49 protein-coding genes, 1 tRNA gene and 1 pseudogene (1 of these 51 running past the window's edge) are annotated in these 57671 nt (G+C 38.3%); 20 read left to right on the plus strand and 31 right to left on the minus strand.

Going from position 1 to position 57671, the window contains the following annotated elements:
* Together AC1DG9_RS00005 and AC1DG9_RS00010 are read left to right on the plus strand one after the other, a co-directional pair.
* Window positions 1–1408: S41 family peptidase (locus AC1DG9_RS00005; RefSeq protein WP_477634200.1), on the plus strand; the 1408-nt coding region annotated here is incomplete at its 5' end.
* A 113-nt stretch (window positions 1409–1521) separates the two neighbouring features.
* Complete coding sequence (locus tag AC1DG9_RS00010; protein WP_172659258.1) at window positions 1522–3024, plus strand: TlpA family protein disulfide reductase; 1503 nt, start codon at window positions 1522–1524, stop codon at window positions 3022–3024.
* Here AC1DG9_RS00010 and AC1DG9_RS00015 read toward each other — a convergent pair.
* Both AC1DG9_RS00015 and AC1DG9_RS00020 read right to left on the minus strand, forming a co-directional pair.
* The gene (locus AC1DG9_RS00015) at window positions 3002–3136 is read right to left on the minus strand and encodes a winged helix-turn-helix transcriptional regulator (protein ID WP_353935619.1); all 135 of its coding nucleotides are present in this window, start codon (window positions 3134–3136) and stop codon (window positions 3002–3004) included. The two genes, AC1DG9_RS00010 and AC1DG9_RS00015, sit on opposite strands and share 23 nt — an antisense overlap.
* A 90-nt stretch (window positions 3137–3226) precedes the next feature.
* On the minus strand, window positions 3227–3700 hold the full coding sequence (locus AC1DG9_RS00020) for a DinB family protein (RefSeq protein WP_172659259.1): 474 nt from the start codon (window positions 3698–3700) through the stop codon (window positions 3227–3229).
* A 189-nt stretch (window positions 3701–3889) separates the two neighbouring features.
* Here AC1DG9_RS00020 and AC1DG9_RS00025 point away from each other — a divergent pair, with 189 nt between their 5' ends.
* The gene (locus AC1DG9_RS00025) at window positions 3890–4477 is read left to right on the plus strand and encodes a Crp/Fnr family transcriptional regulator (RefSeq protein WP_288881443.1); all 588 of its coding nucleotides are present in this window, start codon (window positions 3890–3892) and stop codon (window positions 4475–4477) included.
* Window positions 4478–4696: 219 nt separating this feature from the next.
* The gene (locus AC1DG9_RS00030) at window positions 4697–5455 is read left to right on the plus strand and encodes an SDR family NAD(P)-dependent oxidoreductase (RefSeq protein WP_172659261.1); all 759 of its coding nucleotides are present in this window, start codon (window positions 4697–4699) and stop codon (window positions 5453–5455) included.
* Between the two features lie 193 nt (window positions 5456–5648).
* On the opposite strand, the gene AC1DG9_RS00035 is transcribed toward AC1DG9_RS00030, so the two are convergent.
* The 6 genes from AC1DG9_RS00035 to AC1DG9_RS00060 form a co-directional block, all read right to left on the minus strand.
* Window positions 5649–5720, minus strand: a tRNA-Arg gene (locus AC1DG9_RS00035).
* Window positions 5721–5895: 175 nt separating this feature from the next.
* Window positions 5896–7026 carry a DUF4998 domain-containing protein gene (locus tag AC1DG9_RS00040; RefSeq protein WP_288881437.1) on the minus strand — a complete coding sequence of 377 codons (1131 nt, stop codon included), beginning with the start codon at window positions 7024–7026 and terminating at the stop codon, window positions 5896–5898.
* A gap of 30 nt (window positions 7027–7056) precedes the next feature.
* The gene (locus AC1DG9_RS00045; RefSeq protein ID WP_288881434.1) at window positions 7057–8241 is read right to left on the minus strand and encodes a DUF5000 domain-containing lipoprotein; all 1185 of its coding nucleotides are present in this window, start codon (window positions 8239–8241) and stop codon (window positions 7057–7059) included.
* Window positions 8242–8282: 41 nt separating this feature from the next.
* On the minus strand, window positions 8283–10169 hold the full coding sequence (locus tag AC1DG9_RS00050; protein WP_477634201.1) for a RagB/SusD family nutrient uptake outer membrane protein: 1887 nt from the start codon (window positions 10167–10169) through the stop codon (window positions 8283–8285).
* Window positions 10170–10181: 12 nt separating this feature from the next.
* Entirely contained in the window at window positions 10182–13325 is a 3144-nt protein-coding gene (locus tag AC1DG9_RS00055) for a SusC/RagA family TonB-linked outer membrane protein (protein WP_477634202.1), read from the minus strand.
* Window positions 13326–13675: 350 nt separating this feature from the next.
* Window positions 13676–14701 (minus strand): GntR family transcriptional regulator, encoded by a 1026-nt coding sequence (locus AC1DG9_RS00060; protein ID WP_172662407.1) that lies wholly within the window; start codon window positions 14699–14701, stop codon window positions 13676–13678.
* Between the two features lie 603 nt (window positions 14702–15304).
* Here AC1DG9_RS00060 and AC1DG9_RS00065 point away from each other — a divergent pair.
* Window positions 15305–15616 carry a hypothetical protein gene (locus AC1DG9_RS00065; RefSeq protein ID WP_288881429.1) on the plus strand — a complete coding sequence of 104 codons (312 nt, stop codon included), beginning with the start codon at window positions 15305–15307 and terminating at the stop codon, window positions 15614–15616.
* Window positions 15617–15890: 274 nt separating this feature from the next.
* Here AC1DG9_RS00065 and metG read toward each other — a convergent pair whose 3' ends face one another.
* On the minus strand, window positions 15891–17999 hold the full coding sequence (gene metG, locus AC1DG9_RS00070) for a methionine--tRNA ligase (protein WP_216854446.1): 2109 nt from the start codon (window positions 17997–17999) through the stop codon (window positions 15891–15893).
* A gap of 40 nt (window positions 18000–18039) precedes the next feature.
* On the opposite strand from metG, the gene AC1DG9_RS00075 reads away from it, so the two are divergent.
* On the plus strand, window positions 18040–18909 hold the full coding sequence (locus tag AC1DG9_RS00075) for a S66 peptidase family protein (protein WP_288881426.1): 870 nt from the start codon (window positions 18040–18042) through the stop codon (window positions 18907–18909).
* A 27-nt stretch (window positions 18910–18936) separates the two neighbouring features.
* Here AC1DG9_RS00075 and AC1DG9_RS00080 read toward each other — a convergent pair whose 3' ends face one another.
* From AC1DG9_RS00080 to AC1DG9_RS00115, 8 genes are all read right to left on the minus strand, one after another.
* Window positions 18937–19383: a hypothetical protein gene (locus AC1DG9_RS00080; RefSeq protein WP_172662404.1), complete on the minus strand. Its 447-nt coding sequence runs from the start codon at window positions 19381–19383 to the stop codon at window positions 18937–18939.
* Between the two features lie 7 nt (window positions 19384–19390).
* A complete protein-coding gene (locus tag AC1DG9_RS00085) occupies window positions 19391–20872 on the minus strand; it encodes a SusD/RagB family nutrient-binding outer membrane lipoprotein (RefSeq protein ID WP_477634203.1) in 1482 nt (493 codons plus the stop codon).
* Window positions 20873–20877: 5 nt separating this feature from the next.
* Window positions 20878–24033, minus strand: a complete 3156-nt coding sequence (locus tag AC1DG9_RS00090) for a SusC/RagA family TonB-linked outer membrane protein (protein WP_337717113.1) — start codon at window positions 24031–24033, stop codon at window positions 20878–20880.
* Between the two features lie 451 nt (window positions 24034–24484).
* On the minus strand, window positions 24485–24970 hold the full coding sequence (locus AC1DG9_RS00095; protein WP_048908074.1) for a lipid-binding protein: 486 nt from the start codon (window positions 24968–24970) through the stop codon (window positions 24485–24487).
* Window positions 24971–24985: 15 nt separating this feature from the next.
* Window positions 24986–25630 (minus strand): immunoglobulin-like domain-containing protein, encoded by a 645-nt coding sequence (locus AC1DG9_RS00100; protein ID WP_288881417.1) that lies wholly within the window; start codon window positions 25628–25630, stop codon window positions 24986–24988.
* Window positions 25631–25659: 29 nt separating this feature from the next.
* Window positions 25660–27171 (minus strand): SusD/RagB family nutrient-binding outer membrane lipoprotein, encoded by a 1512-nt coding sequence (locus AC1DG9_RS00105; RefSeq protein ID WP_288881415.1) that lies wholly within the window; start codon window positions 27169–27171, stop codon window positions 25660–25662.
* A 10-nt stretch (window positions 27172–27181) separates the two neighbouring features.
* Window positions 27182–30361, minus strand: coding sequence for a SusC/RagA family TonB-linked outer membrane protein (locus AC1DG9_RS00110; protein WP_288881413.1), 3180 nt, complete (start codon window positions 30359–30361; stop codon window positions 27182–27184).
* Window positions 30362–30670: 309 nt separating this feature from the next.
* The gene (locus AC1DG9_RS00115) at window positions 30671–33157 is read right to left on the minus strand and encodes a M14 family metallopeptidase (protein ID WP_288881410.1); all 2487 of its coding nucleotides are present in this window, start codon (window positions 33155–33157) and stop codon (window positions 30671–30673) included.
* A 58-nt stretch (window positions 33158–33215) separates the two neighbouring features.
* Between AC1DG9_RS00115 and AC1DG9_RS00120 the strand changes: the two genes are divergently transcribed.
* Entirely contained in the window at window positions 33216–34517 is a 1302-nt protein-coding gene (locus AC1DG9_RS00120; protein ID WP_288881408.1) for a UDP-N-acetylmuramoyl-tripeptide--D-alanyl-D-alanine ligase, read from the plus strand.
* A gap of 298 nt (window positions 34518–34815) precedes the next feature.
* Here the strand turns inward: AC1DG9_RS00120 and AC1DG9_RS00125 are convergent, their stop codons facing one another.
* The 5 genes from AC1DG9_RS00125 to AC1DG9_RS00145 form a co-directional block, all read right to left on the minus strand.
* On the minus strand, window positions 34816–35274 hold the full coding sequence (locus AC1DG9_RS00125) for a hypothetical protein (RefSeq protein WP_337717111.1): 459 nt from the start codon (window positions 35272–35274) through the stop codon (window positions 34816–34818).
* Window positions 35275–35292: 18 nt separating this feature from the next.
* On the minus strand, window positions 35293–35565 hold the full coding sequence (locus tag AC1DG9_RS00130; protein ID WP_337717108.1) for a hypothetical protein: 273 nt from the start codon (window positions 35563–35565) through the stop codon (window positions 35293–35295).
* Between the two features lie 331 nt (window positions 35566–35896).
* Window positions 35897–36370, minus strand: coding sequence for a gliding motility lipoprotein GldH (locus AC1DG9_RS00135; RefSeq protein ID WP_288881402.1), 474 nt, complete (start codon window positions 36368–36370; stop codon window positions 35897–35899).
* Complete coding sequence (locus tag AC1DG9_RS00140; protein WP_288881399.1) at window positions 36363–37832, minus strand: PSP1 domain-containing protein; 1470 nt, start codon at window positions 37830–37832, stop codon at window positions 36363–36365. Before AC1DG9_RS00140 ends, AC1DG9_RS00135 begins: the two co-directional genes overlap by 8 nt.
* Window positions 37833–37834: 2 nt before the next feature.
* Complete coding sequence (locus tag AC1DG9_RS00145; protein ID WP_337717107.1) at window positions 37835–38983, minus strand: DNA polymerase III subunit; 1149 nt, start codon at window positions 38981–38983, stop codon at window positions 37835–37837.
* A gap of 220 nt (window positions 38984–39203) precedes the next feature.
* Here AC1DG9_RS00145 and ruvX point away from each other — a divergent pair, with 220 nt between their 5' ends.
* The 9 genes and pseudogenes from ruvX to AC1DG9_RS00190 form a co-directional block, all read left to right on the plus strand.
* Window positions 39204–39620 (plus strand): Holliday junction resolvase RuvX, encoded by a 417-nt coding sequence (gene ruvX / locus AC1DG9_RS00150; RefSeq protein WP_337717105.1) that lies wholly within the window; start codon window positions 39204–39206, stop codon window positions 39618–39620.
* Between the two features lie 20 nt (window positions 39621–39640).
* Entirely contained in the window at window positions 39641–40276 is a 636-nt protein-coding gene (locus tag AC1DG9_RS00155) for an O-methyltransferase (RefSeq protein WP_337717103.1), read from the plus strand.
* A gap of 3 nt (window positions 40277–40279) precedes the next feature.
* Window positions 40280–40960, plus strand: a complete 681-nt coding sequence (locus tag AC1DG9_RS00160) for a glucosaminidase domain-containing protein (RefSeq protein WP_288881390.1) — start codon at window positions 40280–40282, stop codon at window positions 40958–40960.
* Window positions 40960–41865 carry a glucosaminidase domain-containing protein gene (locus tag AC1DG9_RS00165; RefSeq protein ID WP_477634204.1) on the plus strand — a complete coding sequence of 302 codons (906 nt, stop codon included), beginning with the start codon at window positions 40960–40962 and terminating at the stop codon, window positions 41863–41865. The genes AC1DG9_RS00160 and AC1DG9_RS00165 overlap by 1 nt, the downstream gene beginning before the upstream one ends.
* Before the next feature lie 50 nt (window positions 41866–41915).
* A complete protein-coding gene (locus AC1DG9_RS00170) occupies window positions 41916–42668 on the plus strand; it encodes a hypothetical protein (protein ID WP_172662388.1) in 753 nt (250 codons plus the stop codon).
* Between the two features lie 404 nt (window positions 42669–43072).
* On the plus strand, window positions 43073–44071 hold the full coding sequence (locus AC1DG9_RS00175; RefSeq protein ID WP_172662386.1) for a DUF3078 domain-containing protein: 999 nt from the start codon (window positions 43073–43075) through the stop codon (window positions 44069–44071).
* A gap of 95 nt (window positions 44072–44166) precedes the next feature.
* Window positions 44167–45507, plus strand: a complete 1341-nt coding sequence (ffh, locus tag AC1DG9_RS00180; protein WP_172662385.1) for a signal recognition particle protein — start codon at window positions 44167–44169, stop codon at window positions 45505–45507.
* A gap of 79 nt (window positions 45508–45586) precedes the next feature.
* A complete protein-coding gene (locus AC1DG9_RS00185) occupies window positions 45587–45781 on the plus strand; it encodes a hypothetical protein (RefSeq protein ID WP_337717099.1) in 195 nt (64 codons plus the stop codon).
* 39 nt (window positions 45782–45820) lie between these two features.
* Window positions 45821–45988, plus strand: a pseudogene (locus tag AC1DG9_RS00190) (magnesium chelatase subunit ChlI family protein); the annotation flags it as partial.
* Between the two features lie 26 nt (window positions 45989–46014).
* Here AC1DG9_RS00190 and AC1DG9_RS00195 read toward each other — a convergent pair.
* The 9 genes from AC1DG9_RS00195 to htpG form a co-directional block, all read right to left on the minus strand.
* Window positions 46015–46278 carry a hypothetical protein gene (locus AC1DG9_RS00195; RefSeq protein WP_337717097.1) on the minus strand — a complete coding sequence of 88 codons (264 nt, stop codon included), beginning with the start codon at window positions 46276–46278 and terminating at the stop codon, window positions 46015–46017.
* A 31-nt stretch (window positions 46279–46309) separates the two neighbouring features.
* Window positions 46310–47743, minus strand: a complete 1434-nt coding sequence (locus tag AC1DG9_RS00200; RefSeq protein ID WP_337717096.1) for a COG3014 family protein — start codon at window positions 47741–47743, stop codon at window positions 46310–46312.
* A gap of 29 nt (window positions 47744–47772) precedes the next feature.
* Window positions 47773–48366 carry a penicillin-binding protein activator LpoB gene (locus AC1DG9_RS00205; RefSeq protein ID WP_172662381.1) on the minus strand — a complete coding sequence of 198 codons (594 nt, stop codon included), beginning with the start codon at window positions 48364–48366 and terminating at the stop codon, window positions 47773–47775.
* 39 nt (window positions 48367–48405) lie between these two features.
* Entirely contained in the window at window positions 48406–48768 is a 363-nt protein-coding gene (locus AC1DG9_RS00210; protein ID WP_337717091.1) for a hypothetical protein, read from the minus strand.
* 96 nt (window positions 48769–48864) lie between these two features.
* The gene (locus AC1DG9_RS00215; RefSeq protein ID WP_477634205.1) at window positions 48865–49443 is read right to left on the minus strand and encodes a TlpA family protein disulfide reductase; all 579 of its coding nucleotides are present in this window, start codon (window positions 49441–49443) and stop codon (window positions 48865–48867) included.
* Window positions 49444–49485: 42 nt separating this feature from the next.
* A complete protein-coding gene (locus tag AC1DG9_RS00220; RefSeq protein WP_172662378.1) occupies window positions 49486–50736 on the minus strand; it encodes a porin family protein in 1251 nt (416 codons plus the stop codon).
* Window positions 50723–51259 carry an RNA polymerase sigma factor gene (locus AC1DG9_RS00225; protein WP_235207316.1) on the minus strand — a complete coding sequence of 179 codons (537 nt, stop codon included), beginning with the start codon at window positions 51257–51259 and terminating at the stop codon, window positions 50723–50725. Before AC1DG9_RS00225 ends, AC1DG9_RS00220 begins: the two co-directional genes overlap by 14 nt.
* A 149-nt stretch (window positions 51260–51408) precedes the next feature.
* Entirely contained in the window at window positions 51409–52113 is a 705-nt protein-coding gene (locus AC1DG9_RS00230; protein ID WP_172662377.1) for a DUF4397 domain-containing protein, read from the minus strand.
* A gap of 179 nt (window positions 52114–52292) precedes the next feature.
* The gene (gene htpG / locus AC1DG9_RS00235; RefSeq protein ID WP_337717089.1) at window positions 52293–54182 is read right to left on the minus strand and encodes a molecular chaperone HtpG; all 1890 of its coding nucleotides are present in this window, start codon (window positions 54180–54182) and stop codon (window positions 52293–52295) included.
* Window positions 54183–54322: 140 nt separating this feature from the next.
* Here htpG and AC1DG9_RS00240 point away from each other — a divergent pair, with 140 nt between their 5' ends.
* The 4 genes in view from AC1DG9_RS00240 to AC1DG9_RS00255 are tightly spaced (at most 37 nt apart) and all read left to right on the plus strand, a layout consistent with a single transcriptional unit that may run on beyond the window.
* Window positions 54323–55303 carry a DUF2157 domain-containing protein gene (locus AC1DG9_RS00240; protein ID WP_337717087.1) on the plus strand — a complete coding sequence of 327 codons (981 nt, stop codon included), beginning with the start codon at window positions 54323–54325 and terminating at the stop codon, window positions 55301–55303.
* On the plus strand, window positions 55300–56478 hold the full coding sequence (locus tag AC1DG9_RS00245; protein ID WP_172662375.1) for a hypothetical protein: 1179 nt from the start codon (window positions 55300–55302) through the stop codon (window positions 56476–56478). The genes AC1DG9_RS00240 and AC1DG9_RS00245 overlap by 4 nt, the downstream gene beginning before the upstream one ends.
* A gap of 37 nt (window positions 56479–56515) precedes the next feature.
* Window positions 56516–56968 (plus strand): hypothetical protein, encoded by a 453-nt coding sequence (locus AC1DG9_RS00250; RefSeq protein WP_172662374.1) that lies wholly within the window; start codon window positions 56516–56518, stop codon window positions 56966–56968.
* A gap of 36 nt (window positions 56969–57004) precedes the next feature.
* Window positions 57005–57671: the 5' portion of a M16 family metallopeptidase gene (locus AC1DG9_RS00255; protein WP_337717085.1), read on the plus strand. The gene runs 563 nt beyond the window's last position; 667 of the gene's 1230 nt are visible here — the first part of the coding sequence; the start codon lies at window positions 57005–57007; its stop codon lies beyond the right edge, outside the window.

Raw genomic sequence — 57671 nt, forward strand, 5'->3', positions numbered from 1 at the left:
TCTTATCATCCTTGCATTCCCTTATTTACTAATAGCAGAACAGGTATCGTGTAACTGTCTGGACAATTTAAATGAAACCATTGTTAAAACTGAAATCAACTATGCTGGCTTCCCCACTAAAGTGGATGCAAAGACAAAGTCTGATTATGATAATCTAATAACCAGTCTACGTGCAAAGGCAGGAAATGAAAGCAATGCAAAAAAATGTTTCTACCTCATAAAAGACTATATAAGATTTTTTAAGGACAAACATTTCTCATTATCCTACCTGAATAAAAATGATTACGACAATGAGAAAGAAGACATTGATGAATCTTACTTCAAAATCCTGAAACCTGACAATAGCGTTGAAGGTATATGGACCAATCCAGACAGCTCAATCACCCTGGGAATAAAGAAATTTCCAGATAACGAATACAAGGCCATTATCCTTAAAGCAAAGGATGAAAAGCTTCCAAAAGGTTTGGTTTATTTTAAACTAAAACCCCACAAAAAGGGTTATCTGTTACAACAATACAATGTGTTGAACAGTATAGATTTTTATGCTCAGCAAAGAGGCGGCTTACTGCAATTATGGAATTTTTCACTTTTTGGAAGGATTTCACCAAGAGAAATGACCGCTAGTGAAAAAAGGGAGTTAAACACATGGAAGAATAATAACAATGGATTAGATTTTAATCAGTTAGATGAAGAAACCAGTTATATCAAAATTCCAACCTTCTTTAACAACGACAGTAAGATCGAGAAATTGGTTGCAACAAACGACAAAGCTATTAGAAATAGTAAGTACCTGATCATCGATCTCCGTGGAAATGGAGGAGGCAATTCCGGCTGGAGCTTTCTATTGCCTTATGTAATAACCAATCCCATTAAACAGGACGCCCCCTTACTTCGCATATCAAAAGACAATGTCCAGATTAAAAGATCGGAGCTTGAATCTCTTGTAAAAAATCCTTTGCCMGAGGATGCAAAGAAATATTATCCCGATGAATATATAAGCACACTCAAAAAAATCTACGAGGAGCTCCCGACCGCTAAAAGTACCTTTTATGAAGTTCCTGGATTAACTATTCCAATTGATTCTGTTCTCGGCAATCCCTCCCGGGTAGCGCTAATAACTGATGAACTTTGCGGGAGTTCTACAGAATACTTTTTTCAATTGATGAAACAAAGCAAAAAAACCACAAGATACGGTTCAAATAGTGTAGGAATGATGGATTATGAAGGCCCAACTTCAACAACTCCACTTCCATGTAGAGAGCTAATTCTAATGATGCCCGTTTCARAATCGAGCTGGACCGATAAAAATCCAATTGATGAGGCGGGCTTTAGTCCTGATGTTAAACTCAAAATACCAGGAAAGCAGTGGGTTGAATACATCGTTAAGGATCTAAAAAAGAAAGGATAGTGAGTTCATTCATTGAGTAAGTTTTCTGATTCATCACATTTTTACCGTTGTTCATCACATTTTAATAAATCAGTTCATCTAAAGGTTATTATTGTGTTAAAAAACAATCAGGTATGAAAAAAAATATTGCTCTATTGTGCTTAATGTTTGTTGTTATACAGGCTTCGGCCCAGTTTAACCTTATGGGAAAAATCCTAAATTATACTGGCAAAGAAGATCTAGTCGTCAACATTCCATTGGTATACGGTTTTCATAAAGAGAATTCTATATCTATTCCTGTAGCGAAAAATGGCACATTCAATATCACCCTACCTACTGAAACACAAAATTTTGTCAGCTTGATTTTTCAAAGACAGTTTTACACGCTTCTGATCACCAGGAATAAAAATTTAACAGCTAGTATAAACGAAAATAATAAAAACCTTGAGCTCTTATCAGGTACTGCTTTGTTGGAAAACAAGCTGCTGCAAAAAATCAACATAATGGAAAATCCGGCCTTTATGGAAGAACAGGCAGCACATCTTTATGGAGGTCTTAATTTTACTGAATTGAATGCTAAGCTGATCCAGCCTTATCTTGCTAAACGAGATGAAAAAATCGATATCATAACGGCCTCAAAAATTTCGTTGAAGAACAAAAAGCTGATCATATCAGAAGTAAAATATCTTGCTTACAATTATCTAAATGATTTTGCGAGAACACAGCTCAACAATAAGCCTGCTATCGACAGCATGATTATTAATCTTTTTGATAATAGCATCATTAAACCTGAAGTTTTTCCTGCTGGTCTTCAGTATTACTCCTTTGCCGACAACTATCTCCGGTACCTGGAAACCAAAGCTTTTTTAAAGATTAAAAAAGATAACATCAAGCCCACCGAACCGATACCGTACTATGGGATCAGTTTAGATAGTGCCAATGTAGTAGTAAAAAAATATGGAAAGCCATATTGGAGGTGGGTGGGCAGTACCAAGAACTTTCCTGAACCAGTTACCGAACAGTATACATATCAGCAGATCATAAACTTGTACTATGACAAAGACCTAAGGCAAATCGCTGCGCTTTCAGAGGTATTTAAAAAGCGGTTTCCTCAAAGCAAATTTAATCAGGAGATTGATCAAAAAGTAAATTCATTAAGGCAAATGCTTGCTCAGAACGAATCAAACACTGATATCGTGGTTTTAAAGGATTACGACAAAATACAATCAGTTTATGATGTTATAGCTAAGTATAAAGGCAAAGTGGTTTATCTTGATGTTTGGGGCACATGGTGTGGCCCCTGCAAAGAGGAGCTTAAATTTATGCCTCAACTCAAATCTGCTTTTACCAATAAGGATGTTATATTTCTTTATCTGGATATGGATGAGGAAGATCGCGATGCCATCTGGAAAGAGTTCATTAAAGTAAACGGGTTAACAGGAGTACACTTCCGTAAGAACAGACAAACTATAGCCCCGCTGTGGAAAGAATTATTGGCAGACAACCAGGATAAAGCTGAATACTACCCCCAGTATTTCATTTTTGATAAAGAGGGAAAGGTAGCCGTAAGTAAGGCTTTACGCCCAAGCGACAAAGAAGCACTGTATCAGCAAATCAACTCTGTGTTAGTTCATTAATTCTGAATAACAAGAAGGTCATCAAATCAACCATTTGGGTTTTAGCTAAGCCTTTTTCAGACAACTTATATTCTACCCTTGGCGGTAGTTCCTTATAAGCCAATCTTTCCAGTAGACACTTCTCCCAACTCTTTTAGTTGTGAAAAGTGTCTACTTCACAATTCAGAAAGCACTACCGTATAGAAAGATCATATTGAGTACGTCATTCTTTGACTAACAACTTCAAATACGTAAAAATCTTCCCACTATGCTCCGCTTCGTGATAATTAGCGGCTTGTAAAGCCTGGACATGATTTTTCACTTGAATTCCGATGGGTAACTCAAACGGGTTATAGTTGACAAATAATCTGGATTCAAGATCGGATTCAAGGTGGTTAACTGTATCAATCAATAAATGTTTCACCTCGTTAACATCCGGAGTAATTTTCCAAGAACCCGGAGACGATCCAATTTTGAAGGACTCCATGAATTCCTTAGATATATACATTGGTAACCCGCTACGCATATACATATGCCTCTGTTGAGAAGTAATACAATGACCGATTTGCCAAATTATATTATTGTTAAAACCCTCTGGAATTTTAAATAATATTTCGTAGTTACTTGTTTCCATTAATTGCAATAGCCTAATCCTGCTAGCTCTTAAAATTTCACATTCGAAACGTTCATTAATCATTTAAGTTGGTTTAAGTGCTTAGCATCAGAAGAAGCCATTATGTTCTCTAAAGTAACCTTTTCCTGTTGAAGTTCAAACTTTCTCCGATTGATACACAGTCATGGCTTACTTAGTGATTTAAGATGTTTGCTTTTCTTGTTCTTTTATCAGGAAGCTTGAGTAAATTGCGAATAATTATATACTTGAACGATGTCAAATTTTGAGACGCTTTTCTATTACATTCAAGAAACATCTGGCAAATCGCTCTCAGAGGATGACAAGCATTTGTTAATGGCACATTTTAAACCCAAAAAACTTCGAAAAAGACAATACTTCTTACAGGAAGGGGACGTGTGCAAATATATTGGGTTTATTGTAAAAGGATCCGCCAGGACCTTTACGGTAGATGACAAAGGGCATGAACATATACTGAAATTGTCTTTGGAAAACTGGTGGATAGTGGATTTTGAAAGCTTTTACCTGTTAACGCCAAGCCGCTTTAATATTGAAGCGCTGGAGAATCTGGAGGTGCTGCAATCTACCAATGCTCAAATTGAGGAGTTTCTTAAGCATATACCTGCCTTTTCAGCGATGTCCAACGTAATTAGTCAAAATAACACCATTGCAACACAAAAAAGAATGCAGGCCGCTATGATCTATACCGCTGAAGAGCGTTACGAGGACTTGATCAGCAATTATCCGCAGTTTCTACAACGGTTCCCGCAAAACATGATCGCTTCTTATCTGGGCTTGTCCCCGGAAACTTTGAGCAGATTAAAGAAAAATTCTTTTAAATAAATCTAATCTCAATCGATATAAGCAGTAGTGACCGCTCTAGCATTCTACTGCTTTGCTTTTTTGCATCTTTGTTAAGTTGTTATTTTACAAATCCTTATCCGATTAAAGTGATTAAGGTCATCGCCTTAACTTGATCTGGGTCAAGCTTACTTAATGATCCATATCAATATCCAGTTCCCTGTAAGTCAGGATCTTTGGATATATTAATACATAAAAATCATGAGTAAATTAGAAAACAAAGTAGCGGTAGTTACCGGTGCTTCGAAAGGAATAGGTGCCTCTATCGCCAAACACTTTGCGGCAGAAGGCGCAAAGGTAGTTGTGAATTACGCTTCAAGTAAAGAAGGTGCAGATAAAGTGGTGAAGGAAATTACTGACAACGGAGGCATAGCCATTGCGGTACAGGCCGATGTATCTAAAGAAGCTGATGTAAACAGGTTGTTTGAGGAAACTAATAAGGCATTCGGCAGCCTGGATATTTTGGTAAATAACGCGGTTTATCAGGGATATGCACCTATTGAACAGATATCAGCAGAAACTTTTCATAATAGTTTTAATGTCAATGTACTTGGTCCCATACAAACTATTCAGGCAGCTTTAAAATTGTTTGGTGATAAGGGTGGCAATATAATCAATATCAGCTCAGGCGCAAGCAAGATGCCTCTTCCGGGAGCCTCGTTATATTCCGCAACTAAAGCGGCTTTAGATGCCATAACGATCTCTTTGTCGAAAGAACTGGGTATCCAAAAGATTCGCATCAATTCTATTTTGCCGGGTGCTACGGAAACAGAAGGTGCAGCTAGTGCGGGCGTCACTACCGGCAGTGAGTATGAAAAAATGTTTATTGCCAACACACCACTTGGTCGCAGAGGTAAGCCCGAAGATATTGCGAAAGCAGCCGTATTTCTGGCTTCCGATGATGCCGCGTGGGTTACGGGTGAGCAAATTTCCGTGTCGGGCGGAATGTACGGCTTTTAAATCATGCTGTGGTTTTGAGTCCCCGACGGTGATCATCGGGGACTTTTATTTGCCTTCAGAAACCTTTGATCGGACCATGTCCCTACTACATATTCTGTAGTGAGTCAGCATTTTGAAAATGCTCACCCCAATACAAAAAAAGCCTCCAAATCATCGATTTGCAGGCTTTTATACGTTTTGTTACTCATTTCAGTGGTCCCGACGAGAATCGAACTCATATCTAAAGTTTAGGAAACTTCTATTCTATCCGTTGAACTACGGGACCAATAATAAATGCTATTAAAGGATAAATAGTAATAGCAGGCGCAAATATAATAATAAAACAATGCCTTTAAATAGTACTTCCAACAAATTTAACTTTCATAAAAATGCCAGCAGGAACCACCCTGCTGGCAAGCCAAACTAATTTACAAGCATTTATTGCACCTAAGCTTGTTTCTTTAAAGGCCGTAGGCACTGATTTCACCCAGCACCATATTACTATCTGATCCTTGAGTACCAACAAATTTAAAATATCTTGCTTTTGGACTATTAGGAAGCACATAACGTTGCTCACCGTTCAAGTTATGATCGAAATCAAAACTTCCCTGGCTTACCCAGGTTACATTATCTGTGCTGGTTAAAAACTCAAACTTATCCGGTCCACGTTTATCTCCCCCAGGTGAATCAAAATCTGTTCTCCAAACTCCAAATTGAGTAAGTATTCTAGGTGCACCCATATCAATTACTATCCAATGTGGATAATTTGAACAACCAGCACAGGTATGCCAACGAGTATGCTCGGTCCCGTCAATAAAATTAACTGCTGCATTATCCCCTCCTGGATGTTGAGACGAAAACGCAACAACATGCCAGTCTCCTTTATCAATAGAGAACAAACCACCATCTGAATAAGACGTATAGAACTTATCAACACTCAATGAGTCTGGCCTAAATATCGTTCTAAACTGGTAATTTGTATTTGCCAGCATGTCGGTTATTTCTGTAGTTTTCACTTCAGTAGTTTTAAGAAGCACCGGGAATATTTGAGTTTTGGCAGCTCCCGAAACATCTGTGTATTTAATCTCTGAGGCATAAGCTCCATTGGCAACATCAGCACCACCCCAGTTTATAGTTAACTTGCCCGCCGCATTAATTAATGTAGAGTTTACGGGCCTGGTTAATAATTGTGATTGATACCTTTCTCCATAAGAGCCACCATTTACTTCTACCGGAACCGAGATATTTCCCTGCGCATCAAAGGTACGGATAACGAATGTGTAGTTTTTTTCTTGCAAATTGTCTACCATTACTTTTACCGTATCCCCGGTAATCGCAGCAACATCAACAACTACAGAATCGGCAAAACTATTCCAATAAACTTTGGCTTTAACAACAGTCTTATCAACACCCTTTGGCCATACAATTTGAACCCTGTTTCGCCCAGACTGTGCAATTGCTATTGCTTTTCCGGGGTAGACCAAACCAGAAGGGACAACGTATTCTTTATATGTTGCATCCATCTTTCTACAGGCAGAAACCAGACAGATTGCGGCAAATAATATTAAACTGAAATGATATGTCTTTTTCATAATACTATGTTTTTTGTTTAGATAAGCCATCTATGGTACTATTTGTCCAAAGAATTTAAGCTCCATGATTACTACCTGCCCCGGGCTACTATAGGTCTCTAAAGATTTCAAACGAAGGTACCGTACCGCAGCGGGTTGCGTGGCGAAATAGAAATCAGCCCCCAGGTTACAGGCATAATTAATATCTTCATTTGTTTTTTGACCTAACGGCAAGTTTGATGGTTTAAGTGTGGTAAATTCACCCAGCAAAGTCCAGCTTGTCCAGCTGCCATCCGGATTTGGGGAATTTGAGCCATACAGTTCAAAATTTTTCAAACCAGATCCGGTATAACAATGGTCATTTTGTTCCATGTATTGTTTAAATCTACTCAGCAAAACTTTTTTCCCTAAGTCAATCGTGATCCATTGCGGTAGAGATGAAGCGTTTGATGAAGCATAAAGTCTTCTATCGGCTAAGCCATTCCATAAATTCTCAATATTATAACCGGCATTAGCAAGAGCAACCTGATCAGTAGGTAATACCAATTTTTTATAAGTATCGCTTGGTATTTCGATTTCAGGTTTAGGAGTTAATGTCTTAATTATCGTATCAGATTTATTATTCCAGCGGTCCCGGATGTACATTGCAAATTTTTGTGCCTTAGCATCAAAACCGCGGGCGGCAAAATCTCCGGCGGTGGCTGCTGTATAAAAGGTCCTCACCGTAACCCAGTTATTGTTTCCTGTGGTATCTTTCAATACTACTATTGCCAAGTCCGCTTTAAAAGGATTTAATATAGCTACGTTAACCCCACCGAAGGTTTCTTTAAAAACTGCTGATTCAAATACAGATTTAACAGGGGGTGTTTTTGGTTGTAATTCAACCAAAATCGGTTCAGATTCTTTTTCGTTGGCAGCCACACTGTATACCTTCACTGTGTGAACCAATTCATCTCCAAAACCTACCAAACGAAGGGTATCTGTATATCTCGATGATTTCGCCTCTCTAAACACACCTTTTTGTATTTCATACACAGCCTTAACATAAGCCAGGTTTAAATCTGCAGGAAGCTTGTAGGTTAATATGCCGCCCCCTGGGGTTGCCTCTACTTTTATATTGCTAACTTGCATCGGAGCAGGTGTATTTCCATCTACAAAATCCATCCGCCCTTCTTTTGAACAACCGTACCATAAAAGAGCGGTGAACAATGCTCCGATAAAATATATTTTTTTCATTTTCTCTCTTAATTAAATGATTAGTCCTTAAACGATATGATCTACCAACCTAAGTTTTGAGCCAAATTTCTATTGTTAACAATATAGTTTTCGTCAATAGGCCAGAAATAGTCCTTTGATCCAAACGACTGGTTATAAACCACTGTAGTTCTATAGTAGGAAATAGGTTCTGTTTGTGAAAGATCCCAACCAAGAATTTGCTTATTCAATTCGGTGGCAGATTCTTTCCATCTTCGAAGATCCCATAGGCGCTGCGACTCAAAAGATAGTTCAATTAACCTTTCCTGATGAATAATAGCGCGCATACCGTCCTTATTCTGGTATTTTACTGGATTGGTCGAGAAGTTAGTCCATGATGCAGCAACCGTAGGCAAACCAGCCCGGGCTCTCACTAAATCAATATATTTGTTTACTTCTGTACCCGGCCCTTCAGATTCGTTTAAGGCTTCGGCATACAACAAATACAGGTCAGACAAACGCATAATTGGGTAAGGATAGTTAACAACCGAATAATCATCTTGTGAATTGATCACGTTTTGAAAATGGATCAGCTTTTTAAGATTATATCCGGTCACAGTATTGAATCCATATTTACCTTTACCGTTACGCTGTTTAAATTTACCTTCTAAATAAAATAGCCCCATAAAATCTTTGTCGTCATAACGTCCGTGCCCGTAATAGACAGCTCCATCAAATCCTAAGTCGGCATAAAAACGTGGCTCCCTGTTAAAATGTAAGCCTACCGTAGTATAGCCCTTATGTACATATAGCCTATCTGCATCTCCCGAAACCCGTAAATTATAGCGGCCTGTGTAATCATAAGTTTTGTCTTCGTTAATCGGAACACCATTGGAGGAATAGAACATTTCTGCAATTTTTAAAGGTGGCGACAGCTCACCTCTGGTGATCACACCATCAAGATATCTGGGATCCCACCAGCTAGATATTAACCTTTGTAAATTATAGGTGTCCGATTGTGTATTTGCCCAAATGACCTCGCTATTCCATTTTTCTGTAACAGCACCATTAATACTTAATTGGGTTTTGATGGTATCGCTAACGATAAATTGCTGAAAGGATGGATTATAAATATACAATTTCATCCCTGCTGATGCACACACATCTATTGCTCTTTTACAGGCAACAACCGCAGTATCCCATTTAGCTTTAGAATACGTAGTATTAAATAATTGCGTTCCATTCGAGTTTTTTAAAGCCGACTGGTCTGTATTTCCGTTAAATAACGGGCTAGCTGCAGTAACCAATACTTTTGCCCTTAAAGACAATGCAATTGGCAAGGTAATACGCCCTGCTTCTGTTGCCGGACTGATTATGGTTAATGGAAGACCAGGCGCTGCCTCGTTAAGCAAGGTTGCAATGTAATTGAAGCAGGAATCCACGGGATCGCGGAAAACTTTTACCTCATTAACATCCGCAGAGATGGGTAAATTATTTTTAATCAAGGGAATTGGCCCATACATTCTAACTAAACAGAAGTGATAGTATGCCTTAAGAAATTTCACCTCTGAAATCCAGCTAATCTTCTCTTCTGGTTCCATGTCTGGCACCTTTCCAATGTTTTCAAGAAAGATGTTGCAATCTCTTATTCCCTGATACATTTGCTGCCACCTGTCGCCCAATGGACCTACTTTACTTTGAAATCCTTTGGCCATGTCTAAATAARCACCTCTTTCGGGTATTTCCCAGAGCTCATCGCCACCAACCATTGCCGGATCATCTCCCAACTGGCCATTTTTCGGCATAAAGGAGTAGCAAGTGTATAAAAATTTCTTCGCCTGTGTACGTAAGGTAAATGCATTATCAATGGTAGCTACGTTATCAGGCACAACATCCAGAAATTTTTTGCAGGAACTAAGCCCGGCTAAAAAGACCAGAAAACTGGCTCCGAGTATAATATATTTTCTCATAATTTGTATGATTTACTTCAGTGAAATATTTAGACCTACGTTAAATACACGTTGTATAGGATAACCTAAACCATCGCCACCCATTTCTACATCCCATAAATTGAACTTACTGATATTGAACAAGTTGGTTGCATTCACATAAAGTCTAAAACTTGATGTATGTAATCTTTTTTGGATACTGTTAGGTATCTTATAGCCAATTTCAACTTGTTTAAGTCGTAGAAATGCGCCATCACGCATAAACCAGGTACTTCTTTGATTGTTGTTGTCATTAATTGTGGGACTTAATCTCGGCCAAAGCGCATGTATATCACGTGAATCTTCAGACCAGTGACTATCAGCATAAGCTTTTAAGAGTTGGGTCTCATTATTGAAAGGAGATGTGGCACGCGAGTCAATCCAGAATGACTCATTTGATAATCCCTGAAAGAAGGCAGAAAAATCAAAACTTTTATACCCCGAAGAAAAACCAAAGCCATAAACTACTTCCGGTAATCTAGGGTTGCCAATAGGTACCATATCCGCGCCTGTAATCTGACCATCGCCATTTACATCCGTATATTTAATGTCTCCACCGCCGTAAGGTCCGAAATTTTGTTTTGGAGAGTTTGCTGCTTCTACATCATCAACAAACAGACGTTCTGCAATCAATCCATAATCCTGGAAAATAGGGTGGCCAATGCGGCTACGGTATTTTTCATTATAAACTGGTTCTTCATAAACGGTAAATTTACTTCTTGCATAGGTAAAATTTCCGGTTGCTGCAATCCAAAAATCCTGCCCTACGTGTTGATTATATTCAAAGGAAATATCCGTTCCTTTTCCTGAAGCTTCACCAACATTGGCTCTTATATCAGCCGTTAAGCCCATGGTAACAGGAATTGCCGCTCGGCTCATTAGTATATTTTTACGCTTTTCTGAATAAACCTCGGCAGTGATTTTTAATTTGTCAAAAAGTCCTATTTCCAACGCTAAATTGGATTTAGTTGATTTCTCCCAGGTAATATCTTCATTGGCATATCTGGAAATATTTACTCCATTTAAATAACTACCGGCACCAAGTCCATTCCCAAAAGTAGCCCCTCTAATGCTTGCATTCATGTCTACATTAGAAAGGTAAAAGAACCGATCTGAAGGTGAGCCAATCGCATCATTTCCAATTAACCCATAGGTTGCTCTTAATCTTAAATTATTTACGATGGGTTTAATTTTCCCGAAAAACTTCTCATTAGAAAGCGTCCAAGCAACACCTACAGACGGGAAATAACCGTAACGCTGTTTAGCAGCAAATCTTTCTGATCCGTTATAACCAAAGTTATACTCCAGATAATAACGACTATCATAATTGTACGTTGCCCTGCCCGAAACACCCATATTTCTGGAAGGAAGAGATTGTTGAAGGTCACTACCATTTGCACTTAAATTGTTCTGCAACATAGCAACAATCAGGGCACTAAACCCATGCTTTGCGAAACTACGACTGTAATTTATCTGCCCTTGTCCGTAAAATACAGAATTCAGAACTCTATTTCCTGGAGCATAATTTAAATATTCTGTCCCAGTATCTTCATTCATAGCGTCTATTGCATATGTATTATCTACAGGATCATAACCTATAAGCTTATAGAAATAAGGATTATAAGCCCTGGTTACATCGAAAAATGTGGTGCGGTTAGTATTCATCATCACCTGTGCATTAAGCCCTTGAGTTAAAAAAGAAAGATCTTGCTTAAGTTCTAATTGTGCCAGCATCAATGATCTTGAAGAATCCTTGTAGCCCCTAACCAAGTCTGCGTATGGATTTGTATATCCACCACCGCCTATGTCAGAGTTACCAAACATGATGTGTTTTACAAATTGGTGCTGCTCATCGACAGGATAATATTGGGGGAAGAGTACCGGGTTGGAACGCATTACCTTTTGGTACATTTCGGCACCACCATCTATAGGGCCCGTATATTCGTCAAAATTACCACTTAAACGAACCACCATTTCAGTTGTTTTGGTCAGGTTTATATTTACGTTAGATCGAAGCGAATAACTTGTTAAATCTATATTGTTATTGAAATTATTCCGTTGATCTACTTTTAATAATCCATTATCCTTACTTAAGGATCCGGAAACAAAATACCTTGCAACTTCGCCACCTCCGCTCACATTTAGATTAGCGCGTTGATTGGTGGTATAGTCTTTAAAAACCAAAGCCCTCCAATCATTTGCCGGATAAATATTCGGGTTTAAGCCTACTCCGGTATTAGCAATTTTTTCGTCGCTATACAATACTTGTCCCAAAGGATTGCGCGTTAATACGGCTTCGTTAGCCTGCTTCATGTAGGTAACAGGGTCTGCAAGTTCAATATCCTTTACCGAGGCTGAGAGCGAATTTTCTAATCGAAATGAAATTTGTGCCTTACCAACTGCCCCCTGCTTTGTGGTAATCAAAATTACCCCATTTGCTCCACGGGCACCATATAATGCCGTTGAAGTTGCATCTTTCATCACAGAAAAACTGGCAATATCATCGGTCTGTAAACGGGCGAGTTCAGTTGTACCAACCTCCATGTTATCAATTAATATCAGGGGATCATTTTTATACCCAAACGTAGTAACACCGCGTATAAAGAAATTTGCATTGTCTTTACCTGGTTCCGCACCACGCTGAAATGCAATCATACCTGGAATACGACCCGCCAGAGCCGTTGTTAGATTGCTTGATGGAATTTTAAGGTCTGATACCTTAACAGACACAACTGAGCCTACTAAATCGTTTTTCTTCTGAGTGCCAAAAGCAACTACTGCAACTTCTTCAAGCGCATTTTTATCATCGGGTAATAGTTTAACATTGACTGTATTTTTATCACCAATTGTAATTTTCTGTGTAGCGTATCCAACAAAAGAAAAAATCAGCACTTCCAAATCACTGTTTACCTGTATGCTGTACTTACCGTCGGGGCTGGTCATTGCGGCACGTTTAGGTTTAGAACCCTMAACGGTGATTGTAACATTCGGAATTCCCACTCCTGTTTCGTCTAAAACAGTTCCCGTGACGATGCGCGGGGCGGCAATTTCATTTAAAGTCTCTATTTCTCTCAATTTCAGTGCAAAAACAAAATTGCACACCATTGAGAGAGCTATGAGAACAAGCGTTTTTTTCATACCTTTACTCTGTTTAAATGTAAATATTCGCAGCTAACGGATCTCTAGGTTGCTTCCGTGGTTCCGTGCTGCACTAAAAGAATTGTGACATTTGACTGTTGGCTATTCAATACTTCTTTAGGCCAATAAAGAAGTATGGATAGTTGACATAAATGGATGTATAAGTTCTATTTCATAAGTACCTGCCTCTCTGTAAATAAAACAGAAAACGATACTGCATTTTAATAAGAATGAGAGGACGCATACTGTTTGGTTTGTATTTGGTTAATACAATAATAGTTTTTGCAAGCATCATCCGCAACCTGTTCTGTCTGATGCAGATACACTTACGCTAGCACCATCTATCTGTTTCACAATGAATTCCTTGCCGTAACTTTAAAAGGAATTGCCAAATGCCCCTTTAAATTATCAAGAACCATGTTTGCTGCGGCTTCACCCATCATTGCAAAATTGGTCGATATGGTTGTAATTCCTGAGAGGATTAGCTTCTTTATCGGTGTCTCGTTATAAGATATGACCCCTATCTCAGAACCAATTTTGAGTTCATTATTCACTATTTTTTCTACAAGTTCAACCAAATGGTCTTCCCTCAAATTAATATATGCCGTTCCCGGTACAAATGTCTCACTTTTCAAATCTGACAATACCTCATAGTTAAAAGCATACTTCAGGCAAAAATCAGTAAAGCCGGTTAAGATCTTTGTGGAATAGTAACTTTTAGAAGGAAAAATAATTTTAATAGTATGATAGTTACTCAATCTTACTTTAAGTTCTTCAAGTGCATAAGATATATCATTTTCGAAATCCTCGTATACCGTACAGAAATCACCAGATATTTCCGGGATCAGCTTGTCAACCAATACCAGTTTCTCTTTTGGCAAGCTGTTTATCAATGCGTAAGCTTTGTCATGTTCATTAAAGAAATGCGGAATAATCACAACCTTGTTATAACGATCTGGCTTATTTTCAAGAATTTTTCTGAACTGACTAAAATTGTTATTGTAAACATAAAAATCTATGGATACATCATGTCCTAGTTTAGCAGTAAAGGCATCATATATGATTTTCTTATGGTCGCTTAGTTTATTAAAGAGGAGCAAAATTTTGAAAGGTTGCTCAAATTCAGCATTCGATACAAAATAGCCTTTCCCTGGCACGGAATCTACAACTCCAAACTTCTTTAAGCCCAAATAAGCCCGTTCAATTGTATTTCTTCCAACCTCAAGGCTTTCACTTAAATAGTTAATGGAGGGCAGTACATCATTAACATCTATCTCGCTGGTTTTAATAGCATTCAGTATAGAATCGAAAATCTGAAGATACTTCGGCGTTTTTGAGTATTCATTTATTTCAATTATTTTGAGATAATTTTTCATAATAAGAATAGTTTATCAGTTCCACCCCGCAATCCCATAATTGATTATCTTTAATATTTCGTTAGCAAATGCCCTAATCTTCAAAATTATTGGTTAAGGGTGCGGAAGAAATAGAGAATCTGATAAATCAAATGTACTTTTTGGCAGTCAACATCCTTCTCCCGGTCAGCCTTTTTATCAAAAAGGACAAAGAAAAGTGCATTTTGTAAAAATTTAGTAGCCTAAACCTAGCTTCTATTCTAGTTAGTCCATGTTGAGTTCATGGTAAGTCCATGTCCAGTCCATGTTTTGCCAATAAAAACTTGGATATACCACTCATTATCAGTAAATTCTAATTTTATTTTTCCGTAACCGAACTATTCTGCGCGTTTAATTTTAAACCACCAAACGATGGGAAGACTTGACGGCAAATACATTAGGGGGCTAGTTGGCGACTCTGTTTTTAAAAAAGTCGGCAAAACACAAATAGTTCAGGGCAAATCCAAGAAAAAGATAAGATAAACTGTTGCGACTAAAAAAGCGGCGGGTATTTTTGGCAAAGCCAGTAACCTGGCATCTGACATCAGAGTGCTCCTTTCGCAAACTATTGGCGAACATGATAGTATGGCCATCTCGCGATTTACCGGAGAAAATGCTCTGATACTGAATTCAGCTTTGATCCGTGAATCACAAACATCTGATTTTTCAAATGCTGTATTTGATAAGCTTAATGGTTTTGAGTTTAATATAGATTCTCCGGTAAGAAGGCTTTTGTTTGCCCAACCCACGGTTACAACAACCGGTGAGGCCATTAAAATAGCCTTGCCTGAAATGCACATCCCAAAAGACCTTAAGTTCCCCACCGAGGGGAACAATTGCATTTTAGCTTTTCAGGTGGCATTATTTGATATGGAAAATTATAGATGCCGGAAATAGGAAACACAATCTATTGAAATAAGATATGAATACAAACCGCTTACTGTACCCGCTACAGAATTCAGTTTTGATACCCAAGCCGGATGCCTTTGTGTAATAACGGTTACGCTTCGTTATTACACAAAGACCTTTGCCGGGAACTTAGGAATTAATAGTAAATCCTTTAATCCAGCGGCTATATTAAAAGCCTTTATAATTCCAGGAACAGTAAATCCGGATGCAACTGACGGCTGGAGAGAAATGTCATTCAATGTAAAATAATAGTGTGATTCGATTATCGAATCACACTACCATTGCTATGATTTTGTACTGGCGATACAAAAGCCAGTTTGCCATCCGAATCTTCAGACATTAAGATCATTCCCTGAGATAGAATACCCTTAATTTCACGAGGGGCAAGGTTTACAACCAAACTAACCTGTTTCCCAATTATTTCTTCTGGTTTATAATATTCGGCGATGCCAGAAACAACCGTTCTTTGATCTATACCTGTATCAAGCGTTAGCTTTAATAGCTTTTTGGTCTTTTCAACCTTTTCTGCTGCTACAATTGTAGCTACCCTGATATCAATTGCTGTAAACTGTTCAAATTGGATGTTTTCCTTAGCAGGCTCAACTGTTGCTGTTGCAGCAACATTATCAGCTTTGCTCTTGTTAAGTTTATCTATTTGAGCTTGTACAGTTTCGTCTTCGATTTTATCAAATAGTAACACAGGCTCATTAAGCTGATGTCCGCGTTTCAACAAGCCCATTTTACCGGCATCTTCCCATAAATGACCGCCGTAGTTCAACATTTTCTGCAATTTATCGGCAGTAAATGGTAAAAACGGTTCAATCAAAATTTCTATAGTAGCAGCAATTTGCAAACTGATATTTAAGATGGTACGAACACGATCTTCATCTGTTTTAATTACCTTCCAGGGCTCCGTTTCTGCCAGGTATTTATTACCTAAGCGAGCAACATTCATTACCTCCGATAAAGCCTCTCTGAAGCGATAATTTTCAATCGAAGCGCTGATTTTTGCAGGGTACGCAGCCAAATCATCAATCACTTGCTGATCTTCCGGAGTTTTAGTCATGCACATTGGAACTTTCCCTCCGAAATACTTATGGGTTAAAACTACCACCCTATTAATGAAGTTACCTAAAATGGCAACCAGTTCATTGTTATTTCTTGCCTGAAAATCTTTCCAGGTAAAGTCGTTATCTTTTGTTTCAGGTGCTGTAGCAGTTAAAACGTAACGCAAAACATCCTGCTTATCTTTAAATTCAACCAAATATTCATCAAGCCAAACTGCCCAATTTTTAGAGGTCGATATTTTTTGACCTTCCAGATTCAGGAACTCATTTGCAGGTACATTATCCGCCAATATATAATCGCCGTGGGCCATTAACATTGCGGGGAAAATAACACAATGGAATACGATATTATCTTTACCTATAAAGTGAACAAGCTTGGTTTCATCATCTTTCCAGTATTGTTCCCAGTTGCCATTTTCTACCTCGTTTTGGTTAATGTAATATTCTTCAGCTTTAGGGTTCCAGATACCCAAACGAGCATATTCAAATAGCTCTTTTGTTGCCGAAATATAGCCAATAGGCGCATCAAACCATACGTACAAAACTTTACCTTCTGCACCTTTAACCGGAACTTTAATACCCCAATCCAAATCTCTGGTCATCGCACGAGGCTGTAGGCCCGCATTAAGCCAGCTTTGGCATTGTCCGTATACATTTGGTCTCCACTCTTTGTGGCTTTCAATGTAGATTCTTAATTGATCCTCGTATTTATCAAGCGGCAAAAACCAGTTCTTTGTTTCTTTGCGTACTGGTTTCTCTCCAGATAAAGTAGATTTAGGATTGATAAGATCCGTTGCATTTAAAGTACTTCCGCAATTTTCACACTGATCGCCGTAGGCATTTTCATTTCCACATTTAGGACAAGTACCAGTAATGTACCTGTCGGCCAAAAAAGTCTGTGCCTTTTCATCGTAGTACTGTTCAGTTACTTCTTCCGTAAAAACGCCTTTATTATATAGTGTTTCAAAGAAATCTGAAGCAGTTTGATGATGCATTAAAGAAGATGTACGGTGATAAATGTCGAAAGAAACACCAAGTTCTTTAAAGGAATCGCCAATAATTTTGTGGTATTTATCTACTATAGCCTGAGGGGTAGTTCCTTCTTTTTTTGCCTTTAAGGTAATCGGAACTCCATTTTCGTCAGATCCGCAAATAAACTTTACATCTCTTTTATTCGAGCGCAAATACCTTACATAGGTATCTGCAGGTAGGTAAACGCCGGCAAGATGTCCAATATGTACAGGTCCGTTTGTATAGGGCAGCGCAGCCGTAACGGTATATCTCTTTATTTTACTGTTATCCAAAACTATTTTTATTATTTTGTCAAAGATAAGTGTTTTATTAATGATTAAACAGCCAGCATATTTAAAAAAAGGCGACAAAATTGCGATTGTCTGCCCAGCAAGCAAACTTCCAAGAGGTATAGACTCAGCGGTACAACTCTTCGAATCCTGGGGCTTGGAAGTAATTATCGGGAAGACCGTTCATGCTGAGCACCACCAGTTTGCTGGTGATGATGTTCTGCGTACAGAGGATATTCAATTTTTTTTAGATGACCCCACTGTGAAAGCAATCATTGCTGGACGAGGGGGGTATGGTTGTATTCGAATTGTAGATGATCTTGACTTTAGCACATTTGTTGAGTATCCCAAATGGCTTGTCGGCTTCAGCGACATCACAGTATTGCTTTGTCACATCTACGCTCAATATGGCATTCAAAGTATCCATGGACAGATGCCTTATACGTTTAACGAGGCCACACCCGAGTCTTTAGCTTCTTTGAAGGCTGCGCTATTTGGTGAGGAAATAAGGTATGATTACCATCCATCACCATTGAATCGCGAGGGATATATGCAAGGGATTTTGATAGGTGGTAACCTTACTTTATTGGTGATGACGATTGGTTCAGCTTCTGAAGTCGACTATGAGGATAAGATCTTATTTATTGAAGATATAGGGGAACGTCCGGCAGCAATAGATCGCATGATGCACATGCTGAAGCGGGCAGGAAAACTGAATAAACTAAAAGGATTAATTGTTGGGGCTTTTAATGAGTTGCCTGAAGAGAAAATTCCTTTTGGACAATCGCCTGAAGAAATAATATGGGAAGTAGTGAAGGAATATGAGTATCCGGTATGGTTTAATTTCCCTATTGGGCATATGGATGATAACCGGGCAGTGGTAGTAGGTAAAAAAGGGTTGTTCATTAATTGAACAACCCTTATGTTAAAACTTTAACTTCTATTTCGTAATGTTAATTGTTACTTTTTGACTGCTAGCATCATTTTTAGAGCCAATTGTCAGCGCATTTCCGTCTGCGGTTGCAGCACTAACTAAAGTTAATGTAGCAGTAGCAGTGGTTGCTGGAGCTACAATAACTCCTACTGGAACAGCAACAGTTGCTACAGAAGTCAGTGCATCCCTGGCAATTGTAACCGTTTGATTAGGCAAATTTAATGCCCCTTCAACTTTGTAGGTAACTTTAACTGTTTGCTGAATTGATGTTCTTAAGGTAAATGTGAATGTTCCTGATGCACCTTCCTTGATAGTCTTTGTTGCTGTACTAGTTAGTGCTACATAAGCAGGAAGGCTATTACTGAAATCATAGTTATCTCCAGGACCTTTCTTTTCACATGACTGCAGGAAAAATACTGCAGTCAGAGAGAGTAATATTATAAGCTTTTTCATATTTCTATTATAAATCAAACCACATTTTTTCGTTATACCTTACAGTTGTTTTCGGCGCATTAGGGTTATTAGATATCTCATTCGTAATTGGATATTCAAACCTTCTAAAGATTGGACCGGCAGGTGCACCTATAGGTAGTGTAAGCACAGGAACTTCACTTCCGTCCGTTCCAGATCTTCTCCATTGCGTAAAGGCATCTAGACCTCGATCCATTTTATCAACCCATTGTTGTTCATGAATTGTCAACACCGCATTAGCTTGTCCGCTAAACGCTGGAAAAGATGTTGAGAATACACCCGCCTCGGTAGCGCTCACACCAAAGAATTTACATGATTCTGCGAGCCCTTGTTTAAATAACGTATTCGCCTTACCCAAATCTACTGGAACTCCCAATCCTCTTGCATACACTTCGGCTTCTGCAAATAACTGCTCTTGATAAGTATACATCACTTCTGGTGCAGCAGGAGAGTGCAAAGAAGCAGCAATCCTCGGATTAATAGCATCAACTGCGTCTGCTCCAGGTACAACACCAATATACGTTGCTTGCCCTGCAGGCTTATCAAAAAACTTCGGAAGACGAGGATCAACAGATGGAGCAGCATTCATAATATCAACAACTGGCTTGCTGGCAAAGAAGAAGTTCTTTCCACCATTGTATTKAAGGCTAATTGCATATTTCGGGTTTCTCTTATTAGGAACGTCCTGGTATGGTATGGCAACATTATCTGTTACACCATTTACCATCGCTTGTGCAGCGTCATTTACCAATGTTCCAATAGCCGCAGCTTTAGAAGGATCTTTATCCACCATTGTTAATAAGGTACGCAGCTTCAAAGATTTAGCTAGTTTCTTCCATTTAGCGATATCTCCTTTGTAAAGCAGATCATACCCATCATTATTAGCTCCAATTTTTAATGGGCTTGCCTCATCAAACTGTGCTAATGCCTGATCAAGAAGTGCCAGTGTTCCTTCCAACACTGTTTTCTGATCGTCAAACTTAGGATATAGAATCTCTGCCTTCCAGGCTTCTGTAAATGGAACATCTCCAAACGTAGTAGTGATGTCATAAACCATCATCGCCAACAATACTTTACTTTGTGCTGCCGCATTATTATTTGCAGGAGATGCAGCTTCTGAAAGCTTTATCGCTTGCTGAAGGTTTGCGCCACCCCYAACATACAGAGATACCCAGGTGTTATTGAAAAAGTTTGCAGAAAAAGTATAAATATCAGGACTAGGGTCACCACCAGACCAACCTGTTGGGTTGTTTCCACCAGCATTTAAAGACTGACCCGCTAATCCTATTGGAATGTACAAATCACCACTTGACCTTAAATTCATATAAGCTACCGTTGCGTAAGAGAATAGCAATTTCGGGTCAACCTGTTCAGCAGTATTTGGACTTGTATTTATATCCAGATATTTCTTGCATGAAGATAGCGTCAGTAACATAGTTAAGACACTAAACGTATATATAATTTTTTTCATTTTCATTAAATCTTAATTCTGATATTGAAACCAATGGTTCTTGTTGATGGTATTGAGTTAAACTCAACCCCTTCAGCAACACTCTCTGTTCCGAAGAAGTTAGCCTCGGGATCAATGTGTGGAACGTTATCATGGATAATCCATAAATTTCTGCCTTCTACACCAATCTCAGCTCCTTTAATAAATTTAACACTTGTTTGGAAAACCTTAGCTGGAATTTGGTATGATAACCTTACCTCTCTAAGTTTCACATAAGAAGCATCAAAAATATTTGCTTCAGTATTTGTAGTGGTGTATTGTGCCCAGTAATCTTGCATACTTGTTACCGGTGTTGTATTCGGAACAAAAGTACTTCCAGAAGCAACAACTCCTTTATCAATAAATACTCTTCCTCTGTTTAGCAATGTTTCTTTAGCTAAACCACTTGTTCTTAGTGAAGAAACAGAGTTAGAATAGATCACACCGCCTTTTCTAATGTCTACCAAGAAGCTCAATGAAGCTCCTTTGTAAGAGAAAGTATTGTTAATTCCACCTAACCAATCAGGACTCATATTACCTAGTCTTTTGTCGCTCACTGTTTTCCTCAATCCTGTTGCTTCATCAATAACCAGGTTTCCTGCATCATCTCTTAACCAAGCAACGCCATAAATACCAAATGATTTGCCAGACTCTGCCTTGATTGAAAGTCCGCTCCATCCGCTGGCTAGTGAATAAGAAGCAAGGTTGGAAGGCAATTCGATTTTCTGCACGTTTCTGGAGAAGTTAACATCCATGTTCCAAGTAAAATCTTGTGTTTTTACTGGGATCAATCCCAACGAAACCTCTACACCAGAGTTTTTCACAGAACCTGCATTCAATAATGCGGCAGAATAACCTGTCGATTGTGGCAATGGAAGTCTTACGATTTGGTCAGAAGTATTCGTATTATAATAAGTCACATCCAAATTAACACGACTTTGTAAAAACCTCAATTCAGCACCAACTTCATATGAGGCCTGATTTTGTGGTTTTAAATTAAGGTTCGGAATCGTAGCTGGGCTACTGAACGCAAGTACTCCATTGAATGGGAACGTAGAACCGTAACCATATTGAGCAAATGCCGCACTAATTGGAGAATATTGGAATACGCCTTGATAAGGATCGGTATCACTACCTACGTTAGCGTAACTCGCTCTTAATTTACCATAGTTGAACCATTCGCTCTTTGGAAGTAACTCACTAAATACAAAACTCGAGCTTATAGACGGATAAAAATATGATCTATTGTTCGCAGGTAAAGTAGACGACCAGTCATTTCTTCCTGTAACGTTTAAAAACAAATAATCTTTGTAAGATAAGCCCACGTCACCGTATACACCTTGAATGCGTTTCTGATTTGAAGTATTTGTGGTAACCACACTTCCTGCGTTTGCATAATTATATAGCTGATCAGCTATTAATTGTTGAGCATCTGAAAGGTCTCTGCGGTAGAAGTTTTCAAAGACATTGTATCCACCAATTACTTTCAAGCTCAGATCCTCTGTTAATTTTTGGTCAACAGTAAGCAACAGGTCATTGTTAATGATTCTATTGTAAATATTTGCTGCATAGAAATCACCTGTCAAAGATCCAATTGTTCCTTGTCTGGTTACCCCTCTTCTAAATTCGTTGTAAAAGTCAGTACCCAAATTATTTGAAATCGTTAACCAATTCAAAGGTTTATAGGTTACTATTGCATTACCAAATACACGATCAACAACATTTGAGAAGTTGTTATTGTTAACTACCCAATAAGGGTTGTTACCAGTTCTTGTAGGTGTTAGCGCAATTTGTTGTTTGGTAACCGGATCGAAATAGTTGTCTTTTAACACCTTTGTATCGATCGTTCTAGGAAGACCATAAACAATTGATTGAAGTACACTTGGATTGTTAGAACTTTGTACCGGACGACCGTCTGCTACAGTACGTGTGTAGTTTACATTTGTTCGTACATCAAGCCCTGGCGCAACATTTCTGCCCGCATTAAAGCTTACAACATTCTTTTTCAACTTTTCATTAGGAATAATACCGTCTTGAGTAGTATTGGTATAACCAAAGCGATAATCACCAGAGTCGCCGCCACCGTCAAAAGAAACAGAGTTGATATAGGTTTTTCCAGTATTATAGAAATCCTTTACGTTATCTGGATATGCTTGTAATGTAATCTGTTGACCAAGGTAGTTAGTAAAAGTTTTGTCTTGTACTTCAATGATTTTTGGTCCCCATCCATTCAAACTAGAGCTATTGACAGTTGGCCCGCTGCTATATACACCTTGAACACCTTGGGCATATTCGTTTTGAAAACTAGGTAATTTCAATACATTATCAAAGCGAGTAGAAGAATTTACCGTAATGGTAGTTTGTCCCTTTTTACCTTTTTTCGTCGTAATTACAATCGCTCCGTTTTTTGCACGAGCACCATAAAGTGCTGTCGCCGCTGCACCTTTAAGAACAGTCATTGACTCGATATCGTCAGAGTTTAAATCTCCGGCTCTATTTCCGTAATCTGATCCAGCGCTACCCTGAGGAACCGAACTAGTCGAAATGGTATTAACTTGCTGTGAACTATTATCCACTGGCAAACCATCGATTACAAATATCGGTTGGTTGGAAGTACTACCCGAGTTAAATGAAGAAGCTCCACGAATGATGATCTTAGAAGAGCCACCTACTGTTCCTGATTGAGCAGTAACCCTAACACCCGAAACTTTACCCGCCAGGGAATTGATTACGTTTGTTTCTCTAGCCTTTGTTAATTCATCTCCCTTTAAAGTTGTAACAGAATAACCAAGAGACTTAGCCTGCCTTGCTATACCAACCGCAGTTACAACAACTTCAGTTAAGGCTTTAGAATCTGATTCCAGAACTGCGTTAACGGTACTCCCAGAGATTGCTAGTGTTTGGACAGTGTAGCCTAGGTAGGAGAAAGATAATTCGGTAGAACCTGATGGTACAGAGATAGCATACTTACCATCTCCACCTGTTTGGGTTCCAACTTTGGAGCCTTTAATCAACACAGTTACTCCTGGAAGTGGTTTTCCATCTTCCTTATCCGTAACCGTACCAGTAATTGTTCGGTCTTGCGCCATTGCAGAAGTTGCAACGAACAACAATATGAACAAACTTTGTAAAAGTTTTTTCATAAAATAATAAATTTAGGTTAGTTAATAATGGCCTAATATATAGCGATTTTGATATGCAAGCATATTTTTATTGTGCCCCACAAAAACAAATGACAATAAAATGACACGAAGAGATGTTATCAAAAATTCAAAAAATACACCATAAAGAGAACAAAATTTCGAATATAATCCGCAAAAGTTGATTTGATTTCGAATATATCAAAAAATGCCGACTTTTAACGAATTAAAAATTGTTGCAAATATTACATAGGAATTAAAGAGAAATGCCGTGATAATTTTGGCGCACTTTATGCTATGGCCAATTTTAGGACACTAGGTGAAGTCCCAACATTCTAGCTGCTAAGAAATATATAAGGATAAGATGAGCCTGAGCATAAATAAGCTATCGGCTTCTTTAAAATAAAAAAGCCAGCCCAATTTTGGCTGGCTTTTTTTTATTTATCTGAATGGATTAATGATCATCCCCAGAGAATTTTGTTCTATGGTAGCCTCTAAGATTATAAGAATCTGGATCATCAGAAAATTTAATTGTTAATGAAATCGAATCTGTTACAGCTTTTGAGGAAGGACCTATAGCGCCATTTTTAATGATCTTACCATTTGTAATTGTCATTGTTAATGGTTCATCAGATTCATATTCTCCTACATTAGGGGCATTTTCTGCCGAAAATGTTAGGTCCTGAACGTTCACATTAATTTTAGAAGATACATGCTGACCAGGGCCTGCCCAAAAACCACTTGCATCCATCCACATTTGAGTAGAAGAATTATCTGCGGTATTATAAGTTATAAGCTGATAGTAGCCTCCCTCACCATCTATTTGCACCCACCATTCTCCAGACATGTCCTGAACAGCAGTGCCGCCAATAACTTCATCCTTCTTACATGCAGAAAGCATTATTACAAAAAGTGCTAGTATATATGTATATTTTTTCATGTCTTATGATTTTGATTATTGTTTACTAAATGATCTAACAGCAGGTCCATATCCGGCATTATCCAAAGCCCATGAGTAACTGCCGCCGTTCATTGTTCCAACCGTGGAACTGAAAGCGCCCATAGGTGAACCTTGCGGTGGAATTTGTATTGTCGATCCAGTTGGATTGATTGCCACAACCTTATCTGTATTTCCTACGGCACCGCCAGGGTTTGTAATAAAATAAACTCCTGGAGCTACCTTGGCCCATACCGCAAAAGTAGCAAAACCAGCTCTTTTATAAGTACCCGAATAATCATTCCCGGCAGCATCTGCTTTGGTATCATACACAACAACATATCTAGCCTGTGATGCAGAAAAACCATCAGAGTTTGCGGCAGAATACGTAAGTGTATAAACCGCTGCAGCTGCAGTATTAACTTGTCCGTCGGTCTTAACGTCGATTTCATCTTCACCAACCTTAGCCACAACCCCTGGATCAGTATAAGTCCCACCCTTGGCCACAAACATATATTGGTCGCCATTTACTGTTAATATAGGATAAACAGTAACCTTTGAGATTCCAACCGTTCCTTCAGGATAGTTAAAGGAATCGTCTTTGCATGACAGAAACGTCATGACCAAAATTCCTATAGCAATTATATTTAAATATCTTTTCATGATTCTATTCTAAATTATTAATCAATATCCTATTTTCCCCACCAAACTTTTGTATAGATTGGAACTTCAGCTGGCGTGTTTTTATTTCTATCTCTCGAAGATGCAGGAAAAACTAACCTTTTCGGGAACTTACCAGCTGTAACCCCATTCTTAGCATAAACCCATTCTCCTCTATGATTAGGTAAGGCGGCGTTCTCAGGATCGTAAGACGGATCTGTTGAGTAAACCGGGCTGTTTTTGGGATAACCAGTTCTTTGTTGCTCAAAGAACGCTTCTATAGTATGTCCAGATCTTGGTAGCGAAGCCCATTTTTGAACGATAATTTGCTCTAACTTATCCTCAAACGAGCCTGCGCTTTTATATGCATACTTTCCTCCTGGAGCAATAAATGCCGCACCTCCACTTTGAGACGCTTCTGCAAATGCAGCGGTTACTCCGGCATCATATTTAGCTTTTGCTCCTGAACCGCCAAAATAACGCTCTAACGCCTCAGCCTGCATGAAATAAGATTCTGACTCATTTATAAACCATACTGGATCAGTTGCATCTTGAGCGGCAACTGTTGCAGATGAATATGATGGTTGTTCTTGAGCTGTTGCAGCAAAATCACCCTGATGCATTGCCGTAGGAGTTGCTGTTCCAAAATAAGTAACAGTTCTTAAATCTCCATTTTTAACCAACCAGGTAGTCAGTGTTTTACTTGCTCGGACGTTAGTAGTTGTATTTAATCTTCTGATATTATATTCGTAGAAAGGATTACTATTGTTAGGCGTTCCTTCAAACTCAGCAATACCAGCACTCATTGTTAAAAAGTTAGCTCCATCAGCATAAAGCTTGGTAATTCCAGCCTGCGCTTCAGCTGGCTTTGCATTCACCATTCTTAAATACATTTTTAATTTCAATGTATTCGCAAATTGAACCCAGCTATCCATGTCGCCATTAAATAGAAAATCACCTTTAGCTTGGCTGGTTGTTAGCGGTGCTGAAAAATCTTTAGCCAGGGCTGCATCGATTTCAGCCAATAAAGCAACATAAATACTATAGCCATCATCAAACTTTGGCTGTAGGTTCGCTGCACCTTGGAATGCCTCAGTATAAGGAACTTGGTCGTAAATATCAACTAGTACCTGATAAGTGTAGGCTTTCATAACTGTAGCCATTAAATTGTATCTCCAATCGCTTCTCTCCTGTGCCAGCTTTATAGACAAATTGAAATCGGCAAGTGATCCAGACAACAATCTGTCATAAGGGCCATTCAGATCGACTCTAGTCAAATTATAAGTATCAATTGTTTTGTATTGATTAGAGGCATTTGATTGAGTCCAATACTGAGACCATATGCCTCCAAGTATTGTCAACTCGCCCCCTACAATCCCGGCTGTCCCCATAATTCCCGACGGAAACAACACCTCTGGAGAGGCTTGCTCTATTGGCGGGTTATTAGGATCAACATTTACATCCAATGTTTTCTTACATCCAAACGTTAAGAAAATCAGTGCTGATAAAATCAGTGGTTTATATTGTATATTAATTTTTTTCATCGTTCAAATATTAAAATGTAACTCTTAAGGATGCTCCGAAGAACCTTACTGGAGGAGCCGTTCTAAATTCACCGAACTCACTGGCCAAATCAACACCCTGGTTAGAAACCTCAGGGTCAATTGTTCTGTTCGACTCAGGTAACCAGGTAAGTAGGTTTCTTCCAAAAACAGTAAAAATAGCTCTGTTTGCGCCTATTTTGCCCGCAATAGTTTTCGGCAAGGTGTAGCTTAATGAGGCTTCTCTTAATTTCAGGAATGTTTTATCCAGAATACGGTTACTATATACCATTGCTTTATTTGTTGTTGGATAATAGTAATCATCAATCAAACCTTCTGTAATTGGGGTCGTATTTTCCTCATATCTGATCAGGTTTCCATTCGCATCAGTAATCTTCTGTACTGAGTTAGGAACAATGAAAGGGCGACGATCGTTAAATGTTGATTTAACATCAGCACCAACAAAATTTAACAAATCTGCTGTTCCAGAATAAAATACCCCACCTTTTTGATAGTCGAGCGTAAAGCCTAAACTAAAAGATTTATAGGTAAACATATTTGTTAATCCCATAGAGTAATCTCTTTGGATATTGCCATATTCTTTATTTGTAGCTGCAACTACAGGGAATCCGGTTCCATCTACCACAATCTTTCCATCAGGAGAGTATTCTGGGCCGGGAGCTTGAAAAACACCAAGTGGTTTTCCTTTTATTGCCACTAAATCTGCATCATATGCATTATTAATAATAACCTTATCCAAACCTGCCGGTAGCTCCATAACCATATTGCGCTGCCTGCTAAACGTGTAGGTTAGGTCCCAATTAAAATCAGTTGTTTTAACCGGTTTGATATTCAGTGCTGCCTCAATACCTCTCACCCTAACTTTACCAAAGTTCAAGATCTGGAATAAGTAACCACTTCCAGGATCAATTGGAACAGGTAAAATTTGATCAACCCTTAATCTATTAAAGTAGGCAACATCTAAGCCAATTCTATCAGATAAGAACCTGATATCACCACCAAACTCGTACTCTTTTACACGCTCTGGTTTAAGGTTAACATTATTTAATGTATTTGCAATAGAATATCCTGCCACTCCAGCTACCGGAAATCTAATGTTACCAAAACCTAATGTAACGTTGGTTGCATTTAAAACATCAAAAACCCTGTATGGATCAGTATCACTACCTGTTTCTCCATAACTTGCCCTTAGTTTAAGGAAGCTTATTGGAGTGCTTTTCATATCAAATGCTTCAGAAACAACATATGCCAAACTCGCTGCAGGATAAAAATAACTATTGTTTCCTGTTGCCAATGTTGATGACCAGTCGTTCCTTCCGGCTAAAGTTAAGAAAAGGTTGTTTTTATACCCCAAGGTTGCAGAAGCATAAGCACCAAACAAACGTCTGTGTCTTTCGGTTTCTGTACTAGTTGGCTTATTTGCCGAATTACTAAGACTAAAGAATCCCGGGATGGCCAGATCTTCTACAGCTGTAGTAAGAAAACGCGAACCTCTGTCATTATAGTTAACCCCAACTACTCCGTCTATATCGAAATCAGAGAAGGTTTTTTTGAATATCGCATTAAGTTTAGAGTCATATTCAAAAGTTTTAATAGACTCTTCTATCACTCTACCAACATCTGCAGCTCTTTTAGCACCTTCAACGTTTCCACCATCATTGTAACTACCCAAAGTTGGTGCATTTTTGTTGTGCCATTGTCTATCCCCGGCATTATCAACATCAGCTCCTTGTTGGAATTGTAACTTCAGCCAGTCATTTACAGTAAAGCCAAAATTAACATTCCCATAAATACGGTCATTTTTGTAACGACTACCATTCTCATATATAGAATAGTATGGATTTTCTGCATAAGGAGTAAAGTAGTTGTCTACATTAAAGAACTTGTTTTTATAATCTCTTAGATCTTTAATTGGAATATCCTGCGGAATTTGCAGAATATCTTCATAAAACGAAGAACCAATTCCTGATATACCTTGTCCTTGTGCAACAAATTTTTGTGTTTTAGAAACATAGTTCACAGATCCTTCTATGTTAAAATTGCCAATTACAGTTGCTGCCTTAACACTAAAGTTATTCCTTTTATACGAATCATTATCAGAAGGAAGATAACCGTCACTCATTACATTTCCATAAGAAAAATAATAGGTAGTTTTATCACTTCCCCCACTTAAGGAAATATTACTATTAAACTCTGTTCCGTTTGTTAACGCATCTCTAACATTATTTTTAATGAATGAATACGGTTTTAATAGTTGAGAGTTATCAACTATTGCACCCCAGGTTCTCATTTGCCCATCATACTTAGGACCCCAGTTACCATTTTCAGATTCGATGAATGTACCATCCCATCCCTGACCAAAAGTAGATTGGGGCTTAAATACCGATGCCACTTGCGTAATGGTTGTAGCGTGCGAAAAATCAACAACCATTTTACCTGCTGTACCTTTTTTAGTAGTAATCAAAATTACACCGTTTGATCCTCTTGATCCGTATAACGCTGTAGCGGCAGATCCTTTAAGGATACTCATGCTTTCTACAGAGTTCGGGTTAATATCGTTGGCATTATTACCAAAGTCATAGCTCTCGTCTGATCCAATGCTTGAATTGTCCAAAGGAACCCCATCAATAACATATAGAGGTTGGTTACCCCCGCTTATTGAGGTGTAACCTCTTAGGATAATTTTAGTTGAACCACCTGGTGAACCTGAAGTATTTGATATCGTTACCCCTGCAACTTTACCCTGCAAACCACCCAACATACTTACCGGGGCCGATTTATTAATATCTTCAGATTTAACTGTAGTTTCTGAATAACCGATTGTTTTCTTTGTTTTGCTAATACCCAAGGCTGTTACAACAACCTCTGTTAAGGATTTAGAATCGGATTGTAAAACAACATCAACAGTGTTTCCAGAAGCAGCTACTGTTTGAGAAACGTAGCCCAAGTAAGAGAAAACAAGTTCCGCGGAAGCTGAGGGTACAGACAATGCGTATTTACCATCGCCTCCAGTTTGAGTACCATTTTTTGTGCCTTTAACTACAACAGTTACTCCCGGAAGCGGCTTGCCGTCTTCCTTGTCTGTAACCGTACCAGTAATTGTTCGATTTTGTGCCATAGCAGAGCCTGCTATGAATGCCAAAATGAACAAACTTTGTAAAAGTTTTTTCATAAAAAGTTAGAATTTAGGTTAGTTAATAATGCTTAAATATACGCATTTGATATGCGAGCATAAATAATTTAAGAATAGCCAAATTTAAATGACACAAATATGACACAGAAAACAGATCATGAATATTGAAAAACACAGCTTTTACGAAATTTTATTCTGAATATTAACCAATAAGCACGGAAAATGTTCAAAAAACAAAGTGACATCTCATCTTGCCAAAATATTTAACATATTTTAACACTATATAGTATAAAGTTTAACTAAGGAGATTTATAATTTCAACATAAACAGGCTCATTTTCAATAATATCTAGTTAACCAGAAATACGGCATTGGTAAACATCTGTTTTCCATTTTCCCAGAACGACCTGAAAAGTATATCACTCGCAAGATAAACAACCGTCCCTTTTGAGACCGATTGAATACCGAACAACATCCCGTTATCCAGCTTTTTTAATACGCCTTTCCCCACCACACCAGACATATAACTATTTGATTTTAAGACACCTACACTCCAATCTTTATTCAAAAGCTCATAGATTTTATCATCCGTTTTCAAAGCATAATAATAATCTCCCAAGCCAGCGGAAATTGGGTGGCTTTGATCCAGATTAACTTTAAAAATAGCTCCGGGAATCGTTTCCGACAAATCATCAAGATTGCGTTCTCCATACTTTCTTGCCCCATTAACCTTTATGTCATTTTTTACACTCTCTCTCAACCTAATATTAAAAGGTCTTTTCCCCAGCGTACTTGAAATTGCATCTTCAAACAGAACTACTTTCCCACCGTTTTCAATCCAACTCTCCAATTTCTCGTTAATATCTTCCCCGTAATTACCATCTGGCATAATCAAGGTATTTATCTTATTAATATCCAACTTATCTATGTTATTAGCCGTTATCATGGTAACGGGGTAGTTCAATTCTTGCTCAAAGAAATGCCATGCCTCACCAACACCTTGAGTAGAGATCCCTGTACCTGTTACAATAGCTACTTTAGGTACATTTAGAATAGGATAAACATTTGATCCGAAATCCTTTCCCTTATCTACATAGCCACTTGCAGAAGTATAAACCACAGCATTCAGGTCTTTTTGTATCCTGGCGATCTTAGACGAAAGCCCCTTTACCTGCCGTTCATTCTCTGTTCGGTACACCAACAACGATCCGGCAGGAAACACCTTCGTACCAATAGTAAACGCTTGTTCAGCCGATCTTACCTTAATGTTTGCCCGCTGTAATGCAATAAGCACCTGCGCATCTTCGATCGAATTCCACTTAAAAATCCAGGCATAAGGCTTATCTGCTATTTCAGACTGCTCTTTGGGTTCTTCTAAAGCCGGATAAGTTCCTTTTACAGATTCTTTACTTGCGTATGCTTTTAAACCGTAAACGTATGGCAAAGCCCATGCAGTAATGTCATAGGTATTAGAATCATTAACAGCTGTTTGAGGTTCAAATAACACATTAGCCAAAACAGCTTTGGGCTGCTGCAGATTTACAATCAGGTCATTCCTATCTACCTTAAAGCCTTCTACTTTCTTTGTTTCATAATTATACCCCCGCATGTTCTTATCCAATCCAAACCCATACGCAATGCCATTCTTTTTTAGGAGCTCAGCAAGCTTTTTAACTTTACTCAGGTTTTGGGCTTTCACTATATATGTTTTATAAATACCCGGAGGGTTAGTAACCGCTTTTTCAAAATAGAGTTTGAACTCCTTTACCAGCTTATCGGCATTTTTTGAAACCGTTTCAATAGTAGCCATACCCGTAGTATAATGGTGACTAATCCTTTCCTTAAGCGTAAGCGTATCTCCATCAGTAGTTACTACAGACAGTCCGGCCCCAATTCCCCCTTGTTCATAAGTCATTCCTACTGCACCATTGTACAATGGATACGTATCTCCGTACGATGGATAAAGCAGATCAAAGCGTTCCTTAGTGAAATACTGCCATCCGTTCTCATCAAAATACTTAGCATTGTTTTTCCCAACAGTGACCTGAAACTCACGCTGCCAGGGGGTAACATCCTGATGAATCGGTTCGGCCGCAGGTGCAAAATAATAGGGTTCATTATAACTTTGTTCATGAAAGTCCACATGAACCTCGGGCATCCACTCATGATATAACTTTAGGCGTTGCTGTGTTTCAATTTGTGTTTGCCAGGCCCAGTCTCTGTTTAAATCAAAATAATAATGGTTCGACCTACCACCGGGCCAAGGCTCAGAATGCTCTCTTGCCATTGGGTTAGAATTGGGCTTATGTCCGCTAACCGAGTTAAAATAATTCACATACCTTTCCCTACCATCCGGATTAAGGCATGGATCTATAATTATGACGGTATTCTTTAGCCAGTCTTTAATGTCGCTTGTTTTTGCTTCAGCAAGGTCAAATATGGTTTTCATAGCTGTTTCAGTAGAGCTGGCCTCGTTCCCATGTACATTATAGCTTAACCACAATATAGCCGGCTGTTTACCTTTCTGTGCTGTGAATGATTCTGCCTTACTCAGACTTACATTATATTTCCTGATTTGCTCTAAATCATCTATGTTTTCTTTAGAGGATATCACTGCAACTAACAACTCTCTTCCTTCGTAAGTTTTGCCATAGCTTACAATCTTTATGTTCTTTTCTTTACCACTTATGTACTTAAAATAATCGACAACCTTATCGTGCGATGTAAATTTACTTCCAAGGGCATACCCTAAAAACTCATCCGGAGACTTTGTTTGAGCATCTGCAACACTCAAACCAACAAGCAAAAACAAAAAAGAAAGGAAGAAGTATCTCATATTGATGAATTAAGACTCCAAAATACTAATTTTACCATATTAATTATTCATTTTATCTATGACTGCCATCGAATCCCTTTATCAGCATTATCTAAAGCACCCTGTTATATGTACCGACACAAGGAATATAACTCCCGATTGCTTGTTTTTTGCCCTAAAGGGTGATAATTTTGATGCAAATACTTTTGCAGAGAAAGCACTTACAAACGGTGCTGCCTATGCCATAATAGATAACCTTTCATACAAAACCAGCAAGCAATGCATTTTAGTGCCCGATGTACTGACTACATTGCAAGATCTTGCCAAACATCACCGCTCACAGTTAAATATACCGGTTATAGGTTTAACTGGTAGTAATGGCAAAACAACCACCAAAGAACTAATAAAGGCCGTTCTTTCAGAAAAATATAATGCCTTTGCCACCAAAGGAAACTTAAACAATCATATTGGTGTACCTCTTTCTATTTTATCACTAACAACTGACACCGAGATTGCAGTAATAGAAATGGGCGCCAACCACCAAAAAGAAATAGAGTTTCTGTGCACTATAGCGCAGCCTACTCACGGTTTAATTACCAATGTAGGCATGGCACACTTAGATGGCTTTGGAGGATTTGAAGGTGTTAAAAAAGGAAAAGCAGAACTTTATGCATATTTAAAGAACAATCATGGTTTTGCGTTTATAAATAGAAATAACCACTATCTGTTGGAAATGAGTACTACTGCTGATCTTGATAAGGTTATCTATTACGGCACAGAATCAACAGATACAATATCGGGAAAGCTGATCAAAACAGATCCATTAATTGAAATTTCATGGTCAGACAAAGGGGCCAGCTACCAAACATCTGTTAATCTAACAGGCTCTTACAATTTCGAAAACATATTGGCGGCCATATGCATTGGGGCATTTTTCGATGTTACTCCTTCAGCAATAAACAAAGGTCTTTCCGGATACTACCCTAACAACAATCGCTCACAAATCACAAAAACGGAGAACAATACTGTGATCTGTGATTTTTATAACGCAAACCCGAGCAGTATGACCGCTGCCCTAAATAACGTTTCTCTTTTAACTGCCGACAAAAAAACTGTAATTATCGGAGATATGTTTGAACTGGGCAATGAATCTGCAGAACAGCATGAGCTTATTGCTAAGCAGGCTGAGCAACTTAATGTACAAACACTGATCTTTATTGGAAAGTATTTTTACGCACTAAAGGATAAATATAAAGGGGTTTTCTTTACCGCTCCTTCAGAAGCTCAAGAGTTCTTAAAAACGCACCCTATAAAGGATAATATGATACTTTTAAAGGGATCCCGAGGTATGGCACTTGAGCAGTTGCTTCCCATATTATAGAGAAAAGCGAGACAGAAGTCAATAAAACCATGGCCTCCTCTTTTCAATTGCCTTAAAATTTAAATGTAGTGCACTGGTTTAAATATCTCCATATATTGGGATTCTTTTTACTTATACTATTTCAAGAGATTCCTAAACTATTATAATATTGCATTTGTTGACCTTCGTAATACGATGAAATTTTCAGATAAAGAATTGCATGAAGGCCGATATTATACCCCATACGACTATCTCGCCTCTTTTATTCTGTATAGCTACATACGGATAAGCCCATTTCAAAAAATTGTATAACTATTTTCTAACGTATTAATAAATCTGAATAGGCATTATAAGATATCACTTTTATATCAAGGTCATCTAATTTTTCCAATCCAATTACTTCATCAACGGTACCATGTTGATAAGCTACTTTTACTTTGAACCTAAAAATTGTTTTGTTATTACTTCCTTCGGTTCGCGTTGTATTACTATCCACAATCAAATAGCTTTTATAATTACCAACCTTACGATTAATAAGTTTCACTATTTTACTTACTGCATTTTTCCCTGCTGTATTTACCAATGCACCACTGGTCATTAAATCAAGAGCATCGTAATTATTGTTTGAAATATTATTGTAAAAATTATTGACAACCTGTTTCCCCTCTTGAGTATCGTCAGCTCTATCCACATAAGTACGACTAAATGTGCAAGCCGAGATAGTGAGTCCTATTGCCACTATATATAAAAGCAATACCCTTTGTATTTTTAAGTTCATCGTATAACAAATCTATTATTAATTATCCTTCCCCTCAATAGTCACCAAAACATTTCGTCTAAATAATTCAATTATCATCGAATTCTTTCTCTTAACCAGTGAATCACCTATTTGAATTCTGTTATGATCAAAATTCCAATCAGGATCAAAAAGATAATATTCAACACCGTTTATTGAGACATAGGCCTGCCCTTTGATATTATATCTAACACTATCAACCTTTCCATTAAATTGATAGTTAAGCGTTTCGGATCTGCCTGTATGCCCTATGTAGATTACTCCTATGGTCATCAATATGACAAAAGAAATAAAAAAAATTAGAACAACTTTAGTATAATTTTTACTATAAATCATCGTAAAAGTACTGCTCCTCACAGAGTGATTAACCTGAGGGTTTTGATTTGCAATACGAGGACATAAATACTTGGTATAATAAAAAAGATGGATTATTTTTTTTATTATAAAGGCGATGCTACCTTTTTCAAGATTATTACTTTCAACATTTTTTGAGAGCATTTTTCATGAAGATTAAGCGCTAGTTAAACCTAATACTTATTTCACAAAAAACAAAATTAAAGCAATAGATTTTTAACATATTTTGAATGTTTATAAAAACTGTACTCTACTGATAAATAGATACCTTTATTCCCACATCACTGATCTCAGCAAGCGGATTATCCCGCATATTCTGCTCTATTTCCAACTGATATTTACCGGCAGCAGGGAATTTATAGTTGGTAAGCAAAGGCAAATTATAGGTAAACAAATTACCTGAACCCGAACCGTTCCACTGCCCATCGGGCTGCGCTAACCTATATTCATACCGTCTGGTGTGCTTATTTTGTCCCGCTCCACTCATGTGAAATAGAACAAAAATATTTGAATACCTGTAATCGGCTGTAAGGCGCAATTTAAAATAGATATTATAAGGCTTACTGCTATCCGTAATTTCAACTAATGTTTTAACCTTATTTGGATAACTCCAGTTACGTGCAGGCATAGACATGTTGCTGTCCATGAGCGTATTGGTATCGCATCCGCTAAAAAAGAAAACGATTAAAACTGAGGACAGCAGTAAAACTTTAAAATTATTCATCCTTAGGCTTTTCCTTTTGTTTTTTCCTCCGGTTATTGTTTCTATTTCTATTCCTGTTTGCCGATGGCTGACCAGTGGCCGCACCAGGTTGTTCATTGATCGTACCTTCGGCCGCTTGAACTATTGGCTTATTAACTGGTTTAGGCTGTTGACCTTTTTTCGGATGCTGAACCGGCTTTGCTCCCTGTGCAGGCTTAGGCCCTTTCTCTGGTCTGGCACCTTGTACAGCTGGCTTAGGCCCCTGTGCAGGTTTAGCATTTTGAGGAGGTCTTGGTCCCTTTTCAGGTCTGTTTCCGCTATTTCTATTTTCGTTGGCCTTGTTAGGATTATTTCTATTGTTCTTGTTGCCTTTATTTCTAGGCTTATCGTCTAAACGGGTTAAACTATCCTGCCCAACAACATTTTCGTAATCAGGTATTTTCTCTACAACAGCTACCGGAGTTAATTCAACAGCCTCTTCTTTAAGATTAATTGGTTTTTGCCCACGTTTATTCATTGCCATGATTTCTTTTACACGGTCAACTTTTAGCGGAATCCAATCCTCTGTATTAGGATAACTGAACCACATAATCTTTTTAAAGATGTCAGTTTTTTGGTGGCGGGCAACGCCAATTTCAGTTTGCAGGCTTTCAATACGATCAGGAATGTCTTTTAAAGCATCTAAATAGGTATCCAGTTCATAATTTAAACAGCATTTTAACTTGCCACATTGCCCTGCAAGCTTTAAAGTATTTAAAGAAAGGTTCTGATATCTGGCCGCAGCTGTTGATACCGTTTTGAAATTGGTTAACCATGTAGAACAGCAAAGTTCGCGACCACAAGACCCAATTCCTCCTAACCTTCCGGCTTCCTGACGCATTCCAATCTGGCGCATTTCAATCCGGATTCTAAACGTTTCGGCCATCTTTTTAATCAGCTCCCTAAAGTCAACACGACCCTCTGCGGTATAAAAAAACGTAGCCTTAGTTTTATCTCCCTGATAATCAACATCGCTGATTTTCATAGATAGACGTAAATCTAAAGCAAGGGTACGTGCTTTATGCATGGTTTCCCATTCCAAAGCCTTAGCGATCTTCCATTTTTCAACGTCTGCTTCAGTAGCTTTTCTGTAAACTTTTCTGGTTACCTGATCAATAGTTGCTTTACGGCGTTTCATTTGCATGCGTACCAATTCTCCCGTTAAGGAAACATGGCCGATATCATAACCGCCGGTAGGGCCCTCAACAGCAATTAACTCACCTATTTCTAGGTAGATGTTCTCGCTATTCAGGAAAAATTCTTTCCTGGCACCCTTAAATTTAACTTCTATTACTTGAAAAGGTATATAATTTGAAGGCATGTCAAGATTAGACAGCCAGTCGTAAACTTCCATTTTTCCGCATCCTCCAGTAAGGCAAGAGCCATTACTTTTGCAACCCGAGGGGGCACATCCGCCACCTGTAGAACAACTTCCACATCCCATAATTAACTATATATATATTGAGTCCCTTTCGGGAGCGTTTTAAACTTAATTATTTTTACTAGTTGTAAAGATACATCTAAAAACAGAATTTTAGGATTTGCATTTCTCTCGATATGATAATGCGCCTTTTCCAATTCCGAAATAATGGCATCTGCCATACTTAGATTAAGTACGTGGGTCGATAACCTTTTAGCCGTGTCCATAGCTGAACCGGGCAGCTTAACCAGCTCTTCTGCACCACTTAACAACAGGCTGCATTCTCTTAAAAAGCTAATCCCGTACTTTAAAAAATTCTTTTGATTTTCTCTTCCCCAGCCCGCAATCTGATCTACAAAATTGGTTAAGTCCAAAACCCTGTTGCCGTAACCCATCCTTAACCATTCGGCAAATTTATCGGCATTTTCATTTTGCGTATTGGCCACCAATTGCTTGGCTTCAATCAAATTCCCATCTGCGAGAAAGCTATATTCTGTAGCCTGATTTTCCGACAAGCCAAATTCATCCATCAAATAACTTTCAACAGTAGCATGTGGCAGTTTAGGAATTTTAACAATCTGCGTCCGCGACAACAGGGTAGAAAGAATCTGTTCCTGGTTGTTTGCAACTAAAATAAACAGGGTATTTTGCGGTGGTTCTTCAATAATCTTTAATAAGGAGTTTCCTTCTTTATCCAGATATTCGGGCAGCCACATGATCAGTACTTTCGTCTCAGCTTCAAAAGCTTTATAACTTAATTTTTTGATGATATCATGACACTCGGCAATGTTAATATTTGCCTGTTTATTCTCCGCACTTAATTTGGATCGCCAAATATCCATGTCAAAATAAGGATCGGCAAGCACCATACTGCGCCATTCATCTAAAACATCTACTGCTGTTCTTACATCTTTAGAAGCAAAAAACGGGTAAGAAAAATGCAAGTCAGGGTGAATATATCTTTCATATTTTCTGCACGAAGAACATTCGCCGCAGCTATCATCAGCCTGTTTATCAAGACAGTTAATGTATTGAGCATAGGCAATTGCCAAAGGCAAAGCACCACTTCCTTCTGACGAAAGAAACAACTGCGCATGACTTATCCTATTCTCAGCAAATGTTTGTATCAACTGCTGTTTTATAGCTTCCTGACCTATGATATTCTTAAACTGCATTTGGTGCAAAATAGCAAAATTTTAAGACTTGGCTATAACAGCTATTAAAGTTGACAAAATACCTGCATACAATGTTGCTGGTTCGACGCTAGTTCGAGACAGATTTGAGTTTGCTTCGGGTAAAAGTACCTGTTTCCCGAAGCAAACCCGAATCTAGCCCCAATCTGTCCTACATTAGCCCAAGCTCAGGTACCTCCCGGATTTTATTATCTTTGCCCACATGCCCAGAATTTTAGCATTTGATTATGGAACCAAGCGTATCGGACTAGCCGTTACAGACCCCCTGCAAATTATTGCAACAGGGCTCGATACCATACACCCCAAAGACGCTATAGAATATCTGAAAAAATATCTTTTAACAGAACAGGTAGAAGCCTTTGTTTTTGGCGATCCAAAGCAAATGGATGGTTCTCCTTCTGAGTCTGCTCAGCATGTAAAAGGCTTTGCCAGAACCTTAAAAAGAACCTTTCCTGATATCCCCCAACATTGGATTGATGAGCGGTTTACTTCTAAACTAGCCCATCAAGCAATTATGCAAAGCGGATTAAAAAAACAAGACCGGCAAAATAAAGAGCGCGTAGATACCATCTCGGCTACTATTATTTTGCAATATTTTATGGAACAGCACCGTTTATAGATTGCATTTATTAAAATTATATGAGCTTAATCAGCGATGACATGCAGCAGCTCTTGCTTAATTACTGTGAACCAGAAAGCGAGTTGCTGCAAAAAATAGATAGAGAGACCAATTTAAAAGTGCTGATGCCACGCATGCTTTCAGGCCATTATCAGGGACGGGTGCTTAGCTTTTTAAGTAAAATGGTAAGCCCTAAGCGAATTTTAGAAATCGGCACCTTTACCGGCTATGCCACCCTTTGCCTTGCTGAAGGATTAACAGAGACAGGAATTATTTATACACTGGATATAAATGAGGAGCTCGAAGACATGGTACGCCATAACTTTGCTCAATCTGACTATAACAGCAAAATAAAATACATTCTTGGCGATGCAACCCAAACTGTGAATTCATTGGAAGAAACCTTCGACCTTGTGTTTATTGATGCTGATAAGAAAAACAATGGCACTTACTATGATCTTGTTTTCAACAGAATCAGGCCTGGTGGGCTTATTATAGTGGATAATGTGCTATGGAGTGGAAAAGTACTGAACACCAATCAGGATAAAGACACTAAAAATATCACTACATTTAATGACAAAATTGCGGCAGATGACCGTGTAGAAAAACTCATTTTGCCTGTTAGAGATGGGTTATTTATCATCAGAAAAAAATAAGGTATGTTTAAATCATTACTGTTAGTTTGGCTTAGTGCTATCTCCATAACATTTAGTGTAGGCGCCCAAACCACAGCAGAATATATTGCAGAGCATGCTGAATATGCTCAAACACTGATGCGGGAACATAAAATACCTGCCAGTGTTATTCTTGCTGTTGCCATACACGAATCAGCATCTGGTACAAGTAAAATTGCCCGATACCTTAACAATCATTTCGGGATCAAAGGCGCGAACAGCAATACCGAAATCCGTTCATCCTATAAGGGTTATCCTTCTGTTCAGAAGTCTTATGATAGCTTTCTGGAATTCTTAAAAAGCCGATCGTCCTTTACTTCACTTTTCGAGAAATATGACCAGTTTGATTACAGAAACTGGGCCAGAGGTATACAGCGTGGTGGCTATGCCAGAAGCAGAACATGGGCATCACAGATCATTGGGATCATTAAAAAAAATGACCTTTCCCAATACGATGAACGGCCCGACGATTATGTTGAACCACCTGCACCTGTCGTTGCCACCAGATCCAGATCAGCAAAAACCTCAAGATCAACATATACGGTTAAAAGAGGCGATAGCCTGAATAAAATAGCAAAATTGAGGGGAACAACCGCAGCCTCACTAATGAAAAAAAATGGGTTAAAAGGCGCTGCACTTAAACCCGGACAAAAACTTAGACTATAATGAACAAAAGAATAATCATCCTGGCCTCCGCAGTGCTATTTTTTTCTGCCTGTAAAACAAAAAAGTACAGTCGCAACAATAAAGCAATCGAAAAAGCTGCAGACAAAGCAAACCCGGAATATAAATCGCGTACTACAGTAATGTATATCGATGAATTTAAAGGCGTAGCAATTGAAGAGATGAATAAATATGGCATTCCGGCAAGTATTACACTTGCCCAGGGCATTATTGAATCGGGAAGTGGGAATAGCAGTTTAGCAAAATATGCGAACAACCACTTTGGCATCAAATGTACTTCTGAATGGAAAGGAAAGGGATATTATAAAGACGACGATAAGGCTAATGACTGTTTTCGGGTTTATAAAGATGCCAGAGAATCTTACAGGGATCATTCTGAATTCTTAAGAAGAAAGCGTTACAGTGCTCTTTTTGAGCTTGATAAAAACGATTATAAAAACTGGGCTGTAGGTTTAAAACAAGCTGGCTATGCTACAAACCCTAAGTATCCGGATCTGCTGATAAATACTATCGAAAAGTATCAGTTATATTTTTATGATCTGCCAGAATCTGAGAATGAAAAACTAAAACGCGAAGACCGTGTTTTCTCAGAAATCAACGCGAACATCCCTCAGGAAAAGAAAAAATTCACCCCTGTGGCTACACCTCCTTCAAAACAAGTAATTAAAACTCCTGATACATTAAAAATAAGTACCCCTGCTGTAGTAATTAACACTCCTGATCCTGTTGGCTCAACAACCCTGGAGAATCCTTACACGGTAAAACAGGGAGACACCCTTTACAACATATCAAAACGCTTTAACATCTCAGTGGACGATATAAAARCACTGAACAACCTTGCAGACACGGGCATTAAGATTGGGCAAAAGCTTGTGTTAGTTAAATAATGTTAATGTTTATTAAGCGCAGATAGTTATCTTGTAGTTTTGTATCTCCAATGAGATTTTTTAGCCTGTTATTACTCCTTTATTGCATTGCGCTTACTGCAACTGCCCAAACCAATACGGTAAAAGGCTTTGTGGTCGACAAAGATTCCAAACTCCGCCTGGCTAAAGTATACATCTACAACGCCAGCAAAGACGAAGGGATTTACAATACCCCAAAGGGCGAGTTTTCTATAAATGCTGCCGTAGGCGACACGCTGTATGCAGTATTGCAAGGTTATGCGGTCGATACGCTTATTCATAATGGTCAGAAAGCAGTGTACTTTCAATTGAAATCGCTAGGAATTAACTTACGTGAGGTATCTATTACCGGCCGAAAATATACTCCTAAAGAATCGCACGCCAATACATTAAAAGAGTATAAGTATGCGCTGGACAAGGGTAAAGCAAAAGATTTGCTTAATCTTGGATTGGGAGGCGCAGGTTTGGGTATTGATGCAATTTACAATCTGCTCAGCAGAGATGGTAAAAATGCCCGCCATCTTCAAAAAATACTTGAGCGGGATTACCATGAGGCGATTATAGATTATAGGTTTACGCCAGATTATGTTAAGAAGGTACTGCAATTAGGCGACTATGAAATGGAAGATTTTATGCAACAATACCGACCTACTTATCAATTCGTTTTAACCGCTTCAGATTATGCTTTTGTTGTATATTTAAGGAACAGCTATGCCAGCTATAAGCGGAATCCGGCTGCTTTTAGATTACAACCACTCCCTAAAATAAAAGTAGAAGAGTTTTGAGGCCCTTCTTTCTCATATTATCCAAACTACCGGCCAATGCAATGGCTATTTTCCCTTTCATCATTCTAAAAAACAAGACGCTAAAGGTTGATAAGGTATTAATTAATCATGAGCGGATACATTTTAGACAACAGCTTGAGTTGCTTATTCTTCCTTTTTATTTTTTGTATTTACTAATGTACCTGATCAATCTGATCAGATATAAAAATCATTATTTAGCTTATTTCAATATCCCTTTTGAAAAAGAAGCATACTGTTTTGATGCCGATCYATCGTATTTATCTCATAGAAAAGCATTTGCGTGGATTCGTTTCGTCAGTAAAAAACCATAGATAAGAGTAAGTTTTGCAATTAGTTTATTAATAAACTTTTAATAAGTCACATTTTTGTTTTTCTTTGTAGTAATGAAGAGTTTTAATATCTGCCTCTTGTTACTGTTTATCACCTCGTCAAGCCTGATCGCTCAGGAGATTGATACTGTGCCTATTGAAACCAAAGGCCTGGAGATAAAACTAAAGCGTAGTCCTTTACCATCAAGGACAGGAATACTGAACTATACACCTGTAAAAATTCCACCGGTAGTGATTGCCGAAAAAATCAACTATTGGAAGATAAGAACCTCTGTTGGGATTAACGTCAATCAAGGTAGTTTTTCAAACAACTGGAAAGCCGGGGGAGTAAACTCTCTTGCCGTTGGCGGGCTTGTTAACTATCGTGCTGAATATAGAAAAGAAGGCTACGGTTATATAAGTGAGGTAATGCTTGAGTATGGTAAAGTCAAAAACAAAGACCAGCTGCAAAAGAAAACAAGGGATAGGATTTTCTGGGATAATAAAGCAGATTTAAGATTATCTAAAAGCTGGTATTTCTTTGGGTCGGTTACGTTTGAGTCGCAGTTTGATAGAGGTTATGCCTATTATAGAGACGGTAACAACGAAGAGCAAGCCTCTCTTGTTTCTAAATTCATGTCCCCAGGATATTTAACCGAATCAATCGGTTTCGAATATAAGCCTGTTGGGTATTTTTCAACAAGGATTGGTACAGGTACTGCAAAACAGACATTTAAACTGGACACAACTGTCAATCAACAGTATAATGGAGGTAATTATGGTGTGGAACGCGGCAAAAACTTCAAGAACGAGCTCGCTTTTCAGATCGTAAGTAATTTTGACAAGCAAATATTTAAGAATGTAAATCTGAAAGCCAGATACCAAATGTTTATTCCGTACGACAGGCCCTTGGTACACGTTGATCATCGTTTAGATGTAGAGTTAAGATCTCAGATAAACAGATTAATGAATGTGACACTTACGGGCGTAGGATTATTTGATAAAGACTCCGATCCGGAGATTCAGGCGAGTCAGGCGCTAGCGCTAGGTGTGGCATTTACCTTCCCTCGTTAATATTCTACATAAAGATTACCGATATTGTTATCTGTATCATGCAAAATTAATAACTTTGCAATTCACAAAAAATTGAACACTAAGCATTAAAGAAAATGTTTGAAAATTTACAGGATAAGTTAGACCGTGCGTTTAAGGTTTTAAAAGGACAAGGAAGTATTACAGAGATCAACGTGGCCGAGACCATGAAAGAAATCCGTAAAGCCTTATTAGACGCCGACGTAAATTATAAAACAGCTAAAAGCTTTACCGATGAGGTAAAAGAGAAAGCATTAGGCTTAAATGTTCTTACAGCCGTTTCGCCAGGCCAGTTACTTACTAAGGTAATGAACGATGAACTTACCGCTTTAATGGGTGGCGAGGTAACGGAATTAGATTTAAAGAACAATCCTACTATTATACTTATTGCCGGGTTAAACGGTGCTGGTAAAACTACATTTACCGGTAAATTAGCCAACTTCCTTAAAAGTAAAGGCAAGAAACCACTATTGGTAGCTGGCGACGTATATCGCCCTGCTGCAGTAGATCAGTTGCAGATTTTAGGTGAGCAGATTGGAGTGCCTGTTTATTCGAACATTGCTTCTAAAGATCCCGTTGGCATAGCCTTAGAAGGTATTGCTGAAGGTAAAAAACAAAATAATAATGTAATCATTATAGATACGGCCGGTCGTTTAGCAATAGATGAGCAGATGATGGATGAGATCGCCGCCGTAAAAGCCAGTACTAAACCGCACGAAATCCTGTTTGTTGTTGATGCCATGACCGGGCAGGATGCGGTTAACACGGCAAAAGCATTTAACGATAGATTAGACTTTACCGGAGTTGTATTAACAAAATTAGACGGTGATACCCGCGGTGGTGCTGCACTATCAATTAAATCTGTAGTAAACAAGCCGATCAAATTTATTGGTACAGGCGAGAAAATGGAAGCTCTTGATGTATTCTATCCTGAAAGGATGGCTTCAAGGATCCTGGGCATGGGCGACGTAGTTTCCCTTGTTGAACGTGCACAACAGCAGTTCGACGAAAAAGAAGCTGCCGAACTTCAAAAGAAAATCCGTAAAAACAAGTTTGATTTTAACGACTTCTACAATCAGATCCAGCAGATCAAAAAAATGGGTAACATGAAAGACCTTATGGGCATGATACCTGGTGTTGGCAAAATGATGAAGAACGTGGATATTGAAGATGATGCATTCAAAAGCGTTGAGGCAGTAATTCAGTCGATGACCAAATTCGAACGCGAAAACCCTGATAGCATTCAGCAAAGCAGACGCTTACGTATTGCCAAAGGTTCGGGAACAAAAATCGAAGAGGTAACCAAACTGATCAAACAATTTGAAGATATGCGTAAGGTGATGAAGCAATTCTCTAACCCGGCCGCAGCTGCAAAAATGATGAGGAATATGCCAAAGATGCCTCAGGGCAAAATGTAATTTCAATAAATTTCACAAATTTCAGCCACTTAATGTCTAAATCAGTATCGTTTAGCAGTACAATATTGTATGCAAAATTATGCTCACCAAGACGTTTGGAAGCGCTATTTTCGGGGTTAATGCTTTAACCACTACCATAGAAGTAAGTATTGGAGGGGGAAACAGGCATCATATTGTTGATTTGCCCGACAATGCCATTAAAGAAAGTTTAAGATGGGCTGAAAGCGCTATTCAATCGGCTGGTTTAAAAGCCGAGGTAAAAGATTGGATTTAAAGGCTTGCTGCCCCCGGATAATTCAATGGAAGCAGCAATTGCAAGATAAATAATGCCGGACAAGTATTGATAAAGCAGGCAATGGAAAAGCTGGGACTATCCGCCCGGGCTTATGATCGTATCCTAAAAGTATCCAGAACTATTGCAGATCTGGCAGGATGCCAGGATGTTGAATTAGAGCACCTGGCAGAAGCAATACACTGTTGAAGCCTTGACCGCGACCGTTGGGCTGGTTAATCAAGCTCATCTTCCAGATCTTCTTCGTCTTCCTCTTCAGGAACGTAAGCCATAATCTCTCTGCCGATGTTGTTGATTTCTTCATCTATTTCAAAAACAGGAATAGCTGTTTCCGGATCAAGCTTTAACCATTGTAAATCGGTGTCTTTTTGTATGTGCACGTATTCTTTGCCGTCTTTAAAGATCACATAAGTATCATTTCCTTCTGGAAATACGGCATAATCTACATCTCCAATGCTAATGTCGAAGGGCTGTTGCATAGTTTTATTCTTTTTATTTCCGGATGCACTGTTAACGCAGCGTTGAGTAATTATAAAACTGCATTTTTCCGGTTCCGGTTATGTTAATTGTTTTTGTTTCATTATTGCCATTAGCCCCTTTTAAATCAAGCGTAATGGTATTATCTCCTTTTTTTAAAGGAATTCTTGCATATCTGATCTCACTAGGCAAGGTTTGCCAGTTTCGGGTATCTGCTTTCTCCGAAAGCAAACTATACAACTGCATTCCAAAACCCAACCCCTCAAGTAAAGAATTGTCTTTGCCGTCCTTTCCATTTCCCTTAGCACTGGCTTTAAGTACATATTCTGCACTTTTCTTTACCGCCAAACGGGTAAGCACTTTCCCCATCTCCTTTGCAAAACGTTGATCAAGTGTTTTAACCGCAAGCTGATTAATATCTTCTGCCTTTTCAAAGTTTATGGTCGACAGCCCGTCAGTAATAGTCGCGCTTGTAAAATAAGGCTGCTGAGCAACGTATTTAGGATATGTAGCCCTAAGGCTATTAACTGAGTTTAAATTAATGTCACCACTTCCATAGGCCGTATTATAGGGAATAAACAAGGTGCCTGCTAAATTGGTAAATACCAAATCTCCATTAGATCCTCTGATAAGGGAAAAAATAAACTCTTCCTGTTGCTTAACAGGTGCCAATCCATTTTCCCAAAAGAGAATAAGCGTTCCTCCTTCTGATGATGGCTCTGGTTGATATTTTAAGTTAAACAGTTCCTCAAACCGGGTTAATTCAGCCTTAAAACCATTTGCATCCGCCATTCTAAGTACATCCAACTGAAGCTCTTTAGGCAGGGTCGTGCCGTAATACGTTTTGTCGGGGCTTTTCAAATAAACCTCCGCAGCATTTCGGTAGGCTATAAAAGCATTGTTAACGTCTCCATCGCTTTCATAAATAAGGCCTTGAAGCATTAATGAAAATGCGTCCTTAGAATACCTGCTCTCTTTATCATTAAACTTGTCGCCTTGTTCCTGCGATTGCAAAGTAATTCTTCGGGCCTCAACTATGGCGTCTTCGGTTTTATGCAGATACAGGTAATTAAGCGCTTTATAATAATGGATCATAAACTTTTCAAAGTCTTCTCCTTTATAAGCCTGTGTCATGGGATTTACAAGAGTACCCACCACCGCATCCATAGCACCGCCAATTCCATTTTCCAATAGCTGGTCGGCCTCATTAAAGTAACGGTTGCTATTTTCATAATCACCAATCAAGTGGCTCGATTTCCCTTTCTCCATTAAAAACAGCAGCTTATTCCGCGGTTTCTGAAGTAAGCGGTTCTTATCAAGCTCCTTAACTGCCTCATTGTAATTTCCAGTCGCGATTTGTTTATAATAACCTGCGATTTTCTCATTATAAGAGGCACAGCTAAAAAGAAAAAGCATCAATCCTAAAAGAACTGATGCCTTAAGCTTATTCTTACTATTATTTGTCATACTGTTATTTTAGCCGGATCAGCATCCTGCTAGTTCTTAACGTATTTAGCAATTTTCTTGTCGCCTATCCATACAACCTCATTGGTCTGTATGTCTGTAAGCTCCAGGTTTACCTGATAATAAACTACTTTTTTGCGTTTATGTGAATCCACAATAGAATTGATTGACCCTTGCAAAATATAGTCGGCGCCATTTTCCAATCCGAATTTCTTCATGGTAGAAACAGAAGCATTATCTTGTTGGTCGGCTTTCTCTGCACGCAGCTCTTCTCTTTTCTTACCCCCTTGCACTAAACGAACACGCTCACTTTGAACAAATGCCTGTTCAACATCTTTCACAAATGTTTCTGCGTCTATATGTTCATGACTTTTGTTTTGAACAAGACCAACAACCACTACAGGTTTTTTACCTGCTTTAGCTTCAAGATGTGTAGACAGCCATTTGGCTCCCAAAACACTTTGGGTCATTTCCTGAGCAACCATTCTCGAATCTGTATTGTTCCAGTTTCCGCTAACATCAACAGTATCTGTAGTGTTAATTCTTGTTACTTGTCTGGAGCATGAAGAGATCATTATACCAGAAACTGCAATGGCAGCAAGGGTTAATATTTTTTTTAACTGCATTTTATTAAATATGATTGTATGTAAATGTTGTATTTTTAGTTACCATCCCCAGCCCGTTCCGTAATAGCCCCAATGGCTGTTATAACGGCGGCCCCATCCGAAATTTAACGATGGGTAGTAATAAGAGTTCCCATAATAGGGATAGCTGTACAAGCTGCTCTCATAATTGCGCTCACGACGAAGTTTACGACGTTCTTCTCTTGCTTCGTACCAATCGTATGCTTTATAGGTATTTTGAACAGTAGTTCCCTGATCTCTGGTTAAAGAGTCGGACACGTTCATGTATTTAGCTCTTGCCACTTCGTATCTGGGGTTTTGATCCTGAACCAGGCTGGCTTGTTGTCCATAGCTATATGTAACTCCGGCTATTAAGCCTGCAATAATCATCAAAGTCCTTTTCATAATATAAAGGTTTAACTAAAAGCAAAATTACTTAATATTTTTATTGATTTGTTTATAGTTTTACAATCCAAATGTCAATAATCGAGTTAAAAAATGTTAAATCTTAAGGCCCTTTAATTGTTCAATGAATTCAATGAATTTTGAACTTGAATAGTTGGCTGCCCCAGACTCATTATAAGATAGCCTACCTTGCTTATCAAAAACAATTGTTGTAGGCAATGCTCCTTTAAAAAGATTTTCCGGAATATTGCTTGCTACAGAATAAACCGGCATTTGATAACTTCTCTTGTCCATATACTGTTGAGCTTTAGCTAAGTCGCTGTCAGCATCTACCATTATAAATACAACATCCTTATCATTCTTGTATTGTTCATAAAGCTTGTTGATAGATGGCATTTCTGCCAGGCACGGAGGGCACCAGGTAGCCCAGAAATTAATAAAAATTACTTTGCCCTTTAATGAGCCGAGGTCTGTAACCTTCCCGGTCTTGTCTTCGAACTTAATTCCCGACAAATCTGCCGGAGGTGTTCCCTTTGCTATTGGTGCTGTTTTAGGTTTGAACAACCCGATTTCCATTAAGCCCTGCATTAGAAATGCCTTGGCCGAAGGAACAAATAAAATCACCAGAAACAATGCTATAAAGACCGCATTAACAATATTTTTCTTCGTCATCATCTCTTTCATAGCCAGGCAAAGTTACGCGTTTAAAAATAAACGCTAAAAATCCAGCTTAAGTCTTACGCCTGTGCCTATTAATCGCAAATTCTCTTTAGAAACCTCTTTCATTGGAACTTTCATAAAAGGTTCTATTGATACGGCTTTATTTTTAGATATCTTTTGTTTATAGCCAAATGAAAAATTATAGAATCCGATATACCTTCCATCTTTAATTTCAGAATCCTGTGCTGGTTCTACTACCCTTTCATTTACGGCAAATGTCTTAAGCTCCGCCAATCCATCACCACCAGAACTTACAGCACGCTCTACCAATTTTTCCTGAATGTAACTGTTGCTCTGTTTCTGATTAATTACGGCAAATGCAGATACTCCAACATTGGCATACAGGTTTTTACTTAAACGGTACTTCAGTTCAAGCGGAATATCTATACCGGTTACCTTAGCCTCTATTGATTCTAAATTTTTACTTTCGCCAGCAATAGCGGTACTTACAGGAGCAGGCAGGCTTCTTGATGCGGCCATTTCGCTATATGATACGCCGGAGTTTAAGGAGATTTTGTCTGATAAAGCATATCCCATACTTACCCCATAACCCATGTTKAGTTTTTTTGTATTTCCAAATGATGGCGAAACAACAAGTCCCATTTCCCATTTGTCTTCTTTTCGGGGAGCCGATGATTTTGCCAGCACTTCTCCCTGATTCTTTTTGGTTTCATTGTTTAGAAACTCCTGGAAAAGAGTGGTTTTATTTTCCGTTGCTATTGGTTTCGTTTCTGTTTTAACAATCTCTTGCTTAGTATCTGGAACGCGAACCGAAGGTACAACAACGGGATTGGATTTTTCAGCAATTGCTTCTGTAGAGGAGGCCGAAAGGGTATTTAAAGGCTCTTGAGCAGCGGTATAAACAGATATATTATTGCTTTCTCTTACCGCAGCTAATTGCTCATGTTCCTTCTCCACTATCGGCAAATCTGCTTCTTGTACAATGTTCTCTTCAATTTTTACAGAAGGGGCAGGTGTTTCCTTTTGCTTATGTTGTACGTTTTGTACAGGCAATACATCTGTTGTTTTGTTGGTGAAAAGTATAATTGCTGCACCGGCAATAAGTATTACTGCCGCCGCGCTGCTTAAGCGCCACAACCAYAATACTTTTGCATTCCTTTTCCCTTCAATTTGATTGAAGTTTTCCCATGAGCCCGGAACATACTCCTCCTCATGCCCTGTCAGACTTTCCTTTATATGAGCTATTAACTCATCTTCAGATCCTTTCATATGTTCAATTGGTTGCATATGAATTAATTAATGTTTTAGAATACAGGTCCCTCAACTTATTCTTGGCTCGTGTAAGGTATACCCTGCTTGAGCTCTCTGGAATGTTCAACATTTTCGATATCTCATCGTGCGAAAAACCTTCAATTTCATACATATTAAAAATAAGCCGGTGTGTTTCCGGCAATTGATTAAGCAGCTTTAAAATGTCTTGCACATTTAATTGCGACACAGCATTGACTTGTGTAAGCGGTTGCTGATCCTCACTAATATCATCAACATACAAGTATGTCCTTTTTGTTCTTAAAAAATCTATTGCTGTTCTTGATGAAATTCTTGCTATCCAGCCCTTAAAGGCCTTTTGTAATTCGGTGTTATCTTTTGGAAAACTAAATTGCGTTATTCCTTTAAAAATCTTTATAAAACTGTCATTTACAAGCTCTTCCGAGTCATTTCTATCGTTAACATAACGCAAAACAACGCCCATTAAATAGCCATAGAATGATTTATAGATCATCTCTTTACTCTTGTTGTCATTCTTCAAACACCCCGCTATAATATCCTCAAGCCCGAGCATTCTTCTTCAGCACAATTAAGAATTCTTCTTATAATCATATCATATAGCGTACAGCAAACCAAATAAATTTAATTTAAGCCGACTTAAATTGCAGGCCGGCTTATTAAATCTTATTGTTAGTGAGTAAAAATAGCTGCTCCAACCTTCATTTCTTCTGTTGTAGCTGCCTTAAGTCCTTTTACCCAAATGGTATAAACTTTTCCGTTCTCAATTTTTTGATCAGCCAACGTTGCAACATCAGCACCGGCAGCGTCTTTAACTTTGAATGATACTTTATCACCAGCATCAACACTTTCAAAGTTACTATATTCTTTAAATTGTTTATTAGTAGCTACTGGCACATCTTTTCCAACTATCGATAAACTTAATGCAGGAGCGTCAGGGCTAAGGTTTATGAAACGAAGTTTCGCTTTACCGGCACCTGGCATGGTAACAGAATCTTTAACCAACAAGAACTTTACTTTATCAAATGAATCGATAATGAAAAGTGAATATGCCTTTTGATCGGCTAATTTTAATTTTTCTGTTAAAACGCTGGTAGAAGATCCTTTTTTGGTGATTTTTACGTCTCTCTCTCCTGAATAAATTTGCTTATAGTCAATTCTGTTGGTGTAAGCAAAATCATCGTTGTTTACCTTGGTATCTCCAATATAAAAATCTAATTTTTCAGTAGTTGGAGAAGCATGGATAACATCCATAGCAGATATCGGTTGTGGTGTATAGTCTATCTTATCCTTTGAACAAGACACCAATACTGCTGAGATGGTAACCGCAGCAATAAGTGTTTTCGATATCGCTTTAAATTTGTTTGAAATTTCCATAATGTACTATCTTTTTAAGGGTTGTTTTTTACGATTAATAAACTAAATGKTTAATGGCMATTAACACTTTTTTTCACTAAAACGACTCTGACCGTCAAAACGCTACACCAGCCTTAAAAATAAATATCCCGCTATGAAAAATTCATGGCGGGATATAAATACATTATAGATTTAAAAGCCTAGATCAGCTCAACGCTTCTGCTTACAAAAGCTGTTAATTCTGCTCCTGTTAACATTCCCTGAGCAAGCAAAGCTAAATCCACCGCTTGTTTAGCAAGCAGGCTCTGTTCTTCCTCGTTATCTGTTTTAAGGATCTTTCCAATCAATTTATGGTTTCCGTTAATAGCAACCTTATAACTGTCGGGCATATTGCCATAGAAGCCCATTCCGCCACCCATTTGTGCCATGTCCTTCATACGACGCATAAACTCATCCATAGTTACCGTAACAGGTAATTCATCCGGATTTAAGCCCACCACCTCTACGTGCATGCCTGGTTTCGTTATTGCTTTTTCAAAAATGCTCGACACCGTTTTACTTTGTTCCTCAGTAAGCACAGACTCAATAGCATCGCCTTTTTCAATTAATTTATCAGCTACGCTCGAATCTACACGCTTTAAAGCAGTTTTTTCAAGCTTTTGCTCCAGGTGACTAACAAAGTGATTATCAATAGCAGAATTCATCAACAACACATCGTAATCCTTTTTGTTGGCCGATTGAATAAAGCTATCTTGTTTTGAAGGGTCGTTTGAGTAGATATAAACTACCTGTCCGTTTTTATCAGTTTGGAAATCTTTAACTTTTTCACGATACTCATCAAGCGTAAAGTTTTCGTTCTTGGTGTTTGTAAGTAATGCAAAATCTTTTGCTTTGTCATTAAATTTCTCTTCACTTACCATTCCGTATTTTACGAACAGACCAATATCTCCCCACTTTTCTTCATATCCTTTACGGTCTTTGTTAAACAGCTCCTGAAGTTTATCAGCAACTTTTTTAGTGATATAGCTGTTGATTTTTTTAACATTACTATCTGCCTGTAAAAAGCTTCTTGAAACGTTCAAAGGAATATCAGGTGAGTCAATAACACCATGTAATAACATCAAGAACTCCGGCACAATATCTTTTACCTCATCGGTAATAAATACCTGGCGCGAAAACAACTTGATCTTATTGCGCTGCATATCAAAATCATTTTTCACTTTAGGGAAATACAATACTCCGGTTAAGTTAAAAGGATAATCTACATTCAAATGGATCCAGAACAATGGATCTTCAGAGAATGGATATAATTGCTTGTAAAATGCAAGATAGTCTTCGTCTGACAAATCTGCAGGCGCCTTAGTCCAGATCGGATTGGTTGTATTGATAATATTATCAACCTCAACTCCTATAGTTTTTGGTTTTCCTTCTTCATCTTCACCATCTGGCTCCTGAACTGTTTTTGTTCCAAACTTAATGGGTACAGGTAAAAATTTGCCATACTTATCAAGAATCTCTTCTATTTTGTGATTGTCTAAAAACTCCTCAGACTCTGCATTTATGTGGAGGATAATTTCAGTGCCGCGTGTTGTTTTGCTGCCTGCAGTAATTTCAAACTCGGTACTGCCATCGCAAACCCATCTTGCCGGCTCTGCGCCTTCCTGATAAGAAAGTGTTTGGATCTCTACCAAATCAGATACCATAAAGGCCGAATAAAAGCCTAAACCAAACTTACCAATGATCTCATTAGCATCTTTGGCGTCTTTAAATTTCTCTACAAACTCACTTGCTCCCGAAAACGCGACCTGATTGATGTATTTTTTGATCTCTTCGGCAGTCATCCCCAAACCATTATCGGTAATGGTAATGGTCTTCTTTTCTTTGTCAACAGCAACCTCTACTAAAGGGTTACCCAGCTCTCCGCTATACTGACCAAGGGCTGCTAAGCGTTTAATTTTTTGTACCGCATCAACGGCATTTGAAACAAGTTCTCTTAAAAAGATCTCGTTATCGGAATACAGGAATTTCTTGATGATTGGGAAAATGTTCTCCGTGTGAATGGATATCGTTCCTTTTTCTTCTATGCTCATATGTTAACTCATTTTTAAGTACATAGGCTCACTATCAATGGATGTTCCAAATTACTTTTTGTTGTCAAATTGACAGTAAGTAACATTTACACGACATCTTTTTTGTATACTTGAGTATCCTATGATCAACATCTCAACCAATGAACATTGAATTTTTTAAAAAGCTTTTTGAAGAAGGCAGTATTTCCGAAGAATCATTCGAAAAGGTCAAAAATGCCTCCCGAACTACATTGTTTTCCTTGCATTGGGAGATAAAAACTTTACTTTACCTAGGTGTTATGCTGTTAAGTTCCGGCATGGGTATTCTCATCTATAAAAACATAGATACAATTGGCCATCAGGTCATTTTATTGATCATTGCTGCCATCAGTGGCGGATGTTTTTTTTATTGCTTCAAAAATAAGAAGCCCTTTAGCAAAGAATTGATAAAATCTCCGAACTCATTTTTTGATTATATCCTCCTTCTGGGCTGCCTTAGCTTTTTATCATTTGTTGGTTATTTGCAGTTCCAGTATACCGTATTTGGCACCAACTACGGAATGGCAACTTTCATCCCGATGGTTGCATTGTTTTATATTGCCTATGAGTTTGATCATCTGGGTATTTTAGCCATGGGAATTACCAATCTAGCCATTTGGATGGGCGTATCTGTAACCCCAAAGCAATTGCTGTTAAACGCTGATTTTAATAGTCAGACCGTTATATATACTTATCTGTTTCTAGGATTATTACTACTTCTTGCTGCCTACCTGAGCGTCTATTTTAACTTTAAAAAGCACTTCAGGTTTACTTACCAACATTTCGGTGTACACCTTTCCTTTATATCGCTATTAGCAGGCTACTTCTTTTATTATGATTCGGCCTTTTCATTTCTATTCATGGTTGCCATGTTTGCACTGGCCTTCTACATTTATAAAGATGCCATGAAACATCAGTCTTTCTACTTCTTGTTACTGGTTGTTATCTATACTTATATAGCCATTAGCACCCTCGTAGTAAGGGGGCTTTTCGCGATGAAAGATGATGCATCAATCACCCTTTCGTTTATGTATTTTATTGCCTCTGCAATTGGTATTATATTTCTATTAATTAACCTCAACAAGAAAATTAAAGCCGTATGATTATTTATAACAACATTTGGCTGGCTAATTTATTAATTAGAGAAGAAGCACAAAAGGCCCGTAAAGCAGAAGCAATAAGTATTAACGAGCAAAAGGAAATAGAGGATAAACATCCTGTAGGATTTTATTCTCCTAATATTTTTATCAGAATAGGTCTGTTTATTCTAACCTGCATCATTGTTTCCTTTTCCATTGGATTACTGATGCTTATGGTAAGCGACACGAATGTTATTGACAAATGGGGCTTTTCTTTTTTTGTGGGGATTCTTACTTACATCGCTCTCGAGCTAATGGTAAGAAAAAGCAATCATTTTAAATCAGGAGTTGATGATGCCTTAATGTGGATTTCAGGAGGACTGGTTTTAACTGCATTTATTATACTACAAGCAGATGTAAGCAATAATTTCCCTTATTCACGAATTTCATTCTTTTTATGTTTATTAGCACTGTTCTATGCTGTCCGCTTTACAGATATGTTAATGACAGCAATAGGCCTTTTAGCGCTTATTGCCACTATCTTTTTCGTTTGGAAAGACCTTTTTTCATGGGGAATGGCAACCATGCCCTTTTTAATGATGATCGTCTGTTCAGGAATTTATTTTTTATCCAAACGGAGTATCGGAAAAAAAGCTAGCCTCTATTACACCAGCTGTTTATATGTAGTTCAAATTGTAAGTTTGCTTGTTTTATATCTGGCAGGAAATTATTACGTGGTACAATCGCTTAGCCCTGCTAGCGAAGGCATATACAATAGCGCAGAACCGGCTCCTGTTCCCTTTGGATTTTTCTTCTGGGCATGGACTATCCTTATCCCTTTTATTTATTTAGGGCTTGGAATAAAAAACAAAGACGTAATCATATTACGAACAGGCCTGATCCTAGTAGCGGCAGCAGCATTTACTTTCAGAAACTACTACCATCTCATGCCAATTGAAGGTGCGCTTAGCATTGTCGGGATCATCCTGTTGGGGATTTGTTATATGGTAATGAAATACCTTAAAACACCTAAACACGGCTTTACCTATGAAGATTTAGAAGACGGGAATTTTATGGACAAGCTAAAAGTAGAATCACTCATTGTATCTGAAACTTTCTCTGGCACCCAGCCTCAGGGCGAAAATACCAGATTTGGTGGTGGAGACTTTGGAGGTGGTGGCGCCAGTGGTAATTTCTAAAGAAATCGTTATCTTGAGCTAACTTAATGCTTTAAGAATGAACTCTTCCAAATTAAAAGCAATGCAAACCATACATCTTGCATTCTGCCTGGCCATCGTTTTAATGGCAGCCACCTCGTATCTAACCGTTAAAGATCGTCTTTACCTGGATGCTGATTTGAATCAGAATGATATATTCTTCCCGCTATTCCCTTTGATTGGTCTTGTTTCAATTGCATTAGGGCAGTTCCTGTTCAAAAAGCAATTATCTAATCTTCATGGACTTTCTGCAGATGACAAGATCAATAAATATCAAGTGGCTTTTTTAATGCGCACAGCTCTATTCGAACTTCCGGCACTGTTAAATATTGTTGGGTTTCTGGTAAGTGGCAACATTGTGTTTCTGATTGCCGGAGTGGTTTTCTTTATGCTCCTGTTATCAGCAAGGCCAAACAAACAGGCTATTATTGAGGTCCTAAACCTGAACTATCCGGACACAGAAAAATTATAATCGCATGATATATTTCTCTGTATCTTTGCACAATTAATGGAATACAACGTTCACACCTTGCCTAATGGCATCCGCATACTTCATGTACCATCTGCATCAGCAATATCTCATGCCTGTATTATTATTAATAGTGGCTCCAGAGATGAGAACGATGAAAATCCAGGACTGGCCCATTTTATTGAGCACCTGATTTTTAAGCGTACCGAAAAGCGCAGTACAAATCAAATATTAAATAGACTTGAAAGTGTTGGCGCAGACTTAAATGCCTATACCACAAAAGAGTATACATGCATCCATGCTTCATTTCTAAACCCCTATCTGGACAGAACCCTGGAGCTTTTTAACGATATCGTTTTTCATTCTACATTTCCTGAAGATGAAATGGATAAAGAGAAAAGTGTGATACTGGATGAAATAGCCTCCTACCTCGATCAGCCTGAAGAAGCTATTTATGACGATTTTGAGGATTTGGTATTTTCGGGACACGCACTTGGACGCAATATACTGGGGACAACAGAAAGCGTAAGCAAAATCACTCAGAAAGACATTCATCAGTTTATAAAAGAAAACTATCATACAGATAAGATGGTAATTGCGGTATTGGGCAATTATTCTTTAAATAAGGTTGTAAAAGTTGGCGCAAAACACTATTCGGAAATCCCGGCTAACCTGCATACATCAACCAGAGAAACCCCATTAAAGG

The sequence above is a fragment of the Pedobacter sp. 05L430 genome, assembly GCF_056397585.1.

Coding starts and splice junctions, on each gene's coding strand:
- AC1DG9_RS00010 (WP_172659258.1), top strand. CDS start 1,522: ATGAAAAAAAATATTGCTCTATTGTGCTTAATGTTTGTTGTTATACAG.
- AC1DG9_RS00020 (WP_172659259.1), bottom strand. CDS start 3,700: ATGATTAATGAACGTTTCGAATGTGAAATTTTAAGAGCTAGCAGGATT.
- AC1DG9_RS00025 (WP_288881443.1), top strand. CDS start 3,890: ATGTCAAATTTTGAGACGCTTTTCTATTACATTCAAGAAACATCTGGC.
- AC1DG9_RS00030 (WP_172659261.1), top strand. CDS start 4,697: ATGAGTAAATTAGAAAACAAAGTAGCGGTAGTTACCGGTGCTTCGAAA.
- AC1DG9_RS00040 (WP_288881437.1), bottom strand. CDS start 7,026: ATGAAAAAGACATATCATTTCAGTTTAATATTATTTGCCGCAATCTGT.
- AC1DG9_RS00045 (WP_288881434.1), bottom strand. CDS start 8,241: ATGAAAAAAATATATTTTATCGGAGCATTGTTCACCGCTCTTTTATGG.
- AC1DG9_RS00060 (WP_172662407.1), bottom strand. CDS start 14,701: ATGAAAAATTATCTCAAAATAATTGAAATAAATGAATACTCAAAAACG.
- AC1DG9_RS00065 (WP_288881429.1), top strand. CDS start 15,305: ATGGCCATCTCGCGATTTACCGGAGAAAATGCTCTGATACTGAATTCA.
- AC1DG9_RS00075 (WP_288881426.1), top strand. CDS start 18,040: ATGATTAAACAGCCAGCATATTTAAAAAAAGGCGACAAAATTGCGATT.
- AC1DG9_RS00080 (WP_172662404.1), bottom strand. CDS start 19,383: ATGAAAAAGCTTATAATATTACTCTCTCTGACTGCAGTATTTTTCCTG.
- AC1DG9_RS00090 (WP_337717113.1), bottom strand. CDS start 24,033: ATGAAAAAACTTTTACAAAGTTTGTTCATATTGTTGTTCGTTGCAACT.
- AC1DG9_RS00095 (WP_048908074.1), bottom strand. CDS start 24,970: ATGAAAAAATATACATATATACTAGCACTTTTTGTAATAATGCTTTCT.
- AC1DG9_RS00100 (WP_288881417.1), bottom strand. CDS start 25,630: ATGAAAAGATATTTAAATATAATTGCTATAGGAATTTTGGTCATGACG.
- AC1DG9_RS00105 (WP_288881415.1), bottom strand. CDS start 27,171: ATGAAAAAAATTAATATACAATATAAACCACTGATTTTATCAGCACTG.
- AC1DG9_RS00110 (WP_288881413.1), bottom strand. CDS start 30,361: ATGAAAAAACTTTTACAAAGTTTGTTCATTTTGGCATTCATAGCAGGC.
- AC1DG9_RS00115 (WP_288881410.1), bottom strand. CDS start 33,157: ATGAGATACTTCTTCCTTTCTTTTTTGTTTTTGCTTGTTGGTTTGAGT.
- AC1DG9_RS00120 (WP_288881408.1), top strand. CDS start 33,216: ATGACTGCCATCGAATCCCTTTATCAGCATTATCTAAAGCACCCTGTT.
- AC1DG9_RS00125 (WP_337717111.1), bottom strand. CDS start 35,274: ATGAACTTAAAAATACAAAGGGTATTGCTTTTATATATAGTGGCAATA.
- AC1DG9_RS00130 (WP_337717108.1), bottom strand. CDS start 35,565: ATGACCATAGGAGTAATCTACATAGGGCATACAGGCAGATCCGAAACG.
- AC1DG9_RS00135 (WP_288881402.1), bottom strand. CDS start 36,370: ATGAATAATTTTAAAGTTTTACTGCTGTCCTCAGTTTTAATCGTTTTC.
- AC1DG9_RS00140 (WP_288881399.1), bottom strand. CDS start 37,832: ATGGGATGTGGAAGTTGTTCTACAGGTGGCGGATGTGCCCCCTCGGGT.
- AC1DG9_RS00145 (WP_337717107.1), bottom strand. CDS start 38,983: ATGCAGTTTAAGAATATCATAGGTCAGGAAGCTATAAAACAGCAGTTG.
- ruvX (WP_337717105.1), top strand. CDS start 39,204: ATGCCCAGAATTTTAGCATTTGATTATGGAACCAAGCGTATCGGACTA.
- AC1DG9_RS00155 (WP_337717103.1), top strand. CDS start 39,641: ATGAGCTTAATCAGCGATGACATGCAGCAGCTCTTGCTTAATTACTGT.
- AC1DG9_RS00160 (WP_288881390.1), top strand. CDS start 40,280: ATGTTTAAATCATTACTGTTAGTTTGGCTTAGTGCTATCTCCATAACA.
- AC1DG9_RS00170 (WP_172662388.1), top strand. CDS start 41,916: ATGAGATTTTTTAGCCTGTTATTACTCCTTTATTGCATTGCGCTTACT.
- AC1DG9_RS00175 (WP_172662386.1), top strand. CDS start 43,073: ATGAAGAGTTTTAATATCTGCCTCTTGTTACTGTTTATCACCTCGTCA.
- ffh (WP_172662385.1), top strand. CDS start 44,167: ATGTTTGAAAATTTACAGGATAAGTTAGACCGTGCGTTTAAGGTTTTA.
- AC1DG9_RS00185 (WP_337717099.1), top strand. CDS start 45,587: ATGCTCACCAAGACGTTTGGAAGCGCTATTTTCGGGGTTAATGCTTTA.
- AC1DG9_RS00195 (WP_337717097.1), bottom strand. CDS start 46,278: ATGCAACAGCCCTTCGACATTAGCATTGGAGATGTAGATTATGCCGTA.
- AC1DG9_RS00200 (WP_337717096.1), bottom strand. CDS start 47,743: ATGACAAATAATAGTAAGAATAAGCTTAAGGCATCAGTTCTTTTAGGA.
- AC1DG9_RS00205 (WP_172662381.1), bottom strand. CDS start 48,366: ATGCAGTTAAAAAAAATATTAACCCTTGCTGCCATTGCAGTTTCTGGT.
- AC1DG9_RS00210 (WP_337717091.1), bottom strand. CDS start 48,768: ATGAAAAGGACTTTGATGATTATTGCAGGCTTAATAGCCGGAGTTACA.
- AC1DG9_RS00215 (WP_477634205.1), bottom strand. CDS start 49,443: ATGATGACGAAGAAAAATATTGTTAATGCGGTCTTTATAGCATTGTTT.
- AC1DG9_RS00230 (WP_172662377.1), bottom strand. CDS start 52,113: ATGGAAATTTCAAACAAATTTAAAGCGATATCGAAAACACTTATTGCT.
- htpG (WP_337717089.1), bottom strand. CDS start 54,182: ATGAGCATAGAAGAAAAAGGAACGATATCCATTCACACGGAGAACATT.
- AC1DG9_RS00240 (WP_337717087.1), top strand. CDS start 54,323: ATGAACATTGAATTTTTTAAAAAGCTTTTTGAAGAAGGCAGTATTTCC.
- AC1DG9_RS00245 (WP_172662375.1), top strand. CDS start 55,300: ATGATTATTTATAACAACATTTGGCTGGCTAATTTATTAATTAGAGAA.
- AC1DG9_RS00250 (WP_172662374.1), top strand. CDS start 56,516: ATGAACTCTTCCAAATTAAAAGCAATGCAAACCATACATCTTGCATTC.